Below are 55,287 nucleotides of genomic sequence, written 5' to 3'. Positions count from 1 at the left end.
GCCGGACAGCCAGCCGGTGCGGGCGCTGCTGCGGCTGCTCGAGACCGGCCGGGTCTGGCTGAAGGTGAGCGCGCCCTATCATTCCTCCCTCGCCGGGCCGCCGGACTACCGGGACGTGACCGCCATCGCCCGGGCGGCGATCGGCACCGCCTCCGACCGGGTGGTCTGGGCCAGCAACTGGCCGCACCCGAACCCGCCGGCCCATCCCGTCGACGAGGCGGCGCTGCTGGACCTGCTGGGGCATTGGGTGCCGGATGACGCGACGCGGCGGCGCATCCTGGTGGACAATCCCGCCGCCCTCTACGGCTGGCCGCCGCCGGCGAAGCCGGGCTAGCCTCCGGCGACGGAGGACACCACGATGATGCATGGCCTGGTCAGGGGATTGCTGGCCTTGGGACTGGCAGCGGCGGCGGTGGCGCCGGCCCGGGCGGAGCTCGACCCCAAGGCGATCACCGCCCTGCTGCCGGCGCAGATCCCCTGGGGGCCGGTATCGGCCGCGGGCAACCAGCAGGCGGTGCTGGTGGGCGACCCGGCCGGGCCGGGCTTCTACGCCGTCATGGTCCGCTGGCTGCCGGGGCACATGAGCCGGCCGCATTCGCACCCCAACGACCGCTTCATCACCGTGCTCTCGGGCACCTGGTGGATGGGCAGCGGGCCGGCGTTCAGCCCGGAGACGACGGTGCCGGTGCCGGCGGGCGGCTTCGTCACGCATCACGCCCGGGGCGTGCACTACGACGGCGCCAAGGCGGAGCCGGCGGTGCTGCTGATCGTCGGCGAGGGCCCGGGCACCTCGGCCCCCGCCGCCGCCCCGGCCCGCTAGGCATGGCGCTGATCGAGGCGCGGTTCCGCGGCCCGCCCGGCGTCGGCAACGGCGGCTACGTCGCCGGGCGGATGGCGGCGCTGCTCGGGCGGCAACCGCTCGAGGTGACGCTGCGGCGGGGCTGGCCGCTCGACGTGCCGCTCGGGATCCGCCGCCGGGACGGGCTGGTCGAGGCCTGCGACGCCGCCGGGCAGGTGATCGCCGAGGCGCGGCCGGTCGAATTCGCGCTGGAGGTGCCGCCGCCGCCCTCCGTGGCCGAGGCGGCGGCGGCGACGCGCTGGTTCGCCGAGGGGCCCTTCAGCCACAGCCAGGGGCAGTGCTTCGTCTGCGGCACGGCGCTGGCGGAGGGCGTCGGGCTGCGGGTCTTCACCGGGCGGGTGCCGGGACGGCCGGGGGTCGCCGCGGCGCTGTGGCGGCCGGCGGCGGGCTTCGCCGGCGCCGACGGCACGATCGATCCGGCCTACCTCTGGTCGGCGCTCGATTGCGCCGGGCATTTCGCCTTTACCGTCGATGCCGCGCCGGGGCGGATGCTGCTGGGTCGGATCGCCGGCGAGTTGCGCGGCCCGGTGGCGGTGGGCGAGGCCTGCATCGTGCTGGGCTGGCAGATCGCGGCGGAGGGGCGGAAGCGCCATGCCGGCACCGCCATCTTCGGCGCCGATGGCGGGCTGCGCGGGCTGGCGCGGGCGCTCTGGGTGGTGCCGGCGCCCACCCCGGCCTGATCCTGCCGGGTCAGGCGAGGATCGGGGTGGCGACGGAGACCGCCATCAGCACCAGCGCGACCGCGGCGGCCAGGCGGATGGGCCGGTGCCAGGCCAGCACCGCCTGGCGGAAGGCCGGATGGGCGAAGAGGCTGGCGACGCCGAGGAAGAAGGCCAGCGCCGCAGCCGCGACCGAAGGCGGCACCAGCAGCCGCAGCTCGCCCACGGCCGAGAGCGGGCCGAGGAATTGCGCGGCGAAGAAGGCCGCGGTCAACGGGTTGGTCGCGGCGGTGCAGAAGGCGGCGCCGAATTCGGCGGTGCGGGCGGTGCGGTCCCGCAGCGCCGCCGGGTCGGGCGGGCGGGACCGTGCCACCGACCAGGCGACCCAGAGCAGCAGTCCCGCGCCCAGCAGCCGGCAGGCGGCGTTCCAGCCGCCCTGGGCGGCGCCGGCGCCGATGGTGGCGGCGATGGCGGCGGCCAGCGCCCCCGCCCCCAGCGCCACGCCGAGGCAGAGCGGCAGGGCGCCGCGCAGCCCGCGCAGCGCGGCGACGCCGCCGATGACCAGCAGGTTGGGACCGGGCGTCGCCAGCACGATCAGGTAGCCCAGCAGGAAATGGCCGAGCAGGGTGCCGGCCTCGAGCCCTGGCGGCATCATGCCGGGCGGCCCATGGCGGCGCCGGCCGCGCGCTGCGACCCTGATCGCGCCGGGGAGCCTGCTGCTGCGGTGGCAAGCTGCATGGGACTGTCCTTCCGCCCGGGAATTCCCGGAAGCGGCGGCATACTGCAGACGGGCAACAACGATGCCCAATGCCTTGTTGCGGTTATTTGTTTAGTTGATTGGTCGGTACTGTCGCGCGACAGTATTCGCCGCGCATGTCCTGGATCAGGACATGGGATGCTGCGGCGGCCCGTTCCAGTCCGGGTGACATGTCCCGCATGCTGCGGCGCAGGACACGGCTTGCATCGCGCCGCGGCAGGAGGCCGGGACATGGGCAGGGTTCTCGATGCGCCATCGGCCGCCCGCGACGGCTGCCTGGCGCCGCATGGGCATGTCACCGCCCGGGTCGCGCTGACGCCGAGCCATGAGGAGAGCGGCTGCGTCACCATCCTGCCGGGCTCGCACCGGCACGGCCATCTCCCGCACGCCGACCGCAAGGACCCGGCGGTGATGCGGTCGCGCGGCCAGACGGCAAGCCTGGCGGTGGCGGCGCGGGCGGCGGTGCCGGTCATCGTGCAGCCCGGCCAGTTCCCGCTGCACGACACGCTGGCGCTGCGTGCCTCGGCGCCGGACCGCTCGGGCCCGGGACCGGATCGGCCTCGGATCAGCGACATCGCGGCGCGGGTGCGGCACGTCGGGTCGACCCGGCGCTCGGCGACGCTGGTGCGCGGGGAGAACCGGCACGGCCGCTTCGGCCTGGAGCCACGGCCGGGAGGCGGATGCCGCGGCCCCGGCGGTGCACGCCGACAGCCACGGCCGCTGCTGGACGGCGCGCGAATCCATCCCGGAGATGACGCTGGCCCATCGAGGCCGGCGGATTAATCCGGGCGGCGGCGCCGGCCCGGTCTTGCCGCCGCGGCGAAGCGGCCCCACACAGCGGTCATGAGCCTCGTCAGCGGTGTCGTCGTCTATTTCCTGATCTGGTGGGTGGTGCTCTTCGCGGTGCTGCCCTTCGGCACCCGCCCGGAGGCGGAGGGCGACCCCGAAAGCGGCTGGCGCGGCACGCCGCAGGCGCCGCGACTCTGGCGGAAGGCGGCGGTCACCACGCTGGTTTCCAGCGTGATCTTCGTCTTCGTCTTCCTGCTGATCGACAGCGACTGGCTCAGCTTCCGCACCGGCTGGCTGGCCTTGCCCGAAAAATGAGCGACTTTCCGGCTGTCAGGCCGGTGTCGCCTTCTTGTTGTGCGAGGTTGGTTTGGCAGCATCTTTTTCTGGCGACGCGGGCATCGATTGAGGTTGTGCCACGTTGGTCGCTGGCGCCAACATACTGGCAGAGGGAGGGTTGGTCCTCTCTCTGCCGTGTGACTGGCGTTTCCTCCCTAAACTCGGGCCGTACCCCAACGGGTGCGGCCCTTTTTTTCGTCTACTGCATGGGTGTCGTTTCGCCAAGTGGGAAACAACGCGAAAGCGGAATTTTCTTTTGGTTTCGTTCGTACCGCACCGCAACATCGCAAGAAAATTGCGGCAGTGCAGCGGAAGGGCCTAGCCCCTGGCGGAACGGGCGCCCCGCCCCTAGTGTCCGGCCGCCCTCCTGCCCCTGCCCTCACGCCCCGGAGCCCGCCTTGCGCCTGTCCCGCGCCTTCCTGCCGACCCTCAAGGAAACCCCGGCCGATGCGCAGATCGCCTCGCACCGGCTGATGCTGCGCGCGGGGATGGTCCGGCAGACCAGCGCCGGCATCTATGCCTGGCTGCCGCTCGGCTGGCGGGTGCTGCAGAAGGTCGAGCAGATCGTCCGCGAGGAACAGGACCGCGCCGGCGCCCAGGAAATCCTGATGCCGACCATCCAGACCGCCGACCTCTGGCGCACCAGCGGGCGCTACGACGCCTATGGGCCGGAGATGCTGCGGCTGCAGGACCGGCACGACCGGGAGATGCTCTACGGCCCGACCAACGAGGAAATGGTCACCGACATCTTCAAGACCTACGCGAAATCCTACCGGGACCTGCCGCGCAACCTCTACCACATCCAGTGGAAGTTCCGGGACGAGGTCCGCCCCCGCTTCGGGGTGATGCGCGGCCGCGAATTCCTGATGAAGGACGCCTATTCCTTCGACCTCGACTATGCCGGGGCGCAGAAATCTTACCGCCAGATGTTCGTCGCCTACCTCCGGACCTTCGCCCGCATGGGGCTGAAGGCCATCCCGATGCAGGCCGATACCGGGCCGATCGGCGGCAACCTCTCCCATGAGTTCCTGATCCTGGCCGAGACCGGCGAGAGCCAGGTCTACCTGCACCGGGACCTGCTGGAATTCGACGCGCTGTCGCAGCCGGTCGACTACGACGGCGACCTCTCGCCGGTCATGGACTTCTGGACCAGCCGCTACGCCGCGACCGACGAGAAGCACGACGCGGCCGCCTGGGCCCAGGTGCCGGCCGAGCGGCAGGTCAGCGCGCGCGGCATCGAGATCGGCCACATCTTCTACTTCGGCACCAAGTACAGCGCGGCGATGGGGCTGCAGGTGGCCGGGGCGGACGGCAAGATGGTGGTGCCCGAGATGGGCAGCTACGGCATCGGCGTCTCCCGCCTGGTCGGCGCCATCATCGAGGCGAACCACGACGAGGCCGGCATCCGCTGGCCGGAGGCGATCGCCCCCTTCAAGGTCGCGGTGCTGAACCTGAAGCAGGGCGATGCCGCGACCGATGCGCTGTGCGACAGGCTCTACGCCGCCTTCGACCCGGATGCGGTCTACGACGACCGCGCCGACCGCGCCGGGGTGAAATTCGCCGATGCCGACCTGATGGGCTACCCCTGGCAGGCCATCGTCGGGCCGCGCGGCGCGGCGGTCGGCAAGGTCGAGCTGAAGCGGCGCGCCACCGGCGAGCGGCTGGAACTCTCGCTCGAGGATGCGATCGCCCGCATCAAGGCCTGACCCCACCCATGTTCAATGCCTTCGAGCGGGCCGTCGCCTTCCGCTACCTGCGCGCCCGCAAGGGCGAGCGCTTCGTGTCGGTCATCGCCATCTTCTCCCTGGTCGGCATCGCCCTCGGCGTCGCCACGCTGATCATCGTGATGAGCGTGATGAACGGCTTCCGCCAGGAGCTGCTCGGCCGCATCCTCGGGCTGAACGGCCACATGGGCATCTATGCCGCGGATGGCGGCGCCATGCGCGACTACGACCCGGTGGCGGCGGCGATCCGTGCGGTGCCGGGCGTGGTCATGGCGACGCCGATCGTCGAGGGCCAGGTGCTGCTGACCAGCGAGCAGGGCGGCGCCTCCGGCGGCCTGGCGCGCGGCATCAAGACCGAGGATCTGAAGGCCAAGGCGATCATCGCCAACAACATCCGCCGCGGCTCGCTGGCCGGCTTCGAGGGCGAGGATGCCATCGTCATCGGCACCGGCCTCGCCAACAAGCTGCGGGTCGGGGTCGGCGACCGGGTCAGCCTGGTCTCGCCGCAGGGGCGGACCACGGTGCTCGGCACTCTGCCGCGGGTGCGTGCCTACCGGGTCGCGGCGCTGTTCAACGTCGGCATGAACGAATACGACAGCACCTTCGCCTACCTGCCCATGGCGGCGGCACAGCTCTTCTTCCAGACCGGCGACGCGGCCAGCCAGATCGAGGTCTTCGTCCAGGACCCGACCCGGGTGCGGGCGGTGAATACCGAGATCCGCCGGGCACTGGGCCCCGACCGGCCGGTGCGGATCGTCGACTGGCAGGACGCCAACAGCAGCTTCTTCAATGCGGTGCAGGTCGAGCGGAACGTGATGTTCCTGATCCTGACGCTGATCATCATCGTCGCCGCCTTCAACATCGTCAGCAGCCTGATCATGCTGGTGAAGGACAAGGGGCGGGACATCGCCATCCTGCGGACCATGGGGGCGACCAGCGGCTCGATCCTCAGGATCTTCCTGCTCTGCGGCGCCTCGGTGGGGGTGATGGGCACGCTGATCGGCTTCGGCCTCGGCCTGGTCTTCTGCCTGAACATCGAGAACATCCGCCAGGGCCTGCAATCCCTGACCGGCACCGAGCTGTTCAACGCCGAGGTCTATTTCCTCAGCCAGCTGCCGGCGGTGGTCGACCCGCATGAGGTGGCGCAGGTGGTGCTGATGGGGCTCGGCCTGTCGCTGCTGGCGACGGTCTATCCGAGCTGGCGCGCGGCCAAGCTCGACCCGGTGGAGGCGCTGCGCAATGAGTGAGCCGGCGCTGCGCCTCGAGGGCGTCTCCCGCCGCTTCCGCACCGAGGCGGGGGAGCTGCCGGTGCTGACCGGCGCCGACATGCGGCTGGAGGCCGGGGAGATCGTCGCCCTGGTCGCGCCCTCCGGCACCGGCAAGTCGACCCTGCTGCACCTGGCCGGGCTGCTGGAGAAGCCGGATGCCGGCGAGGTCTTCGTCGGCGGCCGCGCCGCCGGGACGCTGTCCGATGATGCGCGCACCGCCATCCGCCGGACCGACATCGGCTTCGTCTACCAGTTCCACCACCTGCTGCCCGAGTTCACCGCGGAGGAGAACGTGGTGCTGCCGCAGATGGCCGATGCGGTGCCGCGGGCCACGGCCCAGGCGCGGGCGCGGCAGCTGCTGGCCAGCTTCGGCCTGACCGGGCGGGAGAACCACCGCCCCGGCCGGCTTTCGGGCGGCGAGCAGCAGCGGGTCGCCATCGCCCGGGCCCTGGCCAATGCGCCGCGCATCCTGCTGGCCGATGAGCCGACCGGGAACCTCGATGTCGGCACCTCGGAGCTGGTCTTCACCGAATTGCTGGCCGCCGTCCGGGGCCAGGGGGTGGCGGCGCTGATCGCCACCCACAACCCGGCGCTGGCGGCGCGAATGGACCGGGTGGTGACGCTGCGGGATGGGCGGGTGGTGCCGGGCTGAGCTATCCTCGGGGCCATGAGCGACTCGGCCCCCGGCTTCATCCATCTCCACGTCCACTCGAGCTATTCCCTCTCCGAGGGCGCCATCAAGGCGGACAAATTGGCCACCCTGGCCAAGGACGCGAAGATGCCGGCGGTGGCGCTGACCGATACCGCCAACCTCTTTGGCGCGCTGGAATTCGCCCAGGGCTGCGCGGGCAAGGGCATCCAGCCGATCATGGGCTGCCAGCTCTGGCTGTCCCGCACCGCCTCCGACCCGCGGCCCGAGGCAGAGCGGCAGCCGCCCGACCCGATCGTGGCGCTGGCCATGGATGCGGAAGGGCTCGACAACCTGCAGCGGCTCTCCTCCCGCTCCTTCCTCGGCTCGGACGCCTCCGGCCGGCCCTGCCTTTCCTTCGCCACGCTCGAGGAACACGCGGCCGGGCTCTTCCTGCTGACGGGGGGCACCTGCGGCCCGGTCAACCGGCTGCTGTCCGAGGGCCGCCGCGACCCGGCGGAGGCGCTGCTGCGGCGGCTGGCGGCGATCTTCCCGGGGCGGCTGGCGGTCGAGCTGCACCGCCACGGCCTGCCGGTGGAGAAGCAGGTCGAGCCGCCGCTGCTGGCGCTCGCCGATGAGCTGGCGTTGCCCATCGTCGCCGCCAACGACGTCTATTTCGCCACCCCCGCGATGCACGAGGCGCATGACGCGCTGCTCTGCATCGCCGAGAGCCGGCTGCTTTCGGAGAAGGAGCGCCGCCGGGTCACGCCGGAGCATTGGTTCAAGCCGGCCGCGGCCATGCGGGCGCTCTTCGCCGACCTGCCGGAGGCCTGCGACAATACGCTGGCCATCGCCCGCCGCTGCGCCGTGATGGCCGAGACCAAGAAGCCCGAGCTGCCGATGTGCCCCAAGGTGCAGCCCGGCATGACCGAGGCCGAGACGGTGCGCGACATGGCCCGGCGCGGCCTCGAAGCCCGGCTCGATACGCTGAAGATCGAGGGCGAGGCGCGCAGCCCCTACACGACCCGGCTGGAGTACGAGCTCGGCGTCATCGAGAGCATGGGCTTCGCCGGCTACTTCCTCATCGTCGCCGACTTCATCCAATGGGCCAAGGCGCAGACCCCGCCCATCCCGGTGGGTCCGGGACGCGGCTCGGGCGCCGGCTCGGTCGCCGCCTGGGCGCTGCAGATCACCGACCTCGACCCCCTGCGCTTCGGCCTGCTGTTCGAGCGCTTCCTCAACCCCGAGCGCGTCTCGATGCCGGATTTCGACATCGACTTCTGCCAGGACAGGCGCGACCAGGTCATCGACTACGTCCGCCGCGAATACGGCCAGGACCGGGTGGCGCAGATCATCACCTTCGGCAAGCTGCAGGCCAAGGCGGCGGTGCGCGACGTCGGCCGGGTGCTGGGCATGCCCTATGGCCAGGTGGACCGCGTCGCCTCCCTCATCCCCTTCAACCCGGCCAAGCCGGTCACCCTGGCGCAGGCGATCGAGAGCGAGCCGCGGCTGCAGCAGCTGCGCGACACCGACGAGCAGGTGGCGCGGCTGCTCGAGATCGCCAACCAGCTCGAGGGCCTCTACCGCAACGCCTCGACCCATGCGGCCGGCGTGGTCATCGGGCGGAAGCCGCTGATCGACATCGTGCCGCTCTACCGCGACCCGCGCTCGGAAGGGCTCATCACCCAGTACTCGATGAAATACGTCGAGCAGGCCTCGCTGGTGAAGTTCGACTTCCTCGGCCTCAAGACGCTGACGGTCATCGAGCAGGCGCTGACCACCCTGCGCGGCCAGGGCACCGAGGTCGACATCAACGCCATCCCGCTGGACGACGCCAAGACCTTCGAGATGCTGCGCAAGGGCGACGCGGCCGGGGTCTTCCAGTTCGAAGGCCAGGGCATGCGGGACTGCCTGCGGCAGATGCGGGTCGACCGCTTCGAGGACCTGATTGCCGCCGTCTCGCTCTACCGCCCCGGCCCGATGGCCAATATCCCCGCCTATTGCCAGCGCAAGGCGGGCGAGCCCTGGGAGAGCCCGCATCCGAAGATCCATCCCATCCTGGAGGAGACCTTCGGCATCATGGTCTACCAAGAGCAGGTGATGCAGATCAGTCAGGAGTTGGCGGGCTACTCGCTCGGTGGTGCCGACCTGCTGCGCCGCGCCATGGGCAAGAAGATCGCCAAGGAGATGGAGCAGCAGCGCGCCATCTTCACCGAGGGCGCGGTCAGGAACGGCATCGAGCCGGCCAAGGCGACCGAGATCTTCGACATGATGGCGAAGTTCGCGGAATACGGCTTCAACAAATCCCACGCCGCGGCCTATGCGCTGGTCAGCTACCAGACCGCCTGGCTGAAGGCGAACCACACCGTCGCCTTCCTCGCGGCCTCGATGACGCTCGACCTCGACAAGACCGACAAGCTGGCCGGCCACATGCAGGAATGCTCCCGCCTCGGCATCCCGGTGCTGCCGCCCGACATCAACCGCTCCGGCGCGGTCTTCCTGGTCGAGGTCATGGACGACGGCAAGCCGGCCATCCGCTTCGCCCTCTCGGCGGTCAAGCGGGTCGGCGCGGCGGCGATGGAGGCGCTGGTCATGGCGCGGAATGCCACGGCGCCCTTCGCCTCGGTGGCGGATTTCGCCCATCGGGTGGACCCGAAGCTGCTGAACAAGATGATGGTCGAGAACCTGGCCAAGGCCGGCGCCTTCGACCGCATGGAGCCGAACCGCGCCCGGCTGGTCGCCGGCGCCGAGGTGGTGATGCGCGCCGCGCAGGAAGCCGCCGAGCGCCGCGCCGACCCGACCGCCGACATGTTCGGCAGCAGCGCCGGGCCGGTGCCGCTGCGGCTGAAGCCGGTCACCGACTGGCCGCAGCTGGAGAAGCTGGGCTACGAGGCGGAGGCGGTCGGCTTCCACCTCTCGGCGCATCCGCTCGACACCTACAAGGCGGTGCTGCAGCGGCTCGGCGTGACGCCCTTCCTCGCGGTCGCCGACCGCGCCAGGACCGGGTCGGTGAGCCTGAAGCTGGCCGGCACCGTGGTGGCGACCAAGGAACGGCCGACCCGCACCGGCAGCCGGATGTGCTGGGCGACGCTCTCCGACCAGACCGGCAGCTTCGAGGTGACGCTCTTCTCCGAGGTGCTGAACCGCTCCCGCGATTTGCTGGTCGAGGGCATGGCGGTGCTGGTCTCGGCCGAGGCCAAGCTCGAGAACGACAACCTGCGGCTGACCGCGAACGGCCTCGAGGGGCTGGAGAAGGCGGCGCAGAACGTCGGCCAGGGGATCCGGCTCTGGCTGGAAGGCCCGGCGGCGGTGGAGCCGATCCACGCCCTGCTGGCGCGCGAGGGCCGCGGCAAGGGCCGGGTGGTGGTGATCGCCCGGACCGGCGACGGCCAGGAGGTCGAGCTGGCGCTGCCCGGCGGCTTCAACGTCTCGCCCCGGCTGATGCAGGCGATGAAGGTGGTGCCCGGCGTCGCCGAGGTGGTCGCGGTCTGACCGCGCCCGGCCCGGCTACAGCAGGCCCTCGCGCCGGAAGCTCAGGTGCCGGCCGTTGCCGATGATGACGTGGTCATGCAGGGCGATGCCCAGGGCGGCGGCGGCGGCCTTCACCTCCCGCGTCATGGCGATGTCCTCGCCCGAGGGGGTCGGGTCGCCGGAGGGATGGTTGTGGACCAGGATCAGGGCGGTGGCGTTCAGCTCCAGCGCCCGCTTGACCACCTCGCGCGGATAGACCGGGGTGTGGTTGACCGTGCCGCGCGCCTGCGCCTCGTCTCCGACCAGCCGGTTGCGGGTATCGAGGAAGAGGACGCGGAACTGCTCGGTCTTCTCCCGCGCCAGCGCGGCGGTGAGGTAGTCGATCAGCAGGTCCCACTTGTTGAGGACCGGCATCTCCATCACCTCGGCCCGGGCGAGGCGGAGGGAGGAGGCCTGCACCAGCTTCAACGCGGCGACGCTGTGCTCGCCCAGCCCGCGGGTCTCGAGCAATTCCTGCTGCGGCGCCGCCAGCACCCGGGCGAAGCTGCCGAAGCGATTGATCAGTGCCTTGGCCAGCGGCTTGGTGTCGCCCTTGGGCATGGCGAAGAACAGCAGCATCTCCAGCAGTTCGTAGTCGGCCAGCGCATCCGGCCCGCGCTCGAGCAGCTTCTGCCGCATCCGGCCGCGATGGCCCTGCGGCCCGGTGCTGGGAAAGGGATGGGAGGCGGCATCCCCCGCGCCGGGGCGGGACGCCCTGCGGCCCTCCGCCGCATGCCGGAGGGAAAAGCCGGCCCCCGCCGCCCCGGGCGGGTGCAGGGGCGGGGCGGCCGCCTCGTTGAAGCCGGCCCGGCCCGGGACCGCAGGATCATCGGCGGTCCCGGCCGGCGGCGCCTGCGGGCCGGCCGCTGGCGCCGATCGCCAGATGGCCTTCTTGCCCCAGAGCATGGTCCGCAGCGCCAAGATCCCGCCCCTTGCCGGAGGCCGGGACGCTATCATTGTTAACAAGAAATGAAAAGCGGAACCGGAACCCGGGCCCTGCGGCCCGGGACGCCCTGCCCTAGACCCGCAGCAGATGCACCTCGACGTTCGGCTTCTTCCGCAGCCGGCGGCCGACCGCCTTGCGCAGCACGGTCCGGGCCGCCTCGCGCAGCGCGTCATCCTCCCGCCGCAGCGAATTCGGCAGGTCGCCCACCGCCCGGGCGAGATCGGCGGCGAGCTGGACGGAATCCCGGTCGCCGCCCTCGAACAGGCCGGGCGCCGAGATCTGCGGCGTGCCGAGCACCCGCCCCGTGGAATCCACGGCGAAGCTCGCCACCACCACGCCGTTGAAGAGCATGCGCTTGCGCGCCGCCAGCACGCCGCCCGAGAGCGGCAGCAGCCGGCCGTTGTCGACCGCGAGGCGGCCGGTCGGCACGGCCTCCACCACATCCGGCCTGCCCGGCGAGAGGCGCAGCACGTCGCCGTCCTCGACCAGCACCGGGATGGCGCCGAGGTCCTCGGCCAGGGCCGCGTGCTCCGAGAGGTGGCGCCACTCGCCATGCACCGGCACGGCGTATTTCGGCTTCACCAGCGCATAGAGGCGCTTCAGCTCATCCCGCGCCGGATGGCCGGAGACATGCACCATGTGGTCGTCGGCCGTCATGATCCGGCAGCCGCGGCGGGCCAGCTCGTCCTGCAGCTTCAGGATGCCGCGCTCGTTGCCCGGAATCATGCGGGAGGAGAAGATGACGGTATCCCCCTCCCCCAGCGCGATGGCGGGGTGGGTATCGGCGCCGATCTTGGCCAGCGCCGAGCGCGGCTCGCCCTGGCTGCCGGTGCAGATGATGAGCAGGTTGTCGTCGGGGATGAAGCCGGCCTCCTCCTCGGAGACGAAGGGCTCGATCTCCCGGAGGTAGCCGCATTCCCGCGCCGCCGCTTCCGCGTTGCGCAGCGATCGGCCGAACAGCGCCACCTGCCGTCCCGCCGCCTGGCCGGCCCGGGCGATGCTCTCGACCCGGGCGACGTTGGTGGCGAAGCAGGTGACGGCGACCCGGCCGCGCAGCCCCTTGATGATGGCGGCGAGGTTGCGGCGCACCTCGGCCTCGGAGCCGGAATGGCCCTCGACCAGCGCATTGGTCGAGTCGCAGACCATGGCCAGCACCCCTTCCTCGCCCAGCTTGGCGAAGGCGGCCTCGTCGGTCGGCAGGCCGATCAGCGGCTCGGGGTCCAGCTTCCAGTCGCCGGTATGCACGACCAGCCCGTGCCGGGTGCGGATGGCGACGGCCTGGGCCTCCGGCACCGAATGGGCGACGCGGAGGAATTGCAGGTCGAAGGGCTTGAGGGAGACGCTGCCGCTGAGCGGCACGGTGATGACCTTGGCCTCGCCGTTCAGCCCGGCCTCGCCCAGCTTCCGCCGCAGCACGGCGGCGACGAAGGGCCCGGCATAGATGGGGCAGCGCAGCTGCGGCCAGAGATGGGCGACGGCACCGACATGGTCCTCATGCGCATGGGTGATGACCAGGCCGACCAGCCGGTCCCGCCGCTCGGAGAGCCAGACCGGGTCGGGGACCATGACCTCGACCTCCGGCATCTCAGGGCCGCCGAAGCCGATGCCGCAGTCGATTGCCAGAAGCTTGCCGTCGCAACGGTAGACATTCAGGTTCATGCCGATCTCGCCGGTCCCGCCAAGCGGGATGAAAGCAAGATCGTCGGCCGCATCGGGTGCGGCCGAGCCGTTAAAATCGTTCATGCTTACCTTCTAGGGCATAGTCGCGCCGGTTGCGCCGGCAACGTGGCCCCAGCCTTTCATACCGCGATCGCTTCCCGCACGGTCCGGAGCGCTGACCTTGGTCCCGGTCAAGGGGGCCGCTTCAACCCGGATCGCGTAGGGGTGTTTTGCCTAAGGTGGGGACCGGGTTGCGTTCCGCCAACAGGCGAAGCCCCTCCAGGGTGAGATCGGGGTCGATCCGCTCGATCACCGCCGTGCCCTCGGCCAGCAGCGGGGCGAGGCCGCCGGTGGCGACCACCTTCATCCCGGCCTCCTGCTCGGCCCGGATGCGGCCGATGATGCCCTCGATCAGCCCGACGTAGCCCCAGTAGATCCCGGACTGCATGGCGGCGACGGTGTCCCGGCCGATCACCGCCTGCGGCCGGCCGATGCCGATCCGCGGCAGCCGCGCCGCGGCGGTATGCAGCGCCTCGAGCGAGAGGTTGATTCCCGGCGCGATGACGCCGCCGAGGTAGGCGCCCGAGCCGTCGACCACGTCGAAGGTGGTGGCCGTGCCGAAATCCACGACCACCAGCGGCCCGCCGTAGTGCCGGTGCGCCGCCAGCGAGTTCAGCAGCCGGTCGGCGCCCACCTCCCCCGGCCGGTCCACCCGGATGGCGAAGCCCCAGTCCAGCACCGCGCGGGCGACCAGCGGCTCGGCCAGGAACCATTCGCGGCAGAGCCGGCGGAGGTTGTAGAGCGCGGCCGGGACCACCGTGCCGATGACGCAGCGATCGACGTCGCCCGGCTTCAGGCCGGAGAACTGCAGCAGCGCCAGCAGCCAGACCGCGTATTCGTCCGAGGTGCGGTCCGGCCGGGTGGCGATGCGCCAGCGGCCGCGCCATTCCCGGCCGTCGTGCACGGCGAAGACGACGTTGGTGTTGCCCGCATCGATCGCCAGCAGCATGGCCTCAGGCCCCCTCCGGCCGCTGCTGGATCTCGCCGCTGCGGATGACGTGGCGCTGGCCCCCGGCTTCGAGCAGCAGCCCGCCGTCCTCGGCGAGGCCGGCGAAGCGGCCGGCGGTCACCGGGCCCGCGGACAGCGTCAGCGGGGTGCCGGGGTCGGGGCCGAGGGCGGTCCAGGCGGTGCGCACCGGGGCGAAGCCCTCGGCCGCCTGCCGCCGGGCCCAATGGTCGACGCGGGCGATGAGCCGGGCGGCGAAGGCCTCCGGCGCCTCGGCGGCGCCGAGCTTCGCGGTCGGCCGGTCCGGCAGCGGCGGCGCCGCCGCCAGGTTGACGCCGATGCCGAGGCTGACCCAGGCGAGGGTCCCGTCCGCCGCCAAGGCGCTCTCGGTCAGGATGCCCGCGCATTTCGCGCCATGCCGCAGCAGGTCGTTCGGCCATTTCAGCCGCAGCGCCAGCGGCTCCGGGTCGAGGGCGCGGGCCGCCTCGGCCAGGGCGACGCCGGCGACCAGCGACCACTGCCCGGCCTCGCGCACCGGCCCCGGCGGCCGCAGCAGCAGGGTGCAGAAGAGGTTGCCGTCCGGCGAGGCCCAGGCCCGCCCCGACCTGCCGCGCCCGGCGGTCTGCCGGCGGGCGAGCACCGCGAGCCCGGCGGGGGCGCCGGCCTCGGCCGCCGCGGCGACCCGGTCGGAGGTGCTGGCCAGGGCCTCATGCACCTCCAGCCGCCAGCCGGGCGGGAGTGTCACCCCAGCAGCGCCGCCGCCGCGGCCTGGGCCGCCGCCAGCATCGGCGCCGGCCAGAGGCAGAACAGCAGGGTGAACAACCCGCTGCCGGCCATGACGATGGTGAGGCTGGCGGGCGCATGGTCGAGCGCGCCGACCGGCTGGTCGAAGTACATCACCTTGACCACGCGGAGGTAGTAGTAGGCCGATACCACGCTGGTCAGCACGCCGATGACGGCCAGCGTCCAGAAGCCGCCCTGCACCGCCGCGAGGAAGACGTAGAGCTTGCCGAAGAAGCCGGCGAGCGGCGGGATGCCGGCCATGGAGAACATGAAGATCGCCATCCACATGGCGGTGGTCGGGTCGGTGCGGCCGAGGCCGGCGAGGTCCTCGATCCGCTCGACCGCGCGGCCCTGGCGCCGCATGGCGACCAGCACGGCGAAGGTGCCGAGGTTCATGAAGACATAGATCGCCATGTAGACCAGCAGGCCGCGCAGCCCGATGTCCGAGCCGACCGCGAGGCCCATCAGCGCGTAGCCGACGTGGCCGATCGAGGAATAGGCCATCAGCCGCTTCAGGTTGGTCTGGCCGATGGCGGCGAAGCCGCCGAGGATCATCGAGCCCATCGAGATCAGCAGGATCACCTGCTGCCACTGGGCGATGAGGTCGCCGAAGGGGCCGAGCAGGACGCGCGCCATCAGCGCGATGGCGGCGACCTTGGGGGCGGAGGCGAAGAAGGCGGTCACCGGCGTCGGCGCGCCCTCGTAGACGTCCGGCGTCCACATGTGGAAGGGCACGGCGGAGATCTTGAAGGCGAGGCCGGTGATGACGAAGACCACGCCGACGATGACCCCGGCCGAGACGCCCTGCTGCGCCGAGAAGGCATCCGCCAGCCGGTCGAAGTTGGTGGTGCCGGCGAAGCCGTAGACCAGCGACGAGCCGTAGAGCAGCAGGCCGGAGGCCAGGGCGCCGAGGACGAAATACTTGAGGCCGGCCTCGGCCGAGCGGGCATTGTCCCGGTTGAAGGCGGCGATGACGTAGAGCGGCAGCGAGAGCAGCTCGAGCCCGATGTAGAGCGACATCAGGTCGTTGGCCGAGATCATGACCATCGCGCCGAGGGTGGCGAAGACCACCAGCACCGGATACTCGAAGCGGCCCAGCCCCTCGCGCTCGTTGAAGTCGAGCGAGAGCAGCAGGCTGACCGCCGCGGCGCCGAGCGCCAGCACCTTCATGAAGCCGCTGAAGCTGTCGGCGACGTAGTGGCCCGAGAGCGCCGTCCCCTCCCCCTGGCCGAGCACCAGCACGGCGGTGAAGAGCAGCGCGCCGATGGCGCCCATGGTGATGGGGAAGAAGGTCTCCTTCTTCGGGATCACGCCGACCAGCAGCAGCAGCAGGCCGGCGCAGCCGAGGACGAGCTCCGGCAGGGCGAGGGTCCAGTCCATGGTCTTACATTCCCGCCAGGCGGCTGATGCTCAAGGCGGCCTCGTGCCGCGCCACCAGCGCGGCGACGGTCGCCTCGAAGAAGGACAGGAAGGGCTGCGGATAGATGCCCATCCAGAGGGTGAGGATGATCAGCGGGGCGAAGACCGCGTATTCCCGCGGGCTGAGGTCGAGCAGCGCCCGCACGTCGTCCCGGGTGATCGCCCCGAACGAAACCCGGCGATAGAGCCAGAGCATGTAGCAGGCGCCGAGCACCATGCCCGTCGCGGCCCCGAAGGCCACCCAGGGATTGATGCGCCAGGCCCCGACGATGACCAGGAACTCGCCGACGAAGTTGGCGGTGCCGGGCAGGCCGATGGAGGCCATGGTGAAGAGCATGAAGACCAGGGCATAGGCCGGCATCACGCGGGCGGTGCCGCCGTAGCGCAGGATCTCGCGGCTGTGCAGGCGGTCGTACAGCACGCCGACGCAGAGGAAGAGCGCGCCGGAGACGACGCCATGCGCCAGCATGGTGAAGAGCGCGCCCGAGAGGCCCTGCTGGTTGAAGGTGAAGATGCCCAGCGTGACGATGCCCATGTGCGCCACCGAGGAATAGGCGATGAGCTTCTTCATGTCCTCCTGCGCCAGCGCCACCATCGAGGTGTAGACGATGGCGACGATGGACAGCACGAAGATCAGCGGGGCGAAGTCGGCGCTGGCCTCGGGCAGCAGCGGCAGGGTGAAGCGCAGGAAGCCGTAGGCACCCATCTTCAGCAGCACGCCGGCGAGGATGACGGAGCCGGCGGTCGGCGCCTCGACGTGCGCATCCGGCAGCCAGGTATGGACCGGCCACATCGGCACCTTCACCGCGAAGGAGCAGAGGAAGGCGAAGAAGATCCAGGTCTGCGCCGAGCGCGGCACCGCATACTCAAACAGCGCCGGGATGTCGGTCGTGCCGGCATTGTACCAGAGGTAGAGGATCGCCAGCAGCATCAGCACGCTGCCGAGCAGCGTGTAGAGGAAGAACTTGAAGGCGGCATAGACCCGCCGCGGCCCGCCCCAGACGCCGATGATCAGGAACATCGGGATCAGCACGGCCTCGAAGAAGACGTAGAAGACGATGAAGTCGAGCGCCGCGAACATGCCGACCATCATCGTCTCGAGGATGAGGAAGGCGACCATGTACTCCCGCACCCGCACCTGGATCGACTCCCAGGAGGCGAGGATGCAGAGCGGCGTCAGTGCGGTGGAGAGCAGCACGAAGAGCACCGATATGCCGTCGACGCCCATGTGGTAGCCGACGCCGAATTCCGGCAGCCAGGCCAGCTTCTCCTCGAACTGGAAGCCGGAGGAGGCGCGGTCGAACTTCACCCAGAGGATCAGGCTGAGGAGGAAGACGATCAGGCTGGTCCAGAGCGCGGTCCAGCGGGCGTTGCTGGCGACCACCTCGTCCGTGCCGCGGACCGACATGATGATGGCCGCGCCCGCGAGCGGCAGGAAGGTGAGCAGCGTGAGCAGCGGAAAGCCGGCGGCGTTCATTCTCAGCGCCCGATCAGGAAGAGGGAGACGAAGATGACGAGGCCGATGATCATGGTGAAGGCGTAGTTCGCCACCCTCCCCGTCTGCAGCCGGACCGCGCCGCGGGCGACGCCGGCGGCGATCCCGGCCGCGCCGTTCGGCATGCCGTCGATGATCCGGGCATCGCCCACCTTCCAGAACTGGAACGCCAGCCGCCGCAGCGGCTGCACGAAGATCATGTCGTAGAGCTCGTCGAAGTACCACTTGTTCAGCAGGAACCGGTAGGCCCCGCGGAAGGTCGCGGCCAGCCGGGCCGGGATGCCCGGCGCGAACATGTACATGACATAGGCGAGGACGATGCCGACCACGCCGACCACGGTCGGCGCCAGCGGCACCCATTCCGGCACCTCGTGCATCGCGTGCATGATGTGGTTGTGGGCGCCGTTGAAGATCGCGCCGTTCCAGAATTCGTGCTCGTGCTCGCCGATGAAGAAGGGGGCGAAGATCGCGCCGGTCAGCACCGCGCCCACCGCCAGCAGCAGCAGCGGGATCAGCATGACCGCCGGGCTTTCGTGGACATGCTCCATGGTGTGGTGATCCGCCCGCGGCTTGCCGTGGAAGGTCAGGATCAGCAGCCGCCAGGAGTAGAAGGCGGTCAGGAAGGCGGCGAGGATGCCGCAGACGAAGGCATAGATGCCGACCGCGCTATGGGCGGCGAAGGCGGCCTCCAGGATGGCGTCCTTGGAATAGTAGCCGGCGAAGAAGGGGATGCCGGCCAGCGCCAGGCTGCCGATCCACATGACGGCATAGGTCACCGGGATCTTGGTCCAGATGCCGCCCATCCGGCGGATGTCCTGCTCGTCCGACATGGCGTGGATCACGCTGCCCGCGCCGAGGAAGAGCAGCGCCTTGAAGAAGGCGTGGGTGAAGAGGTGGAAGATCGCCACCTGATAGGCGCCGACGCCGGCGGCGAAGAACATGTAGCCGAGCTGCGAGCAGGTGGAATAGGCGATGACCCGCTTGATGTCGTTCTGCACGCAGCCGATGGTCGCGGCGAAGATGGCGGTCGTCGCCCCCACCACCGTCACGATCTGCAGCGCGACCGGGGCGTATTCCATGATCGGCGACATCCGCGCCATCAGGAAGACGCCCGCCGTCACCATGGTCGCGGCATGGATGAGCGCCGAGACCGGGGTCGGCCCCTCCATCGCATCCGGCAGCCAGGTGTGCAGGCCGATCTGCGCCGACTTGCCGCAGGCGCCGAGGAACAGCAGCACGCCGATCAGCTCGATCGCCGGCAGGCCGGCGAAGCGGTCGTTGGCATGCTCCGCCACATTGGCGAAGATGGTGTCGAATTCGATGCTGCCGAAGACGAAGAAGGTCAGCGCCACGCCCAGCATGAAGAAGACATCGCCGACGCGGTTGACGATGAAGGCCTTCATCGCGGCGCGGTTGGCGCTCTCGCGGTCGTACCAGTAGCCGATCAGCAGGTAGGAGGCGAGGCCGACGCCCTCCCAGCCGAAGAAGAGCTGGGCCAGGTTGTCGGCGGTCACCAGCATCAGCATCATGAAGGTGAAGAGGCTGAGGTAGGCGAAGAACCGTGCCGGCGTCGCGTCATGCGACATGTAGCCGACCGAGTAGAGATGGATCAGCGTCGAGATGAAGGTGACCATCGCCACCATCACCACGCTGAGCGTGTCGTAGCGCAGCGCCCAGGAGAACTCGAGCCCGCCCACGTCCATCCAGGTCAGCAGCGGGAAGGTCGCGGGGTGGCTGCCCATGGCCACCTGGCCGAAGGCCAGGCTGCCGCAGACCGCGGCCAGCGCCATGCAGGCGACGGTGGACCACTGCGCCAGCCGGTCGCCCAGCCAGCGGCCGAGGAATCCGCTGAGGCAGGCGCCCAGCAGGGGGAAGAAGATCGCGCCAACGAACATGGGTTCAGCCCTTCAGCGTCGAGATATCCTCGACCTCGATGCTGCCGCGGTTGCGGAAGTAGATGACGACGATGGCGAGCCCGATGGCGGCCTCGGCCGCCGCGACGGTGAGGACGAACATAGCGAAGATCTGCCCGGTGAGATCGTTCAGGAAGGCAGAAAAAGCCACGAAATTCAGGTTCACCGCGAGCAGGATGAGCTCCACGCTCATCAGGATGACGATGACGTTCTTCCGGTTGAGGAAGATGCCGAAGATGCCGAGTACCAGCAGGATGGCGCTGACGGTCAGGTAGTGGGCGAGGCCGATGTCCATCAGTGGTGACCCCCGTGCCCGGCATCATGCGTGACGGCGGGCTTCTCCACCTCGGCGACCGGCGGGCGGCGGATGCCGAGCGTGCCGATGCCGGCGCCGGACGGCACCTTCTCAAGCAGGACCGAGCCGCTGCGCGAGACCTGCGCCCCGATGTTCTGCCGGCGCGAGGCGGTCGACTTGCGGTGGGTCAGCACGATCGCCCCGATCATCGCCACCAGCAGGATCAGGCCGGAGGCCTGGAAGAGGTAGACGTAGTCGGTATAGAGGATGCGGCCGATGGCCATGGCATTGGTCACGTCGCCGCCCGGGTTGGGCGAGAGCCGCAGCTCCGCCGACTGGTCGGCGAAGGTCCAGCTGCCGAGCACCAGCAGCAGCTCGAGGAACAGGATGGCGCCGACCACCGCGCCGACCGGGGCGTAGCGCTGGAAGCCCTCCCGCAGCCGGGCGAAGTCGATGTCGAGCATCATCACGACGAAGAGGAACAGCACCGCGACCGCGCCGACGTAGACGATGACCAGGATCATCGCCAGGAACTCCGCCCCCGCGATCAGGAACAGCGCTGCCGCGTTGAAGAAGGCCAGGATCAGGAAGAGCACGCTGTGGACGGGGTTGCGCGACGACACCACCATCACCGCCGAGGCGATCAGGATGGCGGCGAAGAAGTAGAAGGCGAGAGCGGCGATCATCGGTTTTCCCGCTTCAGCGATAGGGGGCGTCGAGTTCGAGCCGCTTGGCCAGCTCGGGCTCCCAGCGGTCGCCGTTCGCGAGCAGCCGCTTCTTGTCGTAGAGCAGCTCCTCCCGGGTCTCGGTGCTGAACTCGAAGTTCGGCCCCTCGACGATGGCATCCACCGGGCAGGCTTCCTCGCACATCCCGCAATAGATGCACTTGGTCATGTCGATGTCGTAGCGCGTGGTGCGGCGGCTGCCATCCTCGCGCGGTTCGGCCTCGATGGTGATGGCCTGGGCCGGGCAGACCGCCTCGCAGAGCTTGCAGGCGATGCAGCGTTCCTCGCCGTTCGGGTAGCGGCGCAGCGCGTGCTCTCCCTTGAAGCGCGGGCTGATGGCGCCCTTCTCGTAGGGGTAGTTGATCGTGACCTTCGGCTTGAACAGGTAGGAGAAGGTCAGCGCCATGCCCGAGATGATCTCGGTCAGCAGCAGGCTGCGGGCGACGCGGTCGAGGGTTGCCATGACGCGATCCTTAGGCCGGGAGCCAGCCGGCAAGCTTCAGCACCGCCGCCGTCAGGATCAGCCAGACCAGGCTGAAAGGCAGGAAGACCTTCCAGCCCAGCCGCATCAGCTGGTCGTAGCGGTAGCGCGGGAAGGTGGCCCGCACCCAGATGAAGACAAAGAGGAGAAGCGCGATCTTCAGCGCGAACCAGACGAAGCCCGGGATCCAGGTGAAGGGCTCCATGTGCATCGGCGGATGCCAGCCACCCAGGAAGAGGATGGTGGTCAGCGCCGACATCAGGATCATGTTCGCGTATTCGCCGAGGAAGAACAGCGCGAAGGACATGCTGGAGTATTCGACGAAGAAGCCGGCCACCAGCTCGGACTCGCCCTCCGGAAGGTCGAAGGGCGCCCGGTTGGTCTCGGCCAGGGCGCTGATGAAGAAGATGATGAACATCGGGAAGAGCGGGATGAAGAACCACACCCGCTCCTGCGCCCGAACGATGTCCGAAAGGTTCAGCGAGCCGACGCAGAGCAGCACGGTCACGATGACGAAGCCGATCGAGACCTCGTAGCTGACCATCTGCGCCGCCGAGCGCAGCGCGCCAAGGAAGGCGTACTTCGAATTGCTGGCCCAGCCGGCGATGATGACGCCATAGACGCCGAGCGAGCTGACCGCAAACAGGTACAGGATCCCGACGTTGATGTCGGCGATGGCCCAGCCATCCTGCACCGGGATCACCGCCCAGGCGATCATCGCCAGCATGAACAGCAGGATCGGCGCCAGCACGAAGAGGAAGCGATTGGCCCCGGAGGGGATGATCGTTTCCTTCATCAGCATCTTGATGGCATCGGCGAAGGGCTGCAGCAGGCCGAAGGGGCCGACCACGTTCGGGCCGCGGCGCAGCTGCATCGCCGCCAGCACCTTGCGCTCCGCGAGCGTCAAATAGGCGACGGCCAGCAGCACCGGCACCAGCAGCGCCAGGGTCTGCGCCACCGTGATCGCCAGGATCCCGATGGGCGAGGCGAGAAAAGCATCCATCCCGCCTACTCCGCAGCCTGGGGCAGATAGGTCCGCGCGCATTCCGCCATGGTGGCGGAGGCGCGGCTGATGACGTCGGCCTGCCAGTAGTTGGCGACCGAAGGGGTGAAGGCGGCATCGGAGACCGCCGCCACATCGCCCGCCGGCCCGGTCTGGTCGGTGCAGCCATGCGGGGTGAACTCGGCGCCGGCGAAGGCCGGGCTCACCTCGGCCAGCCGCGCCCGCACGCCGTCGAGGCTGTCATAGGGCAGCCGGGCGCCGAGCAGCTCGGAAGCGGCGCGGATGATCTTCCAATCCTCCCGTGCCTCGCCCGGCGGATAGACCGCGAGGCGGCCGCGCTGCACCCGGCCCTCGGTATTGACCCAGGTCGCGTCCTTCTCGGTATAGGCCGCGCCGGGCAGGATGACGTCGGCCCGCGCCGCGCCGGCCTCGCCATGGTGGCCCTGGTAGACCACGAAGGCGCCCTCCGGCACGCCGCCGGGCTCGGCGCCCAGCAGCCAGAGCCCCTGGACGTCGGCCGGGATGCCGGTGGTGAAGCCGAGGTCGAGCGGCGCCACCTGGCCGCCGAACTGGTGCAGCAGGTTGAAGCCGTGCCAGTCCGCCTGCAGCATGTTGTTCTGAGCCGCGATCTGCCAGGCCGCCGCCAGCACCGCGGCGCCGTCGCCCCGGGTCAGCGCGCCACGGCCGAGGATGAGCATCGGGCGCTTGGCCGCGCGCAGCACCTCGTTGAAGCGGTGGCTGCCGCCGGCAAGCGCCGCGAGGGTCGCGCCCCCCTCCCCCAGCCAGTCATGGCCATAGGTCAGGTCGAGGCCGCGCGGGCCGATGAAGCCGATGGGGAAGCTGCCGGCCACCACCCGCTTGCGGATGCGGGCATTGATGACGGGCGATTCGATCCGCGGGTTGCTGCCGATGATCAGCAGCGCATCCGCCTCCTCGATCCCGGCGATGCCGGTATTGAAGGTGTAGAAGTCGCGCCGCGAGGCGTCGATCGCCGCATCGTCGACCCGGCACTCGAGGTTGGTGCTGCCGAGGGCCGCCATCAGGTCGCGCAGCGCGACGGTCGCCTCGGCATCCACCAGGTCGCCGACCACGGCGCCGAGCTTCTTGCCGCGGAACCCTTCGGCGATGGCGGTGAAGGCCTCCATCCAGCTGGCCGGCACCAGCTTGCCGCCCTTGCGGATCCAGGGCCGGTCGAGCCGGCGGCGCTTCAGCCCGTCGAAGGCGAAGCGGCCGCGATCGGCCATCCATTCCTCGTTCACGTCGTCATTGGTGCGCGGCATGATCCGCAGCACCTCGCCCGAGCGCGCATCGATGCGGATATTGGTCCCGGTCGCGTCCAGCACGTCGATGCTGTCGGTCTTGCGCAGTTCCCAGGGGCGGGAGACGAAGGCATAGGGCCGGCTGGTCAGCGCGCCAACAGGGCAGATGTCGATCAGGTTGCCGGACAGCTCGGTGGTCAGCGCCTTCTCGACATAGGTGCCGATTTCCATGTTCTCGCCGCGGTTCGTGGCACCCAGCTCCGGCACGCCGGCCACCTCGGTGGCGAAGCGCACGCAGCGGGTGCACTGGATGCAGCGGTTCATGATCGTCTTGACCAGCGGGCCCAGGTACTTGTCCTTCACCGCCCGCTTTTCCTCGCGGTAGCGGCTGGCATCCTTGCCGAAGGCAACGGCCTGGTCCTGCAGGTCGCACTCGCCGCCCTGGTCGCAGATCGGGCAATCCAGCGGGTGGTTGATCAGCAGGAATTCCATGACGCCGCGGCGGCCATTGCGGACCATCGGGCTATCGGTGAAGACCTTCATGCCATCCGCGACCGGATAGGCGCAGGAGGCGATGGGCTTCGGCGCCTTCTCCACCTCGACCAGGCACATCCGGCAATTGCCGGCGACGCTCAGCCGCTCGTGGTAGCAGAAGCGCGGGATCTCCTTGCCGGCCGCTTCGCAGGCCTGCAGCACGGAGACGCCGTTCGGCACCTCCACCTCGATCCCGTCGACGGTAACCTTCGCCATCGGTGCTACTCCGCCGCCATGGGCAGGGCGCGCGTGCCGCGCGCTGCCTTGAAGGCCGCAATGCGTTCTTCCATCATCGGCCGGAAGTGCCGGATCAAGCCCTGCACCGGCCAGACGCCGCCATCGGCGAGGGCACAGATCGTGTGCCCCTCGATCTGCCGCGTCACCTGCTCGAGGATGTCGATCTCGTCGACCTCGGCGCGGCCTTCGACCATGCGGTCCATCATGCGCTTCACCCAGCCCATGCCCTCGCGGCAGGGGGTGCACTGGCCGCAGCTCTCATGCTTGTAGAAGGTCGAGAGCCGGGCGATCGCCTTGATGAGATCGGTGGACTTGTCCATCACGATCACCCCCGCGGTGCCGAGGCCGGTCTTGTGCTCCCGCAGCGCGTCGAAATCCATCAGCACGTCGTTGCAGACGGACTTGGGGATCATCGGCGTCGAGGATCCGCCGGGGATCACCGCCAGCAGATTGTCCCAGCCGCCGCGCACGCCGCCGGCGTGCTTCTCGATGAGCTCCCGCAGCGGGATGCTCATCTCCTCCTCGACGTTGCAGGGCTTGTTCACATGGCCCTGGATGCAGAAGATCTTGGTGCCGCTGTTCTTCGGCCGGCCGAAGCCGGCGAACCAGGCGGCGCCACGGCGCAGGATGGTCGGCACCACCGCGATGGTCTCGACGTTGTTCACCGTGGAGGGGCAGCCATAGAGCCCGACGGCCGCCGGGAAGGGCGGCTTCAGCCGCGGCATCCCCTTCTTGCCCTCGAGGCTCTCGATCAGCGCCGTCTCCTCGCCGCAGATATAGGCGCCGGCGCCGCGGTGGACATAGAGGTCGAAGTCCCAGCCGCCGCCGCAGGCATTCGGCCCGAGCAGACCGGCCGCATAGGCTTCGTCAATGGCGGCCTGCAGCACCAGATGCTCGTTGTAGTACTCGCCGCGGACGTAGATGTAGCCGGCATGCGCGCCCATGGCGACGCCGGCGATCAGGCAGCCCTCGACCAGCGTATGCGGGTCGTGCCGCAGGATGTCGCGGTCCTTGCAGGTGCCCGGCTCGGACTCGTCGGCATTGACCACCAGGTAGTGCGGCCGGTCGCTCGCCTGCTTCGGCATGAAGGACCACTTGAGCCCGGTCGGGAAGCCGGCGCCGCCGCGGCCGCGCAGGCCGGAGTTCTTCAACTCCTCGATGATCCAGTCGCGGCCCTTGGCGATCAGCGCGCCGGTACCGTCCCATTGGCCACGCTTCCGCGCGCCGGCCAGGCGCCAGTCGTGCAGGCCGTAGAGGTTGGTGAAGATGCGGTCCTTGTCGGACAGTGCCACGACCTATTCTCCCGCCACATCGGTCAGGGTCTGCGGTCCGCCGACCGGGGCGCTGGTCTGGCGGCCGATGACCGAACCCGGCGCCGGCCGCTCGCCGCGCCGCAGCGCCTCGAGCAGCTTCACCGTGCTGTCGTAGTCCATGTCTTCGTAGTAGTCGTCGTCGACCTGCAGGATCGGCGCATTCACGCAGCCGCCGAGGCACTCGACCTCGGTCATGGTGAAGACGCCGTCCTCGCTGGTCTGGCCATAGCCCGAGAGATGCCCGGCATCCCGGCAAGCGCGGGCCACGTCATCCGAGCCGCGCAGCCAGCAGGGCGTCGTGCCGCAGACCTGCAGGTGGTACTTGCCGATCGGCTTCATGTTGAACATGAAGTAGAAGGTCGCGACCTCGTAGACGCGGATCGCCGGCATGCCGAGCCGCTCGCCGACCGCATCCATGCCCTTGTTCGGGACCCAGGCGCTGCCGGTCTGCCGCTGCATCTGCTTCTGCACGACATAGAGCAGCGGGATCACCGCGCTCGCCTGCTTGCCCGGCGGGTAGCGCTTCACGATGGTGTCGATCGCCTTCAGGCTCTCGTCGTCGAAGGCGAAGCTCTCGGGCTGGATGAAGTCCGTCACCGGTCGATCTCCCCGAAGACGATGTCGAGCGAACCGATGATCGCCACGGCATCGGCCAGCATGTGCCCCTTCGAGAGCACTTCCATGGCCTGCAGATGGGCATAGCCCGGCGCGCGGATCTTGCAGCGATACGGCCGGTTGGTGCCGTCGGCGACCATGTAGACGCCGAACTCGCCCTTCGGCGCCTCGGTCACCGTGTAGGTCGCGCCGGCGGGCACGTGATAGCCCTCGGTATAAAGCTTGAAGTGATGGATCAGCGATTCCATCGACCGCTTCATCTCGCCCCGGGAGGGCGGCACGATCTTGTTGTCCAGCACCTTGATCGGCCCCGGCTTCAGCAGGCCGAGGCACTGCTTCACCATGCTAAGGCTCTGGCGCATCTCCATCATGCGCACGAGGTAGCGGTCGTAGCAGTCGCCCTGCCGCCCGACCGGGATCTCGAAGTCGAGCTGGTCGTAGATCTCGTAGGGCTGCGACTTGCGCAGGTCCCAGGGCACGCCGGAAGCGCGCAGGCAGGGGCCGGAGAAGCCCCATTCCATCGCCATCTCGGCGGTCATGATGCCGATGTCGACGGTGCGCTGCTTGAAGATGCGGTTGTTGGTCAGCAGCCCCTCGAGGTCGCCGAGGAACTTCGGGAACTGCTCGCACCAGCCGGCGATCCGATCGTCGAGCCCGGCGGGCAGGTCCTTTGCCACGCCGCCGGGGCGGAAGTAGTTCACGTGGTAGTGGCTGCCGCCGACCGCCTCGTAGAATTCCAGCAGGTGCTCGCGCTGCTCGAAGCCCCAGAGCGCGGGGGTGATGGCGCCGCAATCCAGCGCATAGGTGGTCACGTTCAGCAGGTGGTTCAGGATGCGCGTCAGCTCCGCGAACATCGTGCGGATGACCCGGGCGCGGATCGGCACGTCGCCCTCGATGCCCAGCAGCCGCTCCACCGCGATGGCGAAGCTGTGCTCCATGCACATCGGGCTGACGTAATCCAGGCGGTCCATGTAGGGCAGCGCCTGGAGGTAGGTTTTGTACTCGATCAGCTTCTCGGTGCCGCGATGCAGCAGCCCGATATGCGGATCGGCCCGCTCCACCATCTCGCCCTTCATCTCGAGGATGAGGCGCAGCACGCCGTGCGCGGCCGGATGCTGCGGGCCGAAGTTGATGGTGTGGCTGTCGACCTCGACGGTGCGGGTCGGCTCGTTCGGGGAGGCGTTCGCGGATTCTGCTGTCAGGCTCATGGCTTCGGCCCCGCGACCTGGGGTGCGGCGGGCGGCTCGACCCGGTTGAGGAAGACCTTCTCGTCGCCCGGCAAGGTCGTCATGTTTTCCCAAGGGGAGAGGAAATCGAAATTGCGGAAGTCCTGGGTCAGCTTCACCGGCTCGTAGACCACCTGCTTCCGTTCCTCGTCGTAGCGGACCTCGACGTGGCCGGTGAGCGGGAAGTCCTTGCGCAGCGGGTGGCCCTCGAAGCCGTAGTCGGTCAGCAGCCGGCGCAGGTCGGTCTGGCCCTCGAAGACGATGCCGTACATGTCCCAGGCCTCGCGTTCGTACCAGGTGGCGCAGGGCCAGACATGGATCAGGCTCGGCACCGGCGTCGCCGCATCGGTCGAGACGATGACCCGGATGCGCCGGTTATGCGACAGGCTGAGCAGGTTGTAGATCACCTCGAAGCGGGCCGGCCGCTCCGGCCAGTCGGCGCCGCAGAGGTCCATCAGCTGCTCGAAGCCGAAGTGGTCGCGGAGCAGGGTCATGGCCTCCACCAGGCCTTCGCCCGGCAGGGTCAGCACCAGCTCGGCGCCGCGCTCGATCTCGATGCGGCCGGCGGGCAGCGCGGCCAGCACGGCCTCGCCGAGGGCCGTCAGGGATTGAGTCTCAGCCACGCAGGATGGTCCCCTGACGCCGGATCTTCTTCTGCAATTGCATGATGCCGTAGACCAGCCCCTCGGCGGTCGGCGGGCAGCCCGGCACGTAGACATCGACCGGCACGATCCGGTCGCAGCCGCGCACCACGCTGTAGGAGTAGTGGTAGTAGCCGCCGCCATTGGCGCAGCTGCCCATGCTGATGACCCAGCGCGGCTCCGACATCTGGTCGTAGACCTTGCGGAGCGCCGGGGCCATCTTGTTGGTCAGCGTGCCGGCCACGATCATCACGTCCGACTGCCGCGGCGAGCCGCGCGGGATGACGCCGAGCCGGTCCAGGTCGTAGCGCGCCATGTAGGCGTGGATCATCGGCACCGCGCAGCAGGCCAGGCCGAAGGTCATCGGCCAGAGGCTGCCGGTGCGGGCCCAGTTCACCACCTTGTCCAGGTTGGCGATGACGAAGCCCTTGTCCTCGATCTCGCCGGTGATGCCCTTCACCACCGCATCCTGCGCCGCGCCCGGCGCCAGGTGGTCGCGGTTCCAGGCCACTGTATCCGTGTTATCGCTCATGGGTCTCTCCGGCGTAACGGCGTGGCCGTCACTCCCAGTCCAGGGCGCCCTTGCGCCATTCGTAGACGAAGCCAACCGTCAGCACGCCGAGGAAGGCGACCATCGAGAGGAAGCCGAACCAGCCGATGCCCCCCAGCGCCACCGCCCAGGGAAACAGGAAGGCCACCTCCAGGTCGAAGATGATGAAGAGGATGGCCACCAGGTAGAAGCGCACGTCGAAGCGGCGGCGCGTGTCGTCGAAGGGCTCGAAGCCGCATTCATAGGCCGAGAGCTTTTCCGGGTTGGGCTTCTGCCGGGCGACCAGCAGGCTGCCGCCCACCATGGCGACGGCGATGCCCCCGGCGATGGCCAGGAAGACCAGGATCGGGAAATATTCGGCCAGCAGCGGCTGGGTCATGGGTGCTCCGCCTTCAGACGCGCTTCGGGTGCTGGCCGTAGGCTTTCGAGACACCCGGGGCAAGCCTACCGCAGCGCAGCGCGGCCGGACATTACCCCTGCCCCGCGTGCTCCGCCATAGGGGGAGCGGCCTTTAACACCCCGCATTTGGCGACGCCGGGCCGGAACGTAAAGGGTCCAAAATGCGGCAGAGGCGCCGCCCCTTCTCAGGAGCGGCGCCTCTGGTGCCTGCTGTCCGCGTGGCGCGAGTGACGGGGCTCGAACCCGCGACCTCCGGCGTGACAGGCCGGCGCTCTAACCAACTGAGCTACACCCGCCCGCGAACAGGAGCCGGGGTTTATGGGGGACGGCCCGGGGTGTCAAGCGCCCCTCGCCCTTCCCCGTCAGTAAATCACCACCACCGGCGGCGTCAGCGCCACCGCCAGCGCGACCGAGGCCCAGTAGGTCGCGGTCTGCTGCGCCTCCAGGGCCAGCCGCTGCTGGAAGGCGCGATCCGCCGCCTCCGCCCGCTCGATCTGGGCGAGCCAGCGCCGCGCCTCGGCATCGCCGCGGCTGGCCGCCAGCGACAGCCAGGACCGCGCCTCGGCCAGGTCCTGGCCCATCTCCTCGAGTCCGGTCATGTAGAGCCGCCCAACCGCCTTCTGCGCCGGCAGGAAGCCGTTCTGCGCCGAGCGCCGCATCCATTGCAGCGCCTCGTAGGAGCGGCGGGAGACGCCGTCGCCGCGGAAATACATCAGGCCGAGGTTGTACTGGCTCTCGGCGACGCCCTTTTCGGCCGCCAGGGTGAACCAGCGCGCCGCCTCGGCCGAATCGCGCGGCAGGCCGCGGCCCTGCAGGTAGAGGAAGCCGAGGTTGTGCGCCGCCTGGGCCACGCCGCCCTGGGCGGCTTCGGTATAGAGCCGGATGGCCCGGGCCCGGCCACCGGGCGCCGCCCCCTCCTCGGCCAGCTTGCCGAGCCGGTACTGGGCGAAGGGCATGCCGGCGCCGGCCGCCACCTCATAGTTTCGGGCGGCCTGGCCCAGGTTCCGGCCGAGGCCGCCGGCCCCGAATTCATAGGCTTGGCCGAGCCGATAGGCCGCCCCGGGGTCGCCCGCCGCGGCCGCGGCCCGCAGCTCGGCCACCGATTCGCCGCGGTAGAGGTCGGGGTCGGCCTGGCGCTGCAGCCGCTCGTCGTCGGCGATGACGATGGTCTGCGCCTGGCTCGACTGCACCCGGCAGCCGGCTTCGTCGCAGACCTGCACGGCCGGGCCGAAGCCGCTGCCGCCGACCATCCGCGGCTGGCACCCGCCCAGCAGCAGGCCGAGGCCGAGGGCCGCGACGGCGATGCCGCCGCGGCCGCCCGCCTCAGCGGGAGCGCAGCGCGCCGCCACCGGTGCCGAGCCCGCCGCGGACGTCCTGCGCCTTGTAGTTCCGCACCGCGACGACGAGCTTGTTGTAGGCATCGACGAAGGCGGCGACCGTCGCCTGCCCCGCCGGGGTCCGCTGGTAGCCGCCGAGCACGCCGCCGGCGGTGGCGCCGAAGCCGCCCATCACCGCGCCGAAATTCGTCGCCGTGGCCGAGCCTTCCGAGGCCGCCACCTGCACGCCGCTGCGCATGTCGAAGACCGACATGGTGACCGAGGTGGCCGACTGCGACATCGCCGCCCCGGCGAGGCCGACCGCCAGCCCGCCCCAGCCGCCGATGCCGCCGCCGAGGCCGCCGAGGTTCTGGTTCGAGAAGAGAATCGCCGGCTCGATGAAGAGGTCGGCGGCGACCCGCTGGCCGCGCTGCATGTTGGAGCCGGCGCGGAACTCGCCGCTGTTGCGCATGTCGCCGACCATGCCGCGCATGCGGCCTTCCAGCCGGTTGTTGCCCAGCGAGGTGATGACGAAGCAGTTGGACTGCTGGATGACCAGGCGCACCATCGGCTCGATGGTGGTGATCTGGGTGCGGGCCATGAAGGGCCCCCACCAGCTCTGGTCGCGGCCGTCATCGACCGCCACGGTGCCGAGCGGCTCGGAGCAGCGCTCGACGCCGCTGGCGCCGACGCTGGCACTGCCGCCGGCGGCCCCGGTCACAGGGCCGCTTGAGGTGCCCTGCTGAATACAACCGCCAAGCGACAGGGCGGCGACGGCTGCAACGCCCAATTTACCAAGACCAGACAGCACCTGAGGCCTCCACCGGAACACGCTGGCCTGAGCCAGACATTCTACCTGCGAAAGCTTACATGAGTACCGGAACGGATCAAGATAACGCAGCGGCTGGAATGGGCGCTGTAGGGATCGAACCTACGGCCACCTGCGTGTAAGGCAGGCGCTCTACCGCTGAGCTAAGCGCCCCCTGGGCCGGGCCTGAGCCCCGGCCCTAGTTCACCGCATCCTTCAGGCCCTTGCCGGCCTTGAAGCGCACGGTGGTGGTCGCGGGGATCTTGATCTCCTCACCGGTGCGGGGATTGCGGCCCTTGCCGGCCTTGCGCTTGGAGGTCGAGAAGGTGCCGAATCCGACCAGGCGGACATCGGTCTTGGTCTTCAGGGATTCGGTGATGGCATCGAAGACCGCGTCGAGGATGTCTCCGGCCTTGGCCTTCGGCAGGTCACCCGCCTCGGCCACGATCGTGATGAGATCCTGCTTGTTCATGGGCTAGCCCCCCTTCGCCATGGATGATGCCATCAGCCTGCCCCAGATGAATCCAGGCTGTTACTGGCAAGGACTGTACGGGCGCAAATTCTCGCGCGTCAATCGCGCTACGCGTCCATGCCCGCAGTTATCCGCCATTTTCCGGCGAAGGGTGGCCTGGGAGGCGCGGGGGGGAGGCATGATCGCGCCTCGCCCCCGCGGTCCGGTCAGTGCGGCAGCGCCGGCAGTCCGTCGCCATCCGCCGCCCGCGGCGAGGGCGGGTCGGGCGGCTCCTCCCAGGAGATCGCCTCGGGCTTGCGCACCAGCGCCGCCGAGATGACCTCGTCGACATGCGAGACGGCCCGGATGGTCAGGCCCTTCTTCACGTTGTCGGGGATTTCCGCCAGATCCTTCTCGTTGTCCTTCGGGATGAAGACCGTGGTGATGCCGCTGCGCAGCGCCGCCAGGAGCTTCTCCTTCAACCCGCCGATCGGCAGAACGCGGCCGCGCAGCGTGATCTCGCCCGTCATCGCCACCTCCCGCCGCACCGGGATGCCGGTGAGGACGGAGACGATGCTGGTCGCCATGGCGATGCCGGCGCTCGGGCCATCCTTGGGCGTCGCGCCTTCCGGCACGTGCACGTGGATGTCGCGCTTGTCGAAGAGCGTCGGCTTCAGGCCGAAGCTGGTCGCCCGCGACCGCACATAGGACATGGCGGCCGAGACGCTCTCCTGCATGACGTCGCCAAGCTTGCCGGTGGTCTGCACCTTGCCCTTGCCGGGCACGGTCACCGACTCGATGGTCAGGATCTCGCCACCCACCTCGGTCCAGGCCAGGCCGGTGACCACGCCCACCATGTCCTCCGCCTCGGCCTCGCCATAGCGGTGCTTGCGCACGCCGGCGAACTTCTCGAGGTTCTTGGCGGTGATCGTGACCTTCTTCGACTTCTTGGCGACGATCTCGCGCACCGCCTTGCGGGCGAGGCCGCCGATCTCGCGCTCCAGGCTGCGGACGCCGGCTTCCCGCGTGTAATAGCGGACCAGGTCGCGCAGCGCCTCCTCGGTGACCGACCACTCGCCGGCCTTCAGCCCATTGGCCTCGGACTGCTTGGCCATCAGGTGGCGCTTGGCGATCTCCACCTTCTCATCCTCGGTGTAGCCGGGGATGCGGATGATCTCCATGCGATCCATCAGCGGCTGCGGCATGCGCAGGCTGTTGGCGGTCGTCACGAACATCACGTCCGACAGGTCGTAGTCGACCTCGAGGTAGTGGTCGGCGAAGGTCGCGTTCTGCTCGGGGTCCAGAACCTCGAGCAGCGCGCTCGAGGGATCGCCGCGCCAGTCGGCACCGAGCTTGTCGATCTCGTCCAGCAGGAAGAGCGGGTTCGACATCTTAGCCTTCTTCATGCCCTGGATGACCTTCCCAGGCATGGAGCCGATATACGTGCGCCGGTGGCCGCGCACCTCGGCCTCGTCCCGCACGCCGCCGAGCGACATGCGGACGAAGTTGCGCCCCGTCGCCTTGGCGATGGACTTGCCGAGCGAGGTCTTGCCGACGCCTGGCGGGCCGACCAGGCAGAGGATCGGGCCACGGATCTTGGGCGAGCGCGACTGCACCGCCAGATACTCGATGATCCGCTCCTTGACCTTCTCGAGGCCGTAGTGGTCGGCGTCGAGCACCTTCTCGGCGGCGACGATGTCGCGCCGCACCCGGGTCTTCTTCTTCCAGGGGATCGAGAGCATCCAGTCGAGGTAGTTGCGCACCACCGTCGCCTCGGCGCTCATCGCCGACATGGTGCGGAGCTTCTTCAGCTCCTGCAACGCCTTCTCGCGCGCTTCCTTGCTCAGCGCGGTCGCCTTGATGCGGGCTTCCAGCTCGGCAATCTCGTCCTTGCCGTCCTCGCCCTCGCCCAGCTCCTTCTGGATCGCCTTGAGCTGCTCGTTCAGGTAGTACTCGCGCTGGGTCTTCTCCATCTGCCGCTTGACGCGGTTGCGGATGCGCTTCTCCACCTGCAGGACGCCGATCTCGGATTCCATATGGCCGAAGACGCGCTCGAGCCGCGCGGCGACGCCGCCGATCTCGAGCAGCTCCTGCTTCTCCGGGATCTTCAGCGACAGGTGGCTGGCGACCGTATCCGCGAGCTTGGCGGGATCCTCGATCTGGTTGATCGAGACCAGCACCTCGGGCGCGATCTTCTTGTTGAGCTTGATGTACTGCTCGAACTGCCCGACCACGGTCCGGGCCAGGGCCTCGGTTTCCGGCGGCTCGGCCGGCTGCTCGTCGAGCGGCGCGGCATAGGCCTCGAAGTGGGTCTTGGTTTCCTTGAAGCCGGTGATCTGGGCGCGCTTGCCGCCCTCGACCAGCACCTTCACGGTGCCGTCGGGCAGCTTCAGCAGCTGCAGCACCGTGGAGACGGTGCCGACGGCGTAGAGGTCGTCGGCCTCGGGGTCGTCCTGGGCTGCGTTCTTCTGGGCGACCAGCAGGATCTGCTTGTCGTCGCGCATGACCGCTTCCAGGGCGCGGACGGATTTCTCGCGCCCGACGAAAAGCGGCACGATCATGTGCGGAAATACCACGATGTCCCGCAACGGCAGGACAGGCAGGAGATCGCCGGTGTTAGGCTCTTGGGTCTTATCCGCCATAATGGACCTCACTGTAGGACAGTCGGCCCGCGGGCCACCCCCAGCAACTGCTGGTTGGCGGCATGACCCGCGGCGCCACGGGGATGTTGAGCAGATGGGCCGCCCAGCACCCCCCCGCAAGTCTGATCAGCCGGATGGCGGGGGTACCACCCCCCGGCTGTCCCGTCAGGCGGAGCTTTGTTCCGCCGCCCGCTCACCGTAGATGAACAGCGGGCTGGCCCGGCTTTCCGCGACCTCGCGGTTCACCACCACCTCGTCCACGTCGTCCAGGCCCGGCAACTCGAACATGGTGGTCAGCAGGATCTGCTCCATGATCGAACGCAGGCCGCGGGCGCCGGTTTTGCGCTGGATCGCCCGTGTCGCCACCGACCGCAGCGCGTCGTCGGTGAAGGTGAGCTTGGTCCCCTCCATCTCGAACAGCCGCTGGTACTGTTTGACGATCGCGTTCTTCGGCTTGGTCAGGATCTCGATCAGCGCCTTCTCGTCGAGATCCTCGAGCGTGGCGATGACCGGCAGGCGGCCGATGAACTCGGGGATCAGGCCGAACTTCAGCAGATCCTCGGGCTCCACCTCGCGCAGCACCGCGCCGGTGCGGCGGTCGTCGGGGCTGCGGACCTCGGCGCCGAAGCCGATGCCCGAGCCCTTGCCGCGCGCCCCGATGATCCGCTCGAGCCCGGCGAAGGCGCCGCCGCAGATGAACAGGATGTTCGAGGTGTCGACCTGCAGGAATTCCTGCTGCGGGTGCTTCCGGCCGCCCTGGGGCGGCACGGAGGCGACCGTGCCTTCCATGATCTTCAGCAGCGCCTGCTGCACGCCCTCGCCCGAAACGTCGCGGGTGATGGAGGGGTTGTCCGACTTGCGGCTGATCTTGTCGACCTCGTCGATGTAGACGATGCCGCGCTGCGCCCGCTCGACGTTGTAGTCGGCCGACTGCAGCAGCTTGAGGATGATGTTCTCGACATCCTCGCCGACGTAGCCCGCCTCGGTCAGCGTGGTCGCATCGGCCATGGTGAAGGGCACGTCGAGGATGCGCGCCAGGGTCTGCGCCAGCAGCGTCTTGCCCGAGCCGGTCGGGCCCAGCAGCAGGATGTTCGACTTGGCGATCTCGACGTCGTTGTTCTTCGCGCCATGCGCCAACCGCTTGTAGTGGTTGTGCACCGCGACGGAGAGCACCTTCTTCGCATGGTCCTGGCCGATGACGTAGTCATCGAGGACCTTGCAGATCTCCTTCGGGGTAGGCACCCCGTCCCGCGACTTCACCAGATGCGTCTTGTGCTCCTCACGGATGATATCCATGCAGAGCTCGACGCATTCATCGCAGATGAAGACGGTGGGTCCGGCGATGAGTTTGCGGACCTCGTGCTGCGACTTGCCGCAGAACGAGCAGTAGAGGGTATTCTTCGAGTCGCCGGACTTGCTCATGGGCACTCCGCCTGAAAGGGCCGGCCGTAACGCCCGCGGATCGTGCGGGCAGCCAGCAGGCCGCGCCCCCCATGGCCCTTGCGGGCCGGAAAGGGGGCTTTCCACGGGACTGTAGCCCCCCTGTCATCGGGGGAAAAGCTTTGTAGGGTCACGGCCGGGAGCGTCGCGAGGACGGGAGAGCCCGAAATCGGGCCCCGCGTCACCCGGCCGGCCGGCCGCAACCCCATGGCGGGACGGAGCGTCAGCTCTTGCCCGCCTCGGCCGCGCCGGGCGCCAGCGGCCGCTGGTCGACCACCTGGTCCACCAGGCCGAAGTCCCGGGCCTCCTCGGCCGACATGTAGCTGTCCCGCTCCAGCTTCTTCTCGATCGCCTCGATCGGCTGGCCGGTATGCTTCACGTAGATCTCGTTCAGCCGCTGCCGCAGCTTCAGGATCTCGCGCGCCTGGATCTCGATGTCGGTCGCCTGGCCCTGGGCCCCGCCCGAGGGCTGGTGCACCATGACCCGGCTGTTCGGCAGGCAGAAGCGCTTGCCCGCGGCGCCGGCGGTCAGCAGCAGGGAGCCCATGGAGGCCGCCTGGCCGATGCAGACCGTGCTGACGGGGGAGCGGATGTACTGCATGGTATCGTACATCGCGAGGCCGGCGGAGACGACGCCGCCCGGGCTGTTGATGTAGAAGGCGATGTCCTTGTTGGGATTCTCGCTCTCGAGGAAGAGCAGCTGGGCGCAGATCAGCGAGGACACCTGGTCGAAGACCGGGCCCGTCAGGAAGATGATCCGTTCCTTCAGCAGGCGGGAATAGATGTCGTAGGACCGCTCGCCCCGCGCCGTCTGCTCGACGACCATGGGGACCAGGGTATTGTTGAAGACCTCGACAGGATCACGGTCCCGCATGGAAGTACCTTTCAGTCAGCAGCGCACGCAGGCCGGCGCTCGGAGGGGCATCCGGACCAGCCGCCGGCGGCGTCGCATGGCAGCATAGCCCGAGAGGCTTAATGTGGTGCAAGCGACCGGCCGCCGGAAGGCCCCGCCGAATGGCGGGGGTGGATGGGGCGGAGAGCATGCCCCCGCACCCTTTCCGGGGAGTGAATCAGGCCGCGGCGGCGGCCGACAGCTCCTCGGGCGCCACGCTGCGGTCCGTCACCTTGGCCAGCTCCAGCATGAAGTCGACCACCTTCTCCTCGAAGATCGGGGAGCGCAGGTTGTCCGCGGCCTGGGGGTTCTTGCGGAAGAACTCCATGACCTGCTGCTCCTGGCCGGGGTAGCGGGCGGCTTCCTGGCGCATGGCGCGGGAGAGCTCATCGGCCGAGACGCTGATGTTGTTGGTCCGGCCGATCTCGGACAGCAGCAGGCCGAGCCGGATGCGGCGCTCGGCGATGGCCCGGTAGTCGGCCTTCAGCGTGTCCTCGTCCTTGCCCTTGTCGTCCTCGTCCAGCCGCTCGGCCTTCATGTCGGCCTCGATCCGCTGCCAGATCTGGGCGAATTCGGCCTCCACCATGCCCTCCGGCACCGGGAAGCTGGCCCGCTCGGCCAGCCCGTCGAGCAGCGCCCGCTTCACCTTGAGCCGCGAGAGGCCGTCGTATTCCTGCTGCAGGCTGCCGCGCACGGCCTCCTGCAGCTTGGCCAGGTCCTCGAAGCCCATGGTCTTGGCCAGCTCGTCGTCGGCGGCCGGATTGACCGGCGCCTTCAGCGACTTGCAGGTCACCTGGAAGACCGCGGACTTGCCGGCCAGTTCCTTGGCGCCGTATTCTTCCGGGAAGGCCACGTTCACGGTGCGGGTCTCGCCGGCCTTGATGCCCTCGAGCTGCTCGGTGAAGCCGGGGATGAAGCCGGTGCCGGCGACCTCGATCGGCATCTCGGTGGCGGTGCCGCCGGGGAAGGGCTCGGCATCGCCCTCCAGCGTGCCGGTGAAGTCGCAGACCGCGACCTCGCCCTTGGCCGCGCCGCGGTCCTCGGTGATGTCCTCCAGCTTGCGGTTGCGGGCGGCGATCGTCTCGATCGTCTTGGCCACCTGCTCCTCGGCCGGCTCGGCCTTCAGCCGCTCCACCTCGATGCCGGCGAAGTCCGGCATCGGGATCTCCGGCAGGATCTCGACCTCGACCTTGAATTCCAGGTCGGCGCCGTCGGCGAAATTGACCAGCTCGATCTTCGGCTGCAGCGCCGGGCGGAGGCCGCGGTCGGTCACCACCTGCTGCGTCGCCTTGTTGACCGACTGCTCGAGCACCTCGCTCATCACCGCCTGGCCGTAGCGCTGCCTGACCACCGTCGCCGGGATCTTGCCGGGGCGGAAGCCGGGCAGGCGCAGGTCGCGGCCCAGCTCGTCCAGCCGGCGCGTCCGCTCGGCCGCGATATCGGCCGCCGGGACCAGGATGGTATAGGCCCGCTTCAGCCCGTCGTTCGCGACCTCGGTCACCTGCATCGTCGTCACTCTCTTCCCAAAAACATGTCGCGGCGTCGTCCAGTCCGGCGGGGCCAAACTGGCGGGGATGGTGCGGGCGGAGGGATTTGAACCCCCAAGGCTTGCGCCACTGGAACCTAAATCCAGCGTGTCTGCCAATTCCACCACGCCCGCCTGCCGCCAGACCCGGCTACGCCGAGCCGCCGGCCCCGCCCGAGGCCCCATGCAGGGCCGGGCGGGCCGGCGGCGGCAGCGCTGAACTGGGGCGTTTAGCGCAGCGGCCGCCGCATTCCAAGGCACCCCGGGTCCATGGCGGCCGAATCGCCCCCTCCCCCGGCCGGGATCGCCCGCGGGTCCGGGTCGCGGCGGGGCGATGAAACCGCCGCGGGACGCCGGCGCGGGCGTGGACGGCGCCGGCGGATTGGCGCCATACCGGCGCATGCCCCCGGCCCCTCGCCTTCCGCCCCGCCCGACGACCCCCGCCGCGCCCCGCCGCCGCCTGGGCTGGCCGGCCCGGATCGGCCTCGGGCTGCTGGCCCTGCCGCTGCTGGCCGCGGCTAGCCTCGCCGGCGCCGTCTGGTGGAGCCTGCCCGCCGCCGAGGGCAGCCTCCGCCTGCCCGGCCTGGCCGCGCCGGTCGCGGTCAGCCTCGATGCCCAGGGCATTCCCCGCATCGCCGCCGGCTCCGAGCGGGATGCCGCCCTGGCGCTCGGCTGGCTGCATGCCCGCGACCGGATGTTCCAGATGGAGCTGATGCGGCGCGGCGCCGCCGGCCGGCTGGCCGAGCTGGTGGGGGAGCCGGCGCTGCGGACCGACCGCTTCACCCGGACCCTCGGCCTCGCCCGCCGCGCCGCCGCCGACCTCGCCACCCTGCCGGCCGAGACGCAGGACCTGCTGGAGGCCTATGCCGCCGGGGTGAATGCCTGGATCGCCGCGCGCGGCCGCTTCGCCGCGCCGGAATTCCTGGCCCTCGGCGCGCCCGAGCCCTGGCGGCCGGAGCACAGCCTGCTCTGGGGCAAGGTCATGGGGCTCTGGCTCTCCGGCAATTGGCGGAGCGAGCTGGACCGCGCCCGGCTCGCCCCCCTCCTGCCGCCCGAGCGGATGCGCGACCTCTGGCCGGAGGATGCCAGCCCCGGCGACCCGCGGGTCGCGCTCGACCCCGCGGCGCTCGGCCGGCTCGCGGCCGTGCTGCCCCGCTTCCCCGGCCTCGGCACCCTGCCCGCCTCGGCCAGCAACGCCTGGGCGGTCGCCGCCGGCCGCTCCGCCTCCGGCGCGCCGCTGCTGGCCTCCGACCCGCATCTCGGCTTCCAGGCGCCGATCCTCTGGTACCTCGCCCGCATCGATCTGCCGGATGGGCGGATGCTGGCGGGCGCCACCAGCCCGGGCGTGCCCTTCCTGGTCATCGGCCGCAACGCCAGCCTCGCCTGGGGCTTCACCACCACCCATTCGGATACCCAGGACGTCTTCGTCGAACGCCTGGCCGGCCCCGGGTCCTACGAGACGCCCGAGGGCCCCCGCCCCTTCGCGGTGATCGAGGAGACCATCGCCGTCCGCGGCGCCGCGCCGGTGACGCTGCGGGTGCGGGAGACGCGGCACGGCCCGGTGATCTCGGACCTCGAGGGCATGGCGGCCGCCGAGGGCTCGGTCCTCGCGGTCGCCATGGCCAACCTCGCCCCGGCCGATACCGCCGCCGCCGGGCTGCATGCGCTGAACCGGGCCGGCTCGGTCGCCGCGGCGCGCGGGGCGGCGGCGCTCATCACCAGCCCCTCGCAGAACCTGATGCTGGCCGATGCCGCCGGGCACATCGGCCTGCTGCTGACCGGCCGCACCCCGCGGCGCCGCGCCGGCGACGGCACGCTGCCCGTCCCCGGCTGGGACGGCAGCCACGACTGGACCGGCTGGGTGCCCTTCGAGGCCCTGCCGCATGCCGAGGACCCGCCCGGCGGCATGCTGGCCAATGCCAACAACCGGGTGGCGCCCGCCGGCCATCCGGTCTTCCTCGGCCGCGACTGGTTCGCCGACTGGCGCTTCCGCCGCATCGCCGAGGTGCTCGCCGCCCAGCCTAAGCACGATGCCGCCGGCTTCGCCGCGCTGCAGCGGGACACCGTCTCGCCCTTCGCCCAGGCGCTCACCGGGCCCGAGTCGCTGCTGCGGCGCCTGCCGCCCCAGCCCGGCGCCGCCGGCGCCGCCCAGGCGCTGCTGCTCGGCTGGGACGGCGATGTCGCGGCGGAGCGGCCCGAGCCGCTCATCTTCAATGCCTGGCTGCGCCGGCTCGGCCGCCTGGCGCTGGCCGAGGGCGGCGTCCCGGCCGGCGCCTGGTCGGCCAACGCCGGTTTCCTGCAGCGGGTGCTGGCCCCCGATGGCGGCGGCGCAGCCTGGTGCGGCGGCGACTGCCGGGCGCTGGCCGCCCGCGCCCTGGCCGAGGCGGTGGCCGAGCTGCAGGCCAGCGACGGCCCCGACCCGGCCGGCTGGCGCTGGGGCCGGCGGCATGTCGCCCGCTTCGAGCACCCGCTGTTCCGCTTCCTGCCGGTGCTCGGCCCGCTGACCCGGCTGGAAGCGGCGACCGGCGGCGACGAATGGACCGTGCGGCGTGGCGGCCCGCGCGGCGGCGAGGGGCCCGAGTCCTGGGTCGACGTGCATGGCGCCGGGCTGCGGCTGGTGGTCGACCTCGCCGATCCGGAGGCGGCGCTGGCGGTCATCGCCACCGGCCAGTCCGGCCATCCGCTGTCGCCGCACTGGAGCGACCTGCTGGGCCGCTGGCGGGACGGCGGGATGCTGCGGCTGGGACGGCAGGCCACCGGGCCCACCACCCGCCTGGAGCTCCGATTGCAATAACTCCGGAGCAGCGCAAGCAGGCGATTGATTCCGCCGCGCGCCGCGCCGAGACTGGACGCCTACATGCTCCACCGCCCCAACCGACGACCGCAGTTCTTCTACACCACCGCGCCTTTGCCCTGCCCCTACCTGGCAGGCAGGACGGAACGGAAGATCGTGACGGAGCTCACCGGCCCGGACGCCGAGGCGTTGCACGACCGCCTCTCCCGTGCCGGCTTCCGCCGCAGCCACAACATCGCCTATTCGCCGGTCTGCCCGGGCTGCAACGCCTGCATCCCCATCCGCATCCTGGCGCCGCAGTTCGAGCCCAACCGGGCGCAGCGCAAGCTGTCGAAGCTCAATGCCGACATCGCCGCCTTCGAGATGCCGGCCCGCGCCACGGCGGAGCAATTCGCCCTGTTCCAGCGCTACCAGCAGGCCCGCCACGGCGAGGGTGACATGGCCGGCATGGGCTTCTACGACTACCGCGCCATGGTCGAGGACACCCCGATCACCACCGGCATGATCGAGTTCCGCGACGCCCAGGACCGGCTGGTCGGCGCCTGCCTGACCGATTGGCTGAGCGACGGGCTCTCCGCGGTCTATTCCTTCTACGACCCGGCGCTGGCGCGGCGCTCGCTCGGCGCCTGGGCGATCCTCTGGCTGGTCGGGCGCGCCCAGGCGCTGCAGCTGCCCTATGTCTATCTCGGCTACTGGGTCCCCGAGAGCCGCAAGATGACCTACAAGAGCCGCTACCGCCCGAGCGAGATCCTCATCGGCGGCACCTGGCGGGTGCTCGAGGAGCCACCGGCCCTGGCCGGCGAGGCCGAGGCGTTGCGGGTCGAGGCGGAGTAGCGGCGGGCCTCAGTGGGCGCTGAACATCGCCCCGGGCGGCGGCTCGATCGGCAGGCAGACCAGGCGGGTGCCGGGCTGCGGCCGGTTATCGGCTGCCGCCGCCTCGCAGGCCTCGAGGCTCGGATAGGTCTTGAAGCCGAGCGTGGGCAGGCGGTCCGGCACCGGGCCGGTGGCCGCACCCGAGGCAACCGCCGCCATCGTGGCGACGACGATGACGAAATCCGCCATGTCCGATCTCCGCAGCGCAGGGTCGCGCTGCGGCGAACCCTAGACCCATGCCAGTACCGGCCATGTGAAACCGCGGACAGAATGGCCGGGCGAAAGTAACAAAACCGTAGATTCCTGCACTCGCAATGAACCGTTGCGCCCGCCGGCCGCGTGCCGTCTCGGCCGCCGTGGCACGCGGCGCCGCGATCCCGCCGCCTGACCGGAGTCGCTAATCCCGGGAATCGTTCCGCCTGTTCTGCAGGACGTGCCAGGCGGTGCCGAGGGCCCGGAATTCATGGCCGAGAATGCGCTTCAGCCGGGTCTCGACCGGCACCGCGATCTCCCGCAGCGGCACCCCGGCGCAGGCCTTGGCCAGTTCCCGGCCCAGCGCGGTCGCCAGCCCGACGCCGCGGCCGTTGCAGCCGGTCCAGGCGAGGACGCCCGGCGCCAGCTCGTAGACATGCGGCAGCTTGTCCTGGGTGCCGCCGATATGGCCCCACCAGACGTAGTCGAAGGTGAACTCGCCGACCTGGGGGAAGACCCGGGCGATGCGGGCGCGGATGCGGTCCCTGATGCGGCCTTCCCAGCCGAAGGGGATCACCAGGCCGCCGCCGGTCACCAGCCGGCCATCGGCATCGAAGCGGTAGAAGAAGAGGTCGCCGCGGGTATCCGACAGCGCATGGCCCTCCGGCAGGATGGACTTGCGGATATTGTCCGAGAGCACGCCGGTCGCCATCTGGTAGCTGCGCACCGGCACCACGGTGCGGGCGAGGCCCGGCCAGAGCCCCGGCGGCGTATAGGCGTTGGTCGCCAGGATGACCCGGTCGGCGCCGAGCCGTCCCGCCGGCGTCTCCAGCAGCCAGCCGCTCGGCTCCCGGGTGATGCGGGTGACCGGGCTGCGGGTATGGAGGGTGGCGCCCGCCCGCGCCGCCGCCGCCGCCAGCCCGCGCGCATAGCCCAGCGGGTTGATCCGCCCGCCCGAGCGGTTCTCCCAGCCGCCTTCCCAGCTGTCGCTGCCGGCCAGGCCCGCGACCTCGGATTTCGACAGCAGCCGCACCGGCGCGCCGCGGCTGCCCCATTGCCGCACCCGGTTCTCGACCAGCCTCATGCGGGAGGGCCGGTGCGCCGGCTGGATCCAGCCGTTCTGCACCGCCTCGGCGGCGATCCCGTGCTTGCGGATCAGGTCGAAGACCAGGCTGGCGCTGTCGCGGACCAGGCCGACGAAGGCCTCGCCCTTCTCCGCCCCGCCCAGTTCCTGCGGCACCGCCGCGACGATCGCATCCGGGTCCATGCGCGAGAGGTTGGGGATGACCTGGCCGTTGTTGCGGCCGGAGGCGCCGAAGCCGATCTCGGCGGCCTCCAGCACGGTGCAGGCGATGCCCGCCTCGGCCAGGTGCAGGGCGGCGGCGAGGCCGGTGAAGCCGGCGCCGACCACCGCCACGTCGCAATGCGCCTCCCCGGCCAGCGCCGTGGTCGGCGGCGGCGGCGGCGCCGTCGCGGCCCAGAGGCTGTTCGGCATGGTCGGCACAGGCTCAGGCATCCGGCGGCTCCGCATCAGGCGGAGGCAGTGGTAGCGCGTCGCCTCGCGCAGGGCGATGGCCGCGGCGCCCGGGCGGGGCGCCGGCCTCAGGCCACGGTCGCCGCATCCGGCACCGTCAGCGCCGCCAGCACCATGGCCCGGCTGGCCGCCACCTGCTCGCGCATGAGCGCGGCGGCGCCGGCGGCATCGCCGGCTGCCAGCGCCGCGGTCAGGGCGCGGTGCTCATGCGCCATCTCGCCGCTGCGGTCCCGCCGGCGGAGGCCGAGGACCAGCATGCGGGTGCTCTCGTCCAGCAGCCGGCCGATCTGCCGGGCCAGCCGGGCATTTCCCGAAAGCTCCGCGACCGCGACGTGGAACGCCCGGTTGGCCTCGAGGAAGCCGAGGGCGCTGGCCGGATCCTCCGGCCGGTAGCCGGCCCGGCAGACCGCGTCCAGCCGCTCGGGCGCCGCGGCCGCGGCGCGGTCCTGGGCCGAGGCCGCCGCCCGGCGGGCCGCCTCGGGCTCCAGCAGCAGCCGCAGGTCGAAGACCTCGTGGATGTCCCGCACCGTGACCAGGGAGACGATCCAGCCGCGGCGCGGCACCGGCTGCACCAGCCCCTCGGCCGCCAGCTGCGCCAGGGCGGCGCGGATCGGCGCCTTGCCGAGGTTCAGCCGCTCGGCCGTCGTCGCCTCCGACAGCGTCTCCCCCGGGGCGAGACGGGTGGTGACGATGTCCCGGCGCAGCGCATTCAGGGCCCGGGTGGTGAGCGGAGCCGGGAGGGGGATGGGTGCGAGGAAGGACATCGGGCCGCCGCTGCCATGAGCCATCCTGCCGCATACCACGACAAAAGATGGGCCCGCAAACCGAACAACTATTTTATAACGTGCATCATGCGGCCTCAGTCGACGCTGGCGCCGGAGGCCCGGATGATCTCGCCCCAGCGGGCGATGTCGCGCTCATGGATGCCGCGGAAGCCGGCCGGCGAGGTATCGGCCGGCGGGGTGATGCCCTGGTTCTCGACCAGCCACCTCCGGAATTCGGGGGCGCCGATGATGCGGGCGACCTCGGCGTTCATCCGCGCCTGGATCGCCGCCGGCAGGCCGGGCGGGGCGAGCAGCCCGTACCAGGTGCTGGTCTCGAAGCCCGGCAGGGCGCAGGCCCCGGCCAGGGTGGGGACGCCGGGCAGCGCCGCCACCGGGGCGAGGGTCGTCACCGCCAGGGCGCTGACCTGGCCCTGCTGCACCGGGCCGATGCTGGGGCCGGTCTGGTTGAAGAACAGGTCGACGTCGCCGGCGAGCAGCGCCCCCATGGCGCCGGGCTGGCCGCGGTAGGGGACATGGGTGAGCACGACGCCGGCCGCGGCGGCGAACTGCGCCGCGGCCAGATGGGTCGAGGCGCCGTTGCCGGTCGAGGCGTAGTTCAGCGCCCCCGGCCGCGCCCGGGCGGCGGCGAGGACGTCGGCGCAGCTCCGGTACTGCGGCCGCTTCTCCGGGTTCACCAGCAGCACGTTGGGCACGTCGCCCAGCAGGATCACGTGGGTGACGTCGCGCAGCGCATCGAAGGGCAGGTTGCGGTAGAGGCCGGCGTTGATCGCATGGGTGCCGGCGGTGCCCATCAGGAACAGGTAGCCGTCCGGCCGCGCCTTGGCGACGGCATCGGAGGCGATGTTGCCGCCGGCGCCGGTGCGGTTGTCGACCACCACCGGCTGGCCGAGGGCGCGGGACAGCGGCTCGGCCAGCTTGCGGGCGTAGATGTCGGTGCCGGCGCCGTTGGGGAAGCCGCCGAGGATGGTGATGGGGCGGCTGGGCCACGGGTCCTGCGCCCCGGCCGGCGCGGCGGCGAGCAGCGTGGCGATCAGCGCGGCGGCGAATGGCAAGCGGCGGAGCATCCCGGGCATCCCTGCGGTTTCGGCGCCGCATGGTGTGGGATAGGCTGGGTGCATGACCAGCCCAACAACGCCTCCCCGGCGCATCGCGCGCGGCGGACAATCCATCTATGGCGCGCCGCTCGGCATCCTGATGCTGGAAGCCCGTTTTCCGCGCATTCCCGGCGACATGGGCAATGCCGGAACCTGGCCCTTCCCGGTGCTGTACAAGGTGGTGCGCGGGGCGACGCCGGAGCGGGTGGTGCTGGAAGGCGCCCGCGGGCTGCTGCCCGACTTCCTCGCCGCGGCGCGGGAGCTGGTGGCGCTCGGGGCCGAGGCGATCACCACCAATTGCGGCTTCCTCTCGCTGTTCCAGGCCGAGCTCGCGGCGGCGGTGCAGGTGCCGGTGGCGACCTCCTCCCTCATGCAGGTGCCCTGGGTGCAGGCGACCCTGCCGCCGGGCCGGCGCGTCGGCGTGGTGACCGTAAGCCGCGGCTCGCTGACGCCGGCGCATCTGGCGGCGGCGGGGGTGCCGCCCGACGTGCCGGTCGTGGGGACCGAGGGGGGGCGCGAGTTCTTCCGCGTGCTGATCCAGGCCCAGGCGGTCGACATGGACCTGGACCTGGCCGAGCAGGACATCCTCGACGCCGGCCGGGCGCTGGTGGCGGCCCACCCCGAGGTCGGCGCGATCGTGCTCGAATGCACCAACATGCCGCCCTATGCCGCGGCGCTGGCGGCGGCGGTGGGGCTGCCGGTCTACGACATCTACTCGATGGTGAGCTGGTTCCAGGCCGGGCTGCGGCCGCGGCGGTTCCAGCAGGGCTGAGGCGCCGCGGCGCGGCCTTGCCCCGCCGGCCCGGCCGCGCTGCAATGCCGGCATGGACCACGAGGCAGAATACAACAACCGGGCGCTGGTGCCCGAGCATCCCGGCATCATCGCCGGCTGGGTGCGCGACGCCGCGGCCTTCCGCGCCGGCTGGGCGGAGGCGGCGCTGGACCTGCCCTACGGGCCGGGGGAACGGGAGCGGCTGGACCTGTTCCGGCCCGGGCCGGGCGAGAACTGGCCGGTCGCGCTCTTTGTCCACGGCGGCTACTGGCAGTCCCTCGACCGCCGCGTCTTCAGCCATTGCGCGCGCGGGCTGCTGGCGCATGGCGTGGCGGTCGCGGTGCCCTCCTACGACCTTTGCCCGGCGGTGCCGCTGGACCGCATTACCGAGCAGCTGCGGGAGGCGGCCGCCTTCCTGCACCGCCGCAGCGGCCGCCGGCTGCTGGCGATGGGGCATTCGGCCGGGGGCCATGCCAGCGCCATGCTGATGGCGACCGACTGGGCGGCCCGCGGCCTGCCGGCCGGGCTGGTGCCGGCGGCGCTGCCGATCTCCGGGGTCTTCGAGCTCTGGCCGCTGCTCGGGACCAGCATCAACGCGGCGCTGGGGCTCGACGAGACGACGGCGCGGGCGCACTCCCCCGCCCTGCTGCTGCCCCCCGCGGGCGGGCGGCTGCATGCGGTGGTGGGGGATGCCGAGAGCGGCGAGTTCCGCCGCCAGACCCGGGACTTCGCCGCTCATTGGGGCGGCAGCTGGGAGGCGCTGCCCGGCGCGAACCATTTCACCGTGCTGGCGCCGCTGGCCGGGCCGGAACATCCGCTGGTGCGGCGCGCGGCGCTGCTCGCCCGAGGCGGCTGAAGGGTGGGGTGGGGCCGGCGGCGGTGCCGCCGGCCCCGGCCGGTCAGCGCTCGCGGGCGGGGTCGGCCTTCGGCGTGCCCGGCGTCGCGGCGGTGCGCGGCAGGCGATCGTCCTCGACCTCCACCTCGGTGCGGCGGACGGAATCGCTGATGGTGCGGGTCTCGTCGTCGCTGGTCTTGCGGACGACGACTTCCTCGACCACCCGCGCCTCCTTGGCGATCACCGCCTCCTCGGTCGTCTCGGTCGCCTCGATGGTGCGGTCGCGGAAGGCATCGGCGGTAACGTCGACCGGGCGGCCGACCGGGCGGCGCTCCACCTGCACGTGCTCCTGGTGCAGCGTCACCTGCTCCTGCACCGGGGTCTCGACGATGTGGGAATGCACCCGCACGCGGCCCGAGGCGACCTGGCGCTTGCCGACCTGCAGCGTCTCCTCGACCACCGGGATGACCTCGTCGCGGCCGGTCGCGGCGGCGCCGGTTGCGGCAGTGCCGGTCGTGGCAGTGCCCGTCGTGGCAGTCCCGGTCGCCATCGCGCCCACCTGGCCGGTGCCGGCAGTGCCGGTGTCCATGGCGTTCACCCGGGTCGCGGTCGGGCCGCTGCCCTGCCAGCCGGACTGGCGCCAGCTGTCCTCGCGCTCCTGCAGGTCGATGGCGCCGGAGCCTTCCAGCACCTGCGTCACCTCGGTGATGCGGTCCTCCGGCACGGTGGCGGAGAGGACGGCGCCGCCACGGCGGATGGCTTCCTCCAGCACGGCCTGGTCGGGGCCGCTGACGCCGAGATCGCGCAGGCTGGCCGCGTCGGCCTCGGAGGCATAGAGCCCGGCGCGGACGCCGCCGACCTTCATGGCCAGGTCACGGGCGGCGGTCTCGGCTTCGGCGGCGCTGTCGAAGACGGCGGTGATGGTCTGGTTGCTCATTGGGGATGTCCTGGGTTGGAGGGGTCTTGCGGATCGGCGGGCGGCAGGCGTTCCACCTCGGCGTGCTGTCGCTGCACGTCGACGGCGTGGTCCACGTCCTCGAGGCTGCTGGTGCGGCGGAGGCGCAGCTCCTCCCGCAGGACCAGCCGCTTCTCGACGACGAGGATCTCCTCGAGCACGGGGATCACGGTGACCCGTCCGTCCTCCTCGTCGTGCGGCACCGGCAGCGGCTCGCCGGGGGCGAGTTCGCGGCCGATCGGGCGGTGTTCGACGGTCACCGCTTCGGAGCGCAGGGTCGCCTGCAGCCGCTGCTGTCCGACTTCGGTGCGGAGATGTACCCGGACCCTTCCGGCCTCGACCTGACGAGTCGAAATCCGAGCGGTTTCCTCGATGACTGGGATTATCGTTGTATCTACGGTACGGCGGTCATCGTTGTCTTGTGGCACTTGTTGGGATTCCCGTATGCCGTGCCGCGTTCGACTGACACTACAAACATGGCATCAGCGGATTCGTTCACCGCTCCCGTTTGATTACTTTAAGACAATTGCGGGGAACAGTTCCTGACCCGAAACCCCTGCCCTCCGCCCGCCGGGCTAAGGCCGCGGCGGGAGGGCGCACGGCCGGAAAGAGCCTTGGGGCGGCGGCGGAAATCCGGCAAGCATGCCCCCGGTTCGGCTTTCAGGAGCGGCGTGGATGATCGGCATCGGCAGGCGGGGTGTGCTGGGCGCGGCGGGGGCCCTGGCGCTGCCGGCGGTCCTCGGGGCAACGCAGGGGGCGGGCCGGGCACGGGCCCAGGGCCGCGGCGTGAAGATCGGGTTGGTGGCGGTGCAGACCGGACCGCAGGCGGCGCTCGGCACCCAGCTCCGGGACGGCTTCCTGCAGGGGCTGAAGCACCTCGACGGCAAGCTGGGCGGGCTGGCGGCGGAGATCGTGCCGATCGACGACGAGCTGCGGCCGGAGGTAGCGGTGACCAAGGTCCGCGCCGCGCTCGAGCGCGACAAGGTGGATGTCGTCGTCGGCGTGGTCTTCTCGAACATCCTCGCCGCCATCATGCGGCCGGTGACCGAGAGCGGCACCTTCCTGATCTCGACCAACGCCGGGCCCTCGACCTTCGCCGGCCGCGGCTGCAACCCCAATTTCTTCACGACCAGCTACAACAACGACCAGGTCCATTCGGTCATGGGCCAGGCGGCGCAGGATGCCGGGCACAAGCGGGTCTTCGTCATGGTGCCGAACTACCAGGCCGGGCGGGATGCGGTGGCGGGCTTCAAGTCCCGCTTCAAGGGCGAGGTGGTGGACGAGGTCTATGTCCCGCTGACCCAGCTCGACTTCTCCGCCGAGCTGGCGAAGATCGCAGCCAGCAAGCCGGATGCGCTCTTCACCTTCATGCCGGGCGGGCTCGGGGTGAACCTGGTGCGGCAGTACCGCCAGGCCGGGCTCGCCGGCATCCCCTTCCTGTCCACCTTCACCGTGGACGAGGCGACCCTGCCGGCGCAGCAGGAGGCGGCGCTGGGCTTCTTCTCGGCCGCGAGCTGGGCGCCCAACATGGAGAATGCGGCGAATACCCGCTTCGTCCGCGACTTCGAGGCGAGCTACGGCTACGTCCCGGCGAGCTACGCGGCCCAGAGCTACGATGCGGCGATGCTGCTGAACAGCGCGATCCGCAAGGTGGGCGGCAACCTCGCGGGGAAGGATGCACTGCGCGAGGCGCTGCGGGCGGCGGATTTCCAGTCGGTGCGCGGCAGCTTCAAATTCGGCGCCAACCACTACCCGGTGCAGGACTTCTGGTTGTGCCAGGTGGCGAAGCGCCCCGACGGCAAGTTCCAGACCGAGACGCTGCGGCGCGTGCTGGAGGCCGACGTCGACCCCTGGGCTGCCGAATGCCGGATGCGCTGACCCGCCGATGAGCTTCGGATTGCTTCTGGTGCAGGGGCTGAACGGCCTGCAGTTCGGGGTGCTGCTGTTCCTGGTCGCGGCCGGGCTGACGCTGGTCTTCGGGGTGATGGACTTCATCAACCTGGCGCATGGCGTGCAGTACATGCTGGGCGCCTATCTCGGCGCCAGCCTGGCCTCCCTGACCGGCAGCTTCTGGGGCGGGCTGCTGCTGGCGCTGCCGGCGACGCTCGCCTCCGGGCTGGTGCTGGAATGGCTGGTCTTCCGCCACCTCTACGACCGCGACCACCTGTCGCAGGTGCTGGCGACCTTCGGGGTGATCCTGTTCCTGAACGAGGCGGTGAAGCTGGCCTGGGGCACCGCGCCGCTGCAGATGGCGCCGCCGGAGCTGCTGGCGGGCGGCATCACCCTGCTGCCGGGGCTGCAGTACCCGGCCTACCGGCTGGCGATCCTGGCCGCCGGGCTGGCGACGGCGGGGCTGCTCTGGCTGCTGGTCGAGCGCACCCGGGTGGGCGCGCTGGTGCGGGCGGGCGCCACCAATGCGGCGATGGTGGCGGCGCTCGGCGTCGACATCCGCCGGCTCTTCATGCTGGTCTTCGGCTTCGGGGCGATGCTGGCGGGCTTCGCCGGGGTGATGGCGGCGCCGATCCTCTCGGTCGAGCCGGGGATGGGGGATGGGGTGCTGATCCTCGCCTTCGTCGTCATCGTCATCGGCGGCATCGGCAGCGTCCGCGGCGCCTTCGTCGCGGCGCTGCTGGTCGGGCTGGTCGAGAGCCTCGGGCGGTCGCTGCTGCCCGACCTGCTGCGCCTCGTCATGGCGGCCTCGCCGGCGCGGCAGGCGGGGGCGGCGATCGGCTCCATGCTGGTCTATGCCGTCATGGCGCTGATCCTGGCGGTGCGGCCGCGCGGGCTGTTTCCGGTGCGCGGTTGATCCTACCGGGCAGGATGGGGCGGGCGTGGCTGCCGCTGCTGGTCTTCGCCCTGCTGGCGGCGGCGCCCTTCGCCGGGCTCGGCGAGGGCTACCTGCTGACCATCCTGGCGCGGGCGATGATCATGGGGCTGGCGGCCACCAGCCTCTGGCTGCTGGTCGGCGGCGCCGGGCTGGTCAGCCTCGGCCATGCGGCGATGCTCGGCGTCGGCGCCTATGCGGTGGTGGCGCTCGACGATGCCCGGGTGACCGAGGCGCTGGTGGTGGCGCCCGTCGCCATGGCCGCCGCCGCGGTCTTCGCCGTGGCGACCGGCGCGGTCGCGGTGCGGACCAGCGGGGTGCATTTCATCATGATCACCCTGGCCTTCGGGCAGATGGCCTTCTTCACCGCGGCCTCGCTCGCCGGCTATGGCGGCGACGACGGCTACACCCTCTATGGCCGCAACACTCTGGCCGGGCGGCGCTGGCTGGAGGACCGGCTGGTCTTCCACTACCTCTGCCTCGGGCTGCTCGCCGCCGCCGTGCTGGGCGGGCGGGCGCTGCTGGCCTCGCGCTTCGGCCGGGTGCTGCGGGCGGCGCGGGAGAACCCCGAGCGGGTGCGGGCGGTCGGCTTCTCCCCGGCCCCCTACCGGCTGGTCGCCTATGCCGTTGCCGGCGGCGTGGCGGGGCTGGCGGGGATGCTGCTGGCCAATGCGACGGAATTCGTGGCGCCCTCCTTCCTCGCCTGGCAGCGCTCGGGCGACCTGCTCTTCATGGTGATCCTGGGCGGGCTCGGCTCGCTGCACGGGGCGGTGCTGGGGGCGCTGGCCTTCGTGCTGCTGGAGGAAGGGCTCAGCCACTGGACCCAGCACTGGCGGCTGGTCTTCGGGCCGCTGCTGGTGCTGGCCGTGTTGCACCTGCGGGGCGGGCTGGCGGGGGTGCCGGGGCAGATCGCCAGGATGGTCCGGCGTGGCTGAGCCGATCCTCGAGGTGGCCGGGCTGCGCAAGCGCTTCGGCGGGCTGGCGGTGACCGACGACGTCTCCTTCGCCGTCGCCCCGGGCGGCATCCATGCGGTGATCGGCCCCAACGGGGCGGGCAAGACCACGCTGATCCACCAGCTCTCGGGCACCCTGCGGCCGGATGCCGGGACGGTGCGCTTCGCCGGCCGCGACGTGACCGCCCTGCCGCTGCAGCGGCGGGCGCGGCTCGGCCTGGCGCGCAGCTTCCAGATCACCTCGGTCATCCCCGGCTTTTCGGCCCTCGAGAATGCCGCGCTGGCGGTGCAGGCGCGCAGCGGCTCCTCCTTCCGCTTCTGGCGGCCGGCCGCCGCCGAGGCGCGGCTGAACGCGGCGGCCATGGCGGCGCTTGACCAGGTCGGGCTGGCCGGGCGCGCCGCGGCGCCGGCCGGGGCGCTGTCGCATGGCGAGAAGCGGCAGCTCGAGCTGGCCATCGCCCTGGCGATGGAGCCGCGCCTGCTGCTGCTAGACGAGCCGCTGGCCGGCGCCGGGCCGGAGGAGACGGAGCGGCTGATCGATATTCTGCTGGGGTTGAAGCGGCGCTACTCCATCCTGCTGGTCGAGCACGACATGCAGGCGGTGTTTGCGCTCGCCGACCGGATCTCGGTGCTGGTCTACGGCCGGGTCATCGCCACCGACGCGCCGGCGGCGATCCGCGCCGACCCGGCGGTGCGGGCGGCCTACCTCGGCGAGGACGAGGTCGCCTGATGCTGGCGGTGGAGGATCTCTCGGCCGGCTACGGCGGCAGCCAGGTGCTGGCCGGCGTCTCGCTCTCGGTCGGGCCCGGGGAGGTGGTGACCCTGCTCGGCCGCAACGGCATGGGCAAGACGACGACCATCCGCGCCCTCATGGGGCTGCTGCCGGGGCTCGGCGGCCGGGTGCTGGGCGGGCGGGCCGACTTCGCCGGCACCGCCCTGCTGGGGCGGGCGCCGCACCGCATCGCCCGGCTCGGCCTCGGGCTGGTGCCGGAGGGGCGGCAGGTCTTCCCGACGCTGAGCGTGGAGGAGAACCTCACCGCGACCGCCGCCAGCCGCTTCGGCGCGCCGCGCTGGGGGCTGCGTGAGGTGTTCGGGCTGTTTCCCCGGCTGGAGGAGCGGCGGCGCCAGCCGGGGGCCCAGCTTTCGGGCGGCGAGCAGCAGATGCTGGCGATCGGCCGGGCGCTGATGACCAACCCCCGGCTGCTGCTGCTGGATGAGGCGACCGAGGGGCTGGCGCCGCTGGTCCGCGCCGAGATCTGGGCGGTGCTGGCGCGGCTGAAGGCGGAGGGCCAGTCGATCCTGCTCATCGACAAGACCCTCGGCGCCGTGCTGCGTCTGGCGGACCGGCACGTGGTGCTGGAGAAGGGCCGCAGCGTCTGGACCGGCAGCAGCGCGGCCCTGGCCGCGGCGCCAAGCTTGCGCGAGACTTACCTGCATGTCTGAAACGAAGAGGAGGCGAGAATGGTGCAGCCGATGATGACCCCGGGGATCACCCCGGCCGGGACGGGCGAAGGCGGGGTGGTCTGGAACATCCTCGGCCAGACATACAGGCCGATGCAGCATTCCGCCGCATCCTTCGCCTTCGAGACGCTCTTCCCGGACGGCACCTTCGTGCCGCCGCACATCCATGCCGACCAGGACGAGTTCATCTACATGCTCGACGGCACCTTCGAGCTTTTCCTTGCGGGAGAGACGAAGCACGCCTCCACCGGCGACCTGATCAAGATGCCGATGGGCAGCCCGCACGGCATCTTCAACAAGTCGGGCAAGCCGGTGCGGGCGTTGTTCTGGGTGGCGCCGAGCCAGCGGCTCTATGAGCTGTTCAGCCGCATCCACGATGTCGGCGATCCCGGCGAGGTGGTCCGGATCGCCGCGGAATACGGCGTGGAATTCCTGCCGCCGCCGGGGTGACGGGCCGGGCCTGAAGGGGCCATGGCCCCTTCAGGCCTTCCGCGGCCGGGTTCAGCCGGTGCGGCATTCCCGGGGCTCGAACTCGACGCGGCGGTCGAGCGCATCGGTCGCATCATCCCGGCCGGTGCCGACCAGGGGCCGCGAGGCGCCGAAGCCCTCGGTCTTGAGCCGCGCCCCCAGCCCCGGCTGCTCGCCGACCAGGCGGGTCCGGATGGCCTGGGCCCGCATCAGCGACAGCCGGTCGTTCCAGGATGCCGCACCGGTGGTGCTGGCATGGCCCGAGACATCGAGGCAGGCGTCGTCGGCGCTGGTGCGGCTGGCGATCTGCCGCAGCCACATGTCGTAGGGGCCGCTGATCGCCGGGTCCGGCCAGAACTCGATGACGCCCGGGCGGAACAGGAACTTCACCGCCAGGCGCTTCCGCTCCAGCCCGTAGTCGACCAGCTGGCCGAAGGCGCGCTCGGCCTCCTGCGGCTGGCCCAGCGCCGAGGCGGTCAGGTACTGGCCGTTCAGGGTGCGGAGCTGGGCCCCCTTCGGCGCCGCCTTGGCATTGGCGTAGAGCGTCTTCGCCTGGGCGTAGCGGCCGGCCTCGTAGGCGGTGGTCGCCTGGGTGATCAGCGCCTCGGCCTTCAGCCCGTCGAGCCAGGCGGCGTCGATCGCATCGCCCGGATTGCCGGCGCAGACCCTGAGGTAGGCGGCGGCGGCGGGGTCGTCGAGCCAGGTGGGGCTGTCCCGGTTGAAGGCGGTCGGGGTGGTGTCGACCTCGTCCGGGCGGACCCAGGCGGTCTCGTGCGCCACCACCTTGCCGGTCGAGAGATCGGCCAGCACCGCCCAGATCCGATAGGCCGCGGGGGCCTTGTCGGTGCTGTTGGTCAGGCTGCCGGCCTCGACCACGCCGGTGATGGCGCCGAGCAGGACCAGCGGCTTCGACTCCAGCGAGGCCAGGGTGAAGGGCTGCACCCGGTAGCTCGGGTGGCGCTCCCGCACCACCGAGGCGATGCGGCGGGACATGGCGCGGGTGGTGGCGGTCTCGGTGCCGCTGGCGCGGTCGATCAGCGGGTCGATGACCAGCTCATGCGGCCCGGGCCGGGAGATCTCGGCGCGCGCCAGCACTGCATCCGCCAGGCTGAGCACGGCGGCGTCGAGCGGCTGGGCCTCCTTCGGCGGCTTCGGCGCCTGCGGGGGGGCCGGGCGGCCCGCCGATGCGGTCGGCGCCGGGCCATCGGCGGCCGGCGGCGTGGCGCAGGCGGACAGGGCCAGGCCCAGGGCCAGCAGGACGGGGGCGCCCCAGGTCATGGGGTGCCGGTCAATCCGGGCAGCCCCGCTGGAGGAAGCGAATATCGGCATCGGCAACAGTCTCTCCGATCTGGATGCGCTGGGTGATCAAGCGGCAACGCTGGGCCCCGGCAATGGACTGCGCGGAAATCGGCAGCGGCAGGGCGCGCGCTTCATCCACGGCGGGCGGCGCGGCCTGGACCCGGGCGATGGGTGACGGATCCGGCGGCGATGGGGCGGGCGGCGGCACCGGCAGCGCCTCGGCCTGGCGCGGCGCCTCTGCGGCGGGCGGCGTCACCCGCGGCGGGGCCGCCGTCATGGCCGGGGCCGGCGGCGGGGTGCGCACGGCCTCCGGCGCCGGGACCACCGGCGGCCGCATGGGCGGGC

53 protein-coding genes and 3 tRNA genes (1 of these 56 only partly in view) are annotated in these 55,287 nt (G+C 70.8%); 19 read left to right on the top strand and 37 right to left on the bottom strand.

Annotated elements, in window-relative coordinates; all coding sequences use genetic code 11:
• The 3 genes in view from QWZ14_RS25385 to QWZ14_RS25375 are tightly spaced (at most 24 nt apart) and all read left to right on the top strand, a layout consistent with a single transcriptional unit that may run on beyond the window.
• Window positions 1–334: the 3' portion of an amidohydrolase family protein gene (locus tag QWZ14_RS25385; RefSeq protein WP_290319785.1), read on the top strand. It extends 521 nt beyond the left edge of the window; the window shows 334 of its 855 coding nt (coding positions 522–855); its start codon lies off the left edge, out of view; the stop codon is at window positions 332–334.
• Between the two features lie 24 nt (window positions 335–358).
• The gene (locus QWZ14_RS25380) at window positions 359–820 is read left to right on the top strand and encodes a cupin domain-containing protein (protein ID WP_290319784.1); all 462 of its coding nucleotides are present in this window, start codon (window positions 359–361) and stop codon (window positions 818–820) included.
• Window positions 821–822: 2 nt separating this feature from the next.
• Complete coding sequence (locus tag QWZ14_RS25375) at window positions 823–1,539, top strand: hypothetical protein (RefSeq protein ID WP_290319783.1); 717 nt, start codon at window positions 823–825, stop codon at window positions 1,537–1,539.
• Window positions 1,540–1,549: 10 nt separating this feature from the next.
• On the opposite strand, the gene QWZ14_RS25370 is transcribed toward QWZ14_RS25375, so the two are convergent.
• On the bottom strand, window positions 1,550–2,173 hold the full coding sequence (locus QWZ14_RS25370; protein WP_290319782.1) for a LysE family transporter: 624 nt from the start codon (window positions 2,171–2,173) through the stop codon (window positions 1,550–1,552).
• Window positions 2,174–2,506: 333 nt separating this feature from the next.
• Between QWZ14_RS25370 and QWZ14_RS25365 the strand changes: the two genes are divergently transcribed.
• From QWZ14_RS25365 to dnaE, 6 genes are all read left to right on the top strand, one after another.
• The gene (locus QWZ14_RS25365) at window positions 2,507–3,058 is read left to right on the top strand and encodes a phytanoyl-CoA dioxygenase family protein (RefSeq protein ID WP_290319781.1); all 552 of its coding nucleotides are present in this window, start codon (window positions 2,507–2,509) and stop codon (window positions 3,056–3,058) included.
• A 60-nt stretch (window positions 3,059–3,118) separates the two neighbouring features.
• Complete coding sequence (locus tag QWZ14_RS25360; RefSeq protein WP_290319780.1) at window positions 3,119–3,379, top strand: DUF1467 family protein; 261 nt, start codon at window positions 3,119–3,121, stop codon at window positions 3,377–3,379.
• Between the two features lie 419 nt (window positions 3,380–3,798).
• Window positions 3,799–5,106, top strand: a complete 1,308-nt coding sequence (gene proS / locus QWZ14_RS25355; protein ID WP_290319779.1) for a proline--tRNA ligase — start codon at window positions 3,799–3,801, stop codon at window positions 5,104–5,106.
• Between the two features lie 8 nt (window positions 5,107–5,114).
• Entirely contained in the window at window positions 5,115–6,371 is a 1,257-nt protein-coding gene (locus QWZ14_RS25350) for a lipoprotein-releasing ABC transporter permease subunit (protein WP_290319778.1), read from the top strand.
• Window positions 6,364–7,044: an ABC transporter ATP-binding protein gene (locus tag QWZ14_RS25345; protein ID WP_290319777.1), complete on the top strand. Its 681-nt coding sequence runs from the start codon at window positions 6,364–6,366 to the stop codon at window positions 7,042–7,044. The genes QWZ14_RS25350 and QWZ14_RS25345 overlap by 8 nt, the downstream gene beginning before the upstream one ends.
• Before the next feature lie 15 nt (window positions 7,045–7,059).
• Window positions 7,060–10,512: a DNA polymerase III subunit alpha gene (gene dnaE / locus QWZ14_RS25340; RefSeq protein ID WP_290319776.1), complete on the top strand. Its 3,453-nt coding sequence runs from the start codon at window positions 7,060–7,062 to the stop codon at window positions 10,510–10,512.
• 15 nt (window positions 10,513–10,527) lie between these two features.
• Here dnaE and radC read toward each other — a convergent pair whose 3' ends face one another.
• From radC to QWZ14_RS25200, 28 genes are all read right to left on the bottom strand, one after another.
• Window positions 10,528–11,451 carry a RadC family protein gene (gene radC, locus QWZ14_RS25335; protein ID WP_353959341.1) on the bottom strand — a complete coding sequence of 308 codons (924 nt, stop codon included), beginning with the start codon at window positions 11,449–11,451 and terminating at the stop codon, window positions 10,528–10,530.
• Between the two features lie 97 nt (window positions 11,452–11,548).
• Complete coding sequence (locus tag QWZ14_RS25330) at window positions 11,549–13,219, bottom strand: ribonuclease J (protein WP_290319775.1); 1,671 nt, start codon at window positions 13,217–13,219, stop codon at window positions 11,549–11,551.
• Window positions 13,220–13,340: 121 nt separating this feature from the next.
• Window positions 13,341–14,144 (bottom strand): type III pantothenate kinase, encoded by an 804-nt coding sequence (locus QWZ14_RS25325; protein WP_290319773.1) that lies wholly within the window; start codon window positions 14,142–14,144, stop codon window positions 13,341–13,343.
• 4 nt (window positions 14,145–14,148) lie between these two features.
• Entirely contained in the window at window positions 14,149–14,886 is a 738-nt protein-coding gene (locus tag QWZ14_RS25320; RefSeq protein WP_290319772.1) for a biotin--[acetyl-CoA-carboxylase] ligase, read from the bottom strand.
• Complete coding sequence (gene nuoN, locus QWZ14_RS25315; protein ID WP_290319771.1) at window positions 14,883–16,304, bottom strand: NADH-quinone oxidoreductase subunit NuoN; 1,422 nt, start codon at window positions 16,302–16,304, stop codon at window positions 14,883–14,885. Before nuoN ends, QWZ14_RS25320 begins: the two co-directional genes overlap by 4 nt.
• 4 nt (window positions 16,305–16,308) lie before the next feature.
• Window positions 16,309–17,820: an NADH-quinone oxidoreductase subunit M gene (locus tag QWZ14_RS25310; RefSeq protein ID WP_290319770.1), complete on the bottom strand. Its 1,512-nt coding sequence runs from the start codon at window positions 17,818–17,820 to the stop codon at window positions 16,309–16,311.
• A gap of 2 nt (window positions 17,821–17,822) precedes the next feature.
• Complete coding sequence (nuoL, locus tag QWZ14_RS25305) at window positions 17,823–19,733, bottom strand: NADH-quinone oxidoreductase subunit L (RefSeq protein WP_290319769.1); 1,911 nt, start codon at window positions 19,731–19,733, stop codon at window positions 17,823–17,825.
• A gap of 4 nt (window positions 19,734–19,737) precedes the next feature.
• The gene (nuoK, locus tag QWZ14_RS25300; RefSeq protein ID WP_290319768.1) at window positions 19,738–20,046 is read right to left on the bottom strand and encodes an NADH-quinone oxidoreductase subunit NuoK; all 309 of its coding nucleotides are present in this window, start codon (window positions 20,044–20,046) and stop codon (window positions 19,738–19,740) included.
• Window positions 20,046–20,732: an NADH-quinone oxidoreductase subunit J gene (locus QWZ14_RS25295; RefSeq protein ID WP_290319767.1), complete on the bottom strand. Its 687-nt coding sequence runs from the start codon at window positions 20,730–20,732 to the stop codon at window positions 20,046–20,048. The genes nuoK and QWZ14_RS25295 overlap by 1 nt, the downstream gene beginning before the upstream one ends.
• Window positions 20,733–20,745: 13 nt before the next feature.
• Entirely contained in the window at window positions 20,746–21,234 is a 489-nt protein-coding gene (nuoI, locus tag QWZ14_RS25290) for an NADH-quinone oxidoreductase subunit NuoI (protein WP_290319766.1), read from the bottom strand.
• A gap of 10 nt (window positions 21,235–21,244) precedes the next feature.
• On the bottom strand, window positions 21,245–22,255 hold the full coding sequence (gene nuoH / locus QWZ14_RS25285) for an NADH-quinone oxidoreductase subunit NuoH (RefSeq protein ID WP_290319765.1): 1,011 nt from the start codon (window positions 22,253–22,255) through the stop codon (window positions 21,245–21,247).
• A gap of 5 nt (window positions 22,256–22,260) precedes the next feature.
• Window positions 22,261–24,264 carry an NADH-quinone oxidoreductase subunit NuoG gene (gene nuoG, locus QWZ14_RS25280; protein ID WP_290319764.1) on the bottom strand — a complete coding sequence of 668 codons (2,004 nt, stop codon included), beginning with the start codon at window positions 24,262–24,264 and terminating at the stop codon, window positions 22,261–22,263.
• Between the two features lie 5 nt (window positions 24,265–24,269).
• Window positions 24,270–25,577, bottom strand: coding sequence for an NADH-quinone oxidoreductase subunit NuoF (gene nuoF, locus QWZ14_RS25275; protein WP_290319763.1), 1,308 nt, complete (start codon window positions 25,575–25,577; stop codon window positions 24,270–24,272).
• A gap of 3 nt (window positions 25,578–25,580) precedes the next feature.
• A complete protein-coding gene (gene nuoE, locus QWZ14_RS25270) occupies window positions 25,581–26,195 on the bottom strand; it encodes an NADH-quinone oxidoreductase subunit NuoE (RefSeq protein WP_290319761.1) in 615 nt (204 codons plus the stop codon).
• Window positions 26,192–27,421 (bottom strand): NADH-quinone oxidoreductase subunit D, encoded by a 1,230-nt coding sequence (locus QWZ14_RS25265; RefSeq protein WP_290319760.1) that lies wholly within the window; start codon window positions 27,419–27,421, stop codon window positions 26,192–26,194. The genes nuoE and QWZ14_RS25265 overlap by 4 nt, the downstream gene beginning before the upstream one ends.
• Window positions 27,418–28,062 (bottom strand): NADH-quinone oxidoreductase subunit C, encoded by a 645-nt coding sequence (locus QWZ14_RS25260; protein ID WP_290319759.1) that lies wholly within the window; start codon window positions 28,060–28,062, stop codon window positions 27,418–27,420. Before QWZ14_RS25260 ends, QWZ14_RS25265 begins: the two co-directional genes overlap by 4 nt.
• Window positions 28,055–28,612, bottom strand: a complete 558-nt coding sequence (locus QWZ14_RS25255; protein ID WP_290319758.1) for a NuoB/complex I 20 kDa subunit family protein — start codon at window positions 28,610–28,612, stop codon at window positions 28,055–28,057. The genes QWZ14_RS25260 and QWZ14_RS25255 overlap by 8 nt, the downstream gene beginning before the upstream one ends.
• A 28-nt stretch (window positions 28,613–28,640) precedes the next feature.
• Window positions 28,641–29,009 (bottom strand): NADH-quinone oxidoreductase subunit A, encoded by a 369-nt coding sequence (locus QWZ14_RS25250; RefSeq protein ID WP_290319757.1) that lies wholly within the window; start codon window positions 29,007–29,009, stop codon window positions 28,641–28,643.
• A gap of 239 nt (window positions 29,010–29,248) precedes the next feature.
• Window positions 29,249–29,325 (bottom strand) — tRNA-Asp (locus QWZ14_RS25245).
• Window positions 29,326–29,391: 66 nt separating this feature from the next.
• On the bottom strand, window positions 29,392–30,378 hold the full coding sequence (locus tag QWZ14_RS25240; RefSeq protein WP_290319756.1) for a tetratricopeptide repeat protein: 987 nt from the start codon (window positions 30,376–30,378) through the stop codon (window positions 29,392–29,394).
• Window positions 30,353–31,066 carry a hypothetical protein gene (locus QWZ14_RS25235; protein WP_290319755.1) on the bottom strand — a complete coding sequence of 238 codons (714 nt, stop codon included), beginning with the start codon at window positions 31,064–31,066 and terminating at the stop codon, window positions 30,353–30,355. Before QWZ14_RS25235 ends, QWZ14_RS25240 begins: the two co-directional genes overlap by 26 nt.
• 189 nt (window positions 31,067–31,255) lie before the next feature.
• Window positions 31,256–31,327, bottom strand: a tRNA-Val gene (locus QWZ14_RS25230).
• 25 nt (window positions 31,328–31,352) lie between these two features.
• The gene (locus tag QWZ14_RS25225; RefSeq protein ID WP_290319754.1) at window positions 31,353–31,625 is read right to left on the bottom strand and encodes an HU family DNA-binding protein; all 273 of its coding nucleotides are present in this window, start codon (window positions 31,623–31,625) and stop codon (window positions 31,353–31,355) included.
• Between the two features lie 206 nt (window positions 31,626–31,831).
• Window positions 31,832–34,246 carry an endopeptidase La gene (gene lon / locus QWZ14_RS25220; RefSeq protein ID WP_290319753.1) on the bottom strand — a complete coding sequence of 805 codons (2,415 nt, stop codon included), beginning with the start codon at window positions 34,244–34,246 and terminating at the stop codon, window positions 31,832–31,834.
• A 165-nt stretch (window positions 34,247–34,411) separates the two neighbouring features.
• The gene (clpX, locus tag QWZ14_RS25215) at window positions 34,412–35,668 is read right to left on the bottom strand and encodes an ATP-dependent Clp protease ATP-binding subunit ClpX (protein ID WP_290319752.1); all 1,257 of its coding nucleotides are present in this window, start codon (window positions 35,666–35,668) and stop codon (window positions 34,412–34,414) included.
• A 241-nt stretch (window positions 35,669–35,909) separates the two neighbouring features.
• Window positions 35,910–36,560, bottom strand: coding sequence for an ATP-dependent Clp endopeptidase proteolytic subunit ClpP (clpP, locus tag QWZ14_RS25210; RefSeq protein ID WP_290319751.1), 651 nt, complete (start codon window positions 36,558–36,560; stop codon window positions 35,910–35,912).
• 196 nt (window positions 36,561–36,756) lie between these two features.
• Complete coding sequence (gene tig, locus QWZ14_RS25205; protein ID WP_290319957.1) at window positions 36,757–38,085, bottom strand: trigger factor; 1,329 nt, start codon at window positions 38,083–38,085, stop codon at window positions 36,757–36,759.
• A gap of 68 nt (window positions 38,086–38,153) precedes the next feature.
• Window positions 38,154–38,238 (bottom strand) — tRNA-Leu (locus QWZ14_RS25200).
• Between the two features lie 265 nt (window positions 38,239–38,503).
• On the opposite strand from QWZ14_RS25200, the gene QWZ14_RS25195 reads away from it, so the two are divergent.
• Both QWZ14_RS25195 and QWZ14_RS25190 read left to right on the top strand, forming a co-directional pair.
• Complete coding sequence (locus QWZ14_RS25195; protein WP_290319749.1) at window positions 38,504–40,897, top strand: penicillin acylase family protein; 2,394 nt, start codon at window positions 38,504–38,506, stop codon at window positions 40,895–40,897.
• 63 nt (window positions 40,898–40,960) lie between these two features.
• Window positions 40,961–41,731 (top strand): arginyltransferase, encoded by a 771-nt coding sequence (locus QWZ14_RS25190; RefSeq protein WP_290319748.1) that lies wholly within the window; start codon window positions 40,961–40,963, stop codon window positions 41,729–41,731.
• Between the two features lie 9 nt (window positions 41,732–41,740).
• Here QWZ14_RS25190 and QWZ14_RS25185 read toward each other — a convergent pair whose 3' ends face one another.
• From QWZ14_RS25185 to QWZ14_RS25170, 4 genes are all read right to left on the bottom strand, one after another.
• Window positions 41,741–41,959, bottom strand: a complete 219-nt coding sequence (locus tag QWZ14_RS25185) for a hypothetical protein (RefSeq protein ID WP_290319747.1) — start codon at window positions 41,957–41,959, stop codon at window positions 41,741–41,743.
• Window positions 41,960–42,167: 208 nt separating this feature from the next.
• Window positions 42,168–43,478, bottom strand: a complete 1,311-nt coding sequence (locus QWZ14_RS25180; protein ID WP_290319746.1) for an NAD(P)/FAD-dependent oxidoreductase — start codon at window positions 43,476–43,478, stop codon at window positions 42,168–42,170.
• An 86-nt stretch (window positions 43,479–43,564) separates the two neighbouring features.
• On the bottom strand, window positions 43,565–44,260 hold the full coding sequence (locus QWZ14_RS25175) for a GntR family transcriptional regulator (RefSeq protein WP_290319745.1): 696 nt from the start codon (window positions 44,258–44,260) through the stop codon (window positions 43,565–43,567).
• A 95-nt stretch (window positions 44,261–44,355) separates the two neighbouring features.
• Window positions 44,356–45,345 carry a Bug family tripartite tricarboxylate transporter substrate binding protein gene (locus QWZ14_RS25170; protein WP_290319744.1) on the bottom strand — a complete coding sequence of 330 codons (990 nt, stop codon included), beginning with the start codon at window positions 45,343–45,345 and terminating at the stop codon, window positions 44,356–44,358.
• A gap of 52 nt (window positions 45,346–45,397) precedes the next feature.
• Between QWZ14_RS25170 and QWZ14_RS25165 the strand changes: the two genes are divergently transcribed.
• Entirely contained in the window at window positions 45,398–46,147 is a 750-nt protein-coding gene (locus QWZ14_RS25165; RefSeq protein WP_290319743.1) for an aspartate/glutamate racemase family protein, read from the top strand.
• Between the two features lie 52 nt (window positions 46,148–46,199).
• Window positions 46,200–47,003 carry an alpha/beta hydrolase gene (locus tag QWZ14_RS25160; protein WP_290319742.1) on the top strand — a complete coding sequence of 268 codons (804 nt, stop codon included), beginning with the start codon at window positions 46,200–46,202 and terminating at the stop codon, window positions 47,001–47,003.
• A 43-nt stretch (window positions 47,004–47,046) separates the two neighbouring features.
• On the opposite strand, the gene QWZ14_RS25155 is transcribed toward QWZ14_RS25160, so the two are convergent.
• A complete protein-coding gene (locus tag QWZ14_RS25155) occupies window positions 47,047–47,919 on the bottom strand; it encodes a YsnF/AvaK domain-containing protein (RefSeq protein ID WP_290319741.1) in 873 nt (290 codons plus the stop codon).
• Window positions 47,916–48,365: a YsnF/AvaK domain-containing protein gene (locus QWZ14_RS25150; RefSeq protein ID WP_290319740.1), complete on the bottom strand. Its 450-nt coding sequence runs from the start codon at window positions 48,363–48,365 to the stop codon at window positions 47,916–47,918. The genes QWZ14_RS25155 and QWZ14_RS25150 overlap by 4 nt, the downstream gene beginning before the upstream one ends.
• Before the next feature lie 247 nt (window positions 48,366–48,612).
• Here QWZ14_RS25150 and QWZ14_RS25145 point away from each other — a divergent pair, with 247 nt between their 5' ends.
• The 6 genes from QWZ14_RS25145 to QWZ14_RS25120 are packed head-to-tail and all read left to right on the top strand — an operon-like array spanning window position 48,613 to window position 53,625.
• Window positions 48,613–49,815: an ABC transporter substrate-binding protein gene (locus QWZ14_RS25145; protein ID WP_290319739.1), complete on the top strand. Its 1,203-nt coding sequence runs from the start codon at window positions 48,613–48,615 to the stop codon at window positions 49,813–49,815.
• A gap of 7 nt (window positions 49,816–49,822) precedes the next feature.
• Complete coding sequence (locus QWZ14_RS25140) at window positions 49,823–50,743, top strand: branched-chain amino acid ABC transporter permease (RefSeq protein ID WP_290319738.1); 921 nt, start codon at window positions 49,823–49,825, stop codon at window positions 50,741–50,743.
• A gap of 14 nt (window positions 50,744–50,757) precedes the next feature.
• Window positions 50,758–51,696, top strand: a complete 939-nt coding sequence (locus QWZ14_RS25135; RefSeq protein ID WP_290319737.1) for a branched-chain amino acid ABC transporter permease — start codon at window positions 50,758–50,760, stop codon at window positions 51,694–51,696.
• Window positions 51,689–52,444 carry an ABC transporter ATP-binding protein gene (locus tag QWZ14_RS25130; RefSeq protein ID WP_290319735.1) on the top strand — a complete coding sequence of 252 codons (756 nt, stop codon included), beginning with the start codon at window positions 51,689–51,691 and terminating at the stop codon, window positions 52,442–52,444. The genes QWZ14_RS25135 and QWZ14_RS25130 overlap by 8 nt, the downstream gene beginning before the upstream one ends.
• A complete protein-coding gene (locus QWZ14_RS25125) occupies window positions 52,444–53,157 on the top strand; it encodes an ABC transporter ATP-binding protein (protein ID WP_290319734.1) in 714 nt (237 codons plus the stop codon). The genes QWZ14_RS25130 and QWZ14_RS25125 overlap by 1 nt, the downstream gene beginning before the upstream one ends.
• Before the next feature lie 18 nt (window positions 53,158–53,175).
• Window positions 53,176–53,625 carry a cupin domain-containing protein gene (locus QWZ14_RS25120; RefSeq protein ID WP_290319733.1) on the top strand — a complete coding sequence of 150 codons (450 nt, stop codon included), beginning with the start codon at window positions 53,176–53,178 and terminating at the stop codon, window positions 53,623–53,625.
• A 51-nt stretch (window positions 53,626–53,676) separates the two neighbouring features.
• Here QWZ14_RS25120 and QWZ14_RS25115 read toward each other — a convergent pair whose 3' ends face one another.
• A complete protein-coding gene (locus QWZ14_RS25115) occupies window positions 53,677–54,921 on the bottom strand; it encodes an OmpA family protein (RefSeq protein ID WP_290319732.1) in 1,245 nt (414 codons plus the stop codon).
• A 10-nt stretch (window positions 54,922–54,931) separates the two neighbouring features.
• Window positions 54,932–55,081, bottom strand: a complete 150-nt coding sequence (locus tag QWZ14_RS25110; RefSeq protein ID WP_290319731.1) for a hypothetical protein — start codon at window positions 55,079–55,081, stop codon at window positions 54,932–54,934.
• Window positions 55,082–55,287 lie beyond the last annotated feature (206 nt).

Source organism: Paeniroseomonas aquatica (assembly GCF_030409335.1).
In the GTDB taxonomy this organism is placed as follows: Bacteria; Pseudomonadota; Alphaproteobacteria; order Acetobacterales; family Acetobacteraceae; genus Belnapia; species Belnapia aquatica.
Note: the sequence above shows the minus strand (reverse complement) of the source record. Positions and strands in the feature narration are given on the sequence as shown.

What these genes read in the sequence shown, in the direction of transcription:
- QWZ14_RS25380 (WP_290319784.1), top strand. Translation starts at nt 359, where the DNA reads ATGATGCATGGCCTGGTCAGGGGATTGCTGGCCTTGGGACTGGCAGCG.
- QWZ14_RS25375 (WP_290319783.1), top strand. Translation starts at nt 823, where the DNA reads ATGGCGCTGATCGAGGCGCGGTTCCGCGGCCCGCCCGGCGTCGGCAAC.
- QWZ14_RS25370 (WP_290319782.1), bottom strand. Translation starts at nt 2,173, where the DNA reads ATGATGCCGCCAGGGCTCGAGGCCGGCACCCTGCTCGGCCATTTCCTG.
- QWZ14_RS25365 (WP_290319781.1), top strand. Translation starts at nt 2,507, where the DNA reads ATGGGCAGGGTTCTCGATGCGCCATCGGCCGCCCGCGACGGCTGCCTG.
- QWZ14_RS25360 (WP_290319780.1), top strand. Translation starts at nt 3,119, where the DNA reads ATGAGCCTCGTCAGCGGTGTCGTCGTCTATTTCCTGATCTGGTGGGTG.
- QWZ14_RS25350 (WP_290319778.1), top strand. Translation starts at nt 5,115, where the DNA reads ATGTTCAATGCCTTCGAGCGGGCCGTCGCCTTCCGCTACCTGCGCGCC.
- QWZ14_RS25345 (WP_290319777.1), top strand. Translation starts at nt 6,364, where the DNA reads ATGAGTGAGCCGGCGCTGCGCCTCGAGGGCGTCTCCCGCCGCTTCCGC.
- dnaE (WP_290319776.1), top strand. Translation starts at nt 7,060, where the DNA reads ATGAGCGACTCGGCCCCCGGCTTCATCCATCTCCACGTCCACTCGAGC.
- QWZ14_RS25330 (WP_290319775.1), bottom strand. Translation starts at nt 13,219, where the DNA reads ATGAACGATTTTAACGGCTCGGCCGCACCCGATGCGGCCGACGATCTT.
- QWZ14_RS25325 (WP_290319773.1), bottom strand. Translation starts at nt 14,144, where the DNA reads ATGCTGCTGGCGATCGATGCGGGCAACACCAACGTCGTCTTCGCCGTG.
- nuoN (WP_290319771.1), bottom strand. Translation starts at nt 16,304, where the DNA reads ATGGACTGGACCCTCGCCCTGCCGGAGCTCGTCCTCGGCTGCGCCGGC.
- QWZ14_RS25310 (WP_290319770.1), bottom strand. Translation starts at nt 17,820, where the DNA reads ATGAACGCCGCCGGCTTTCCGCTGCTCACGCTGCTCACCTTCCTGCCG.
- nuoL (WP_290319769.1), bottom strand. Translation starts at nt 19,733, where the DNA reads ATGTTCGTTGGCGCGATCTTCTTCCCCCTGCTGGGCGCCTGCCTCAGC.
- nuoK (WP_290319768.1), bottom strand. Translation starts at nt 20,046, where the DNA reads ATGGACATCGGCCTCGCCCACTACCTGACCGTCAGCGCCATCCTGCTG.
- QWZ14_RS25295 (WP_290319767.1), bottom strand. Translation starts at nt 20,732, where the DNA reads ATGATCGCCGCTCTCGCCTTCTACTTCTTCGCCGCCATCCTGATCGCC.
- nuoI (WP_290319766.1), bottom strand. Translation starts at nt 21,234, where the DNA reads ATGGCAACCCTCGACCGCGTCGCCCGCAGCCTGCTGCTGACCGAGATC.
- nuoH (WP_290319765.1), bottom strand. Translation starts at nt 22,255, where the DNA reads ATGGATGCTTTTCTCGCCTCGCCCATCGGGATCCTGGCGATCACGGTG.
- nuoG (WP_290319764.1), bottom strand. Translation starts at nt 24,264, where the DNA reads ATGGCGAAGGTTACCGTCGACGGGATCGAGGTGGAGGTGCCGAACGGC.
- QWZ14_RS25265 (WP_290319760.1), bottom strand. Translation starts at nt 27,421, where the DNA reads ATGAGCCTGACAGCAGAATCCGCGAACGCCTCCCCGAACGAGCCGACC.
- QWZ14_RS25255 (WP_290319758.1), bottom strand. Translation starts at nt 28,612, where the DNA reads ATGAGCGATAACACGGATACAGTGGCCTGGAACCGCGACCACCTGGCG.
- QWZ14_RS25250 (WP_290319757.1), bottom strand. Translation starts at nt 29,009, where the DNA reads ATGACCCAGCCGCTGCTGGCCGAATATTTCCCGATCCTGGTCTTCCTG.
- QWZ14_RS25225 (WP_290319754.1), bottom strand. Translation starts at nt 31,625, where the DNA reads ATGAACAAGCAGGATCTCATCACGATCGTGGCCGAGGCGGGTGACCTG.
- lon (WP_290319753.1), bottom strand. Translation starts at nt 34,246, where the DNA reads ATGGCGGATAAGACCCAAGAGCCTAACACCGGCGATCTCCTGCCTGTC.
- clpX (WP_290319752.1), bottom strand. Translation starts at nt 35,668, where the DNA reads ATGAGCAAGTCCGGCGACTCGAAGAATACCCTCTACTGCTCGTTCTGC.
- clpP (WP_290319751.1), bottom strand. Translation starts at nt 36,560, where the DNA reads ATGCGGGACCGTGATCCTGTCGAGGTCTTCAACAATACCCTGGTCCCC.
- tig (WP_290319957.1), bottom strand. Translation starts at nt 38,085, where the DNA reads ATGCAGGTGACCGAGGTCGCGAACGACGGGCTGAAGCGGGCCTATACC.
- QWZ14_RS25195 (WP_290319749.1), top strand. Translation starts at nt 38,504, where the DNA reads ATGCCCCCGGCCCCTCGCCTTCCGCCCCGCCCGACGACCCCCGCCGCG.
- QWZ14_RS25190 (WP_290319748.1), top strand. Translation starts at nt 40,961, where the DNA reads ATGCTCCACCGCCCCAACCGACGACCGCAGTTCTTCTACACCACCGCG.
- QWZ14_RS25185 (WP_290319747.1), bottom strand. Translation starts at nt 41,959, where the DNA reads ATGGCGGATTTCGTCATCGTCGTCGCCACGATGGCGGCGGTTGCCTCG.
- QWZ14_RS25180 (WP_290319746.1), bottom strand. Translation starts at nt 43,478, where the DNA reads ATGCCTGAGCCTGTGCCGACCATGCCGAACAGCCTCTGGGCCGCGACG.
- QWZ14_RS25175 (WP_290319745.1), bottom strand. Translation starts at nt 44,260, where the DNA reads ATGTCCTTCCTCGCACCCATCCCCCTCCCGGCTCCGCTCACCACCCGG.
- QWZ14_RS25170 (WP_290319744.1), bottom strand. Translation starts at nt 45,345, where the DNA reads ATGCTCCGCCGCTTGCCATTCGCCGCCGCGCTGATCGCCACGCTGCTC.
- QWZ14_RS25165 (WP_290319743.1), top strand. Translation starts at nt 45,398, where the DNA reads ATGACCAGCCCAACAACGCCTCCCCGGCGCATCGCGCGCGGCGGACAA.
- QWZ14_RS25160 (WP_290319742.1), top strand. Translation starts at nt 46,200, where the DNA reads ATGGACCACGAGGCAGAATACAACAACCGGGCGCTGGTGCCCGAGCAT.
- QWZ14_RS25155 (WP_290319741.1), bottom strand. Translation starts at nt 47,919, where the DNA reads ATGAGCAACCAGACCATCACCGCCGTCTTCGACAGCGCCGCCGAAGCC.
- QWZ14_RS25145 (WP_290319739.1), top strand. Translation starts at nt 48,613, where the DNA reads ATGATCGGCATCGGCAGGCGGGGTGTGCTGGGCGCGGCGGGGGCCCTG.
- QWZ14_RS25140 (WP_290319738.1), top strand. Translation starts at nt 49,823, where the DNA reads ATGAGCTTCGGATTGCTTCTGGTGCAGGGGCTGAACGGCCTGCAGTTC.
- QWZ14_RS25135 (WP_290319737.1), top strand. Translation starts at nt 50,758, where the DNA reads ATGGGGCGGGCGTGGCTGCCGCTGCTGGTCTTCGCCCTGCTGGCGGCG.
- QWZ14_RS25125 (WP_290319734.1), top strand. Translation starts at nt 52,444, where the DNA reads ATGCTGGCGGTGGAGGATCTCTCGGCCGGCTACGGCGGCAGCCAGGTG.
- QWZ14_RS25120 (WP_290319733.1), top strand. Translation starts at nt 53,176, where the DNA reads ATGGTGCAGCCGATGATGACCCCGGGGATCACCCCGGCCGGGACGGGC.
- QWZ14_RS25115 (WP_290319732.1), bottom strand. Translation starts at nt 54,921, where the DNA reads ATGACCTGGGGCGCCCCCGTCCTGCTGGCCCTGGGCCTGGCCCTGTCC.